Source organism: Paenibacillus sp. J22R56 (assembly GCF_056269375.1).
In genome coordinates this window covers 1-57,671 of record NZ_JBWDNV010000015.1, presented here as the reverse complement: position 1 = coordinate 57,671, position 57,671 = coordinate 1, and the positions used below count along the sequence as shown (strand labels likewise).

The following is a 57,671-nucleotide window of genomic DNA, read 5'->3' as shown; positions in this document are numbered from 1 at the left end:
TGCAGACAGAATTCATAGATATTCGGGAAACGATGCCTCACCATATCGGCCGATTCATGCGTCACATCAAGATACACGAACGTCGACTTTGTCTCTTCCATCTCACTGACAATAGCGCGTGCGACAACATCACGAGGTGCAAGCTCAAGCTGAGCATGATAACGATCCATGAAACGTTCTCCCCGGATATTACGCAGAATCGCTCCTTCGCCCCGAACTGCCTCAGAGATGAGGAAGCGTGGTGCACCCGGATAACAAAGAGAAGTCGGATGGAATTGAACAAATTCCATATCTTGAATGAGGGCACCTGCACGGTAAGCCATAGCAACACCATCGCCAGTTGCTACATCCGGATTAGTCGTATAACGATACAGCTGGCCTGTTCCACCGGAACATAAGATGGTCGCTTTACCCCGCACATATAGACGCTGCCCGTCAGGCTTCTGAACGATCGCCCCACAGCATTCACCATCCTGCGTGACGAGGTCGATGACAAAATGATCATCCCACACATCAATGCCTGGATCCGCTGTTGCTTTCTCCGACAAAGCGCGTACGATCTCAAAACCTGTTGCGTCTCCGTTCGCATGAAGAATACGGCGCTGACTATGCGCCCCTTCCTTGGTAAGCGCAAATACACCGTTCTCAAGGTCAAACTGTGTGCCCATGCTGATGAGATTGCTGACGCCTTCAGGACCCTCATGGACAAGGACATTAACTGCATCTTCCGAGCAAAGACCTACGCCTGCAATAAGCGTATCCTCGCGATGATAGGCTGGTGAATCGTCATCCGAAATAACCGCAGCGATACCCCCTTGAGCGTAACGCGTATTGCTGTCGAGCAAAGATTTTTTCGTAATCATTAAGACAGAATGGTTCTTCTCACTTGCCAATAATGCGGTAAAAAGACCGGCAATGCCGGCCCCGATTACAAGTACGTCCTTCTCTATAACGGGCAAGTCCTCTAACGACAGGTCAACGAGGTATCTTGGTATCATATTATTATTGCGCCTCCAAGCATAGGAGTAGCGCATGCTCCTCCTATTTTACGAGTAACATGCGCTCCAGGGACTTACGGGCTTGTTCCGCAACATGTTCTGGAACGTAGATTTGAGGCTGCATGGTTTCGAGACATTTTACCAGCTTCTTCAAGTTGTTCACCTTCATGTTTGGACAAACCAAATATTTGGATGCAAAATGGAATGTTTTGTTCGGGCTGTCCAGACGAAGCTGGTAACCAGTACCGTCTTCTGTACCAACGATAAACTCCTGACAATCCGATTCCTTGCAATATTTAAGAATAGCTGTTGTGCTGCCGACAAAATCGCCAAGCTCTACAACTTCAGGACGGCATTCCGGATGCACAACGAATTGCGCGTTCGGGTATTTCGCCTTCATCTCCTCAACGTCTTTCACCGTCAGCATATCATGCGTGTTGCAGTAGCCTTCCCAGATGATCATCTTCTTGTCGGTATTCTGCTGCACATAATGGCCCAGGTTTTTGTCTGGTACCCAGATCACTTCATCGCCTTCTACCGAGTTCACCACTTTAACGGCATTCGCAGATGTACAGCAAATATCCGTCTCCGCTTTAATGTCTGCTGAAGAATTGATATAAGTGACAACAGTTGCGTTAGGATGCTGTGCTTTCAGCTTGCGCAGTCCTTCCACGTTAACCATGTCTGCCATCGGGCATCCTGCACGTTCGTCAGGAATAATAACCGTTTTGTTAGGAGCAAGAATTTTCGCGCTTTCTCCCATAAAATGAACCCCGCAAAAGACGATAACATCCGCATCAGTCTCTGCAGCCTTCTGAGCGAGCAAGAACGAATCCCCGCGGAAATCCGCAACCTCTTGAATTTCATCCCGTTGATAGTAATGAGCCAGAATGATTGCATTTCGTTCTTTCTTTAATTGCATGAGCCTTTCACGCAGTTCACGATTCTGTTCCGCCTTGCGTTCCAGCGCCAGCGCTTCCACAGTTGATCCTCTCCTCTTATGAGGGATGGGCGGTGAGTCCCATTCCGATTAATGGCTTACCGACTTTGTGAATTGATGCACAAACTCAGTCAAGTCAATGGCTTAAATGTGATTGATTTGTTAAGGTTTAATTTACTCCACGTGCAGGATGCTGTCAATGCATTAAATAAGAAAAAACCCTCTTTACCGCCTGCGAATTTCGCATAAGGACGGAGAAGAGGGCTAAGTGTAAAAAACGAGCTTCCTTACCTTTTCGCTGGATCGTATGGTTCACCAAGCGCACTAGGTGCTGACGAACGTCCCACTGCTCCTGCCAGAACAATAAGGGTCAGTAAATACGGCAGCATATAGAAGAACTCATTCGGAATATGATGCGACCATTCGAACAACTGTGCCCAGTTACGAAGTGCCTGCGCCATCCCGAAGAAGATCGCCGCACCAGCAACGCCAAGCGGATTCCATTTTCCAAAAATAACAGCCGCTATCGCAATAAAGCCTTGTCCGGAAATCGTGTTATGAGCAAAGTTGCTTGTTGTCGTGAGCGCGATTGTTGCGCCGCCAAGACCAGCTAAAGCGCCGCTCAGCATAACGCCGATATAACGGTATTTGGTTACGCTGATTCCGACTGTGTCCGCCGAGCTCGGATGCTCGCCTACAGCACGCAGACGAAGGCCGAAGGTCGTACGGTACAGCACAAAGTAGCTGAGAATAACAACGCCAATCACAATATAAGTTGTTGGATAAGCGGTGAAGATCCCTTTACCCAGCAATGGAATATCAGAGAGGCCTGGTATAGCAACCGGATTAAACACGTACTCCAGTGTTGGAGTCTGTCCAGAGCCTTCGTACAAGTTCTTGGTCAGATAAATAGCGAGACCCGCTGCCAAGATATTAATAACGACCCCAACAATGGTCTGGTCTGCACGGAACGTAATCGTTGCTACGGCATGCAGCAATGAGACGATTACACCAAAGACAAGACCGGCAATAAGCCCCATCCAAGGAGCGCCATGCTTCATACCGCCTTGAATAGCTTGGTCAGAGATAACGGCTGCAGCGAATGCGCCTGATATCATAAGACCTTCAAGACCGATGTTAATGACACCCGAACGCTCTGAGAAGAGTCCACCAAGGCCTGTGAAGATAAGCGCTGTCGAGAAGACAAGCGTAATGCTTATTAATTGACCAATTGTATCTAATGCGTTCATCGTGCACCGCCTCCTTCCGATTTGCCTTTATTCGAACGGCGAATCATAAATGGTTTGAGGAAGAATTTCACCAAACCATGCGAAGCGACGAAGAAGATAATCGAACCAATAACGATACGAACAATCTCAGGCGGTACATTTGCACCAAAGCTCATACCCGCCGAACCATAGCTTAAGCCGCCGAACAGCACGGCACCAAGGAATACGCCAATCGGTGTATTGCCACCAAGAAGAGCTACAGCGATACCGTCAAACCCATACCCCCATGATGCAGCCATTACCGTCTGGTAGCCGAACACACCTAGAATCTCGAAGACGCCGCCAAGACCTGCGAACACGCCGCTGATAAACATCGAAGTGATGATTGTACGGTTAACGTTCATTCCGGCATATAGCGCAGCATTTGGGTTGAGACCCACTGCACGAAGCTCATAACCTTTTTTCGTACGCCACAAGATCACATAAAAGACGATTAAGCCAATAATCGCAAATAATGTTCCCCAATGCATACGGGCATTACCCATACTTTCGGACAGCCATTTGATCGATACAAGTGCCGACTCATGAATCGGCTTCGATTTCTGCTGACCTTCCATAACGAGATATGTACCCACGATATAGTTGGAGAGGAAAAGCGCAATCCAGTTCAGCATAATCGAGGAAATAACCTCGTTTACACCACGTGCAGCTTTCAAATAACCGGAGAGCGCCGCCCACAAGCCGCCAAACAGACCACCAACGATAATCGCAAGAGGTGCATGGAGATACCATGGCAAATCAAGAGTAACCCCAACGATCGTGGCTCCTGTCATCCCCATCATAAACTGGCCTTCTGCGCCGATATTGAAGAGGCCCGTACGGAAAGCAAATGCTACTGCAATCCCTGTAAAAATAAGTGGTGTGATGGCACGAATCGCTTCACCGATGTCGTAAGGGCTGCCAAACAGCTTCTTCACGAGAGAGGAGTAAGCCAGAATCGGATCATACCCGCCGGCGAGCATAGCAAGCCCGCCGCAAATGAGACCTAGAATGATTGCGACAAGCGGCACCAGAAAGGATGACTTGTCGAATATTTTTCTCATCGTATTCATATCGTACTATCCCCTCCCTTCTGCTGTAGCAGCTGCTGCTGCATCACCAGCCATCATCAGGCCAAGCTGTTGATCATCACGATGATCAGCATCGACTTCACCCATTAAGCGGCCTTCGTACATAACGGCAATTCGATCGGATAAGGAGTACAGTTCATCCAGCTCAAATGAAATAAGCAGAATAGCTTTTCCTTGGTTACGTGCTTCAATGAGCCGTTTATGTACGTACTCAATTGCACCTATATCAAGGCCCCGTGTAGGCTGTACAGCTATCAAGAGATCTGGGTTTTTCCACAGCTCCCGAGCGATGATCGCCTTCTGCTGGTTACCGCCTGACAAGGACCGGGCTTTCGCATGAATACCTGAACCACGGACATCAAACTCATTAACAAGTTTATCTGCCAGTACATCCATCGCCTTGAAATCGATAAAACCGTTCTTTCCGAATTGCGGATCAAAGTAACTGCCCAGAATCATGTTCTCACTTAGTGTAAAATCAAGCACCAGACCATGCTTATGACGATCCTCTGGAATATGGCTTACACCGGAGAGTGACACTTGGCGCGGCGAGCGATTCGTAATATCCTGGCCGTTCATCTTAACACTCCCGCCTGACAAGCCTCTCATTCCAGTAATCGCATAAACCAGTTCACTTTGTCCGTTCCCGTCTACACCTGCAATACCGAGAATCTCGCCAGCTCGTACATCAAGGCTGATACCATCCAGCACCTGTTTCCCTTGATCACCTTTCATACGAAGCGAATCAACGGACAGCACAACATCGCCAGGCTCCTGTTTCGATTTCTCGACTTCGAAGGTGACGTCTCTGCCGACCATCAATTCAGCCAAATGCCGTTCATTTGTTTCTGAGGTTGGAAGGGTACGAATGACCTTACCTCTTCGGATAACCGTTACGGTATCCGCAAGCGCCATAACCTCTTTCAACTTATGGGTAATGAGAATGATTGATTTGCCTTCAGCCGACAGGTTGCGCAAAATTTGAATAAGCTCTTCAATTTCCTGTACCGTCAGCACCGCTGTAGGCTCGTCGAAGATCAGGATATCTGCACCGCGGTACAAGGTTTTTAGAATCTCGACCCGTTGCTGCATGCCCACCGTAATATCTTTAATCCGCACTTGCGGCTCTACTTTCAATCCATAACGTTCGGAGAGCTCTCGAACTTTTACATTTGCTTTTTTATATTTTAAAAATCCAAACTTAGACGGTTCGTTGCCAAGCACGATATTTTCCGCTACCGTAAACGGCTGTACAAGCTTGAAATGCTGATGGACCATGCCGATCCCAAGTTCAATCGCCTTACCTGCCCCGTCAATAACGGTTTTGTTGCCATTTACCCAAATCTCGCCTTCTTCCGGCTGATACAAGCCAAACAGAATATTCATTAGGGTGGATTTGCCCGCGCCGTTCTCGCCAAGCAGAGCATGAATCTCGCCTTTTTTTAATTCAAAATTGATGTTGTCATTGGCCACTAATCCTGGAAAACGCTTCGTAATCCCTTTTAGTTCAACAGCCGTTGTGCTCCGGTCCATACCTTCATCATCCCCCCGGTTTTCTACCTCTATGGCAAAAAAGGACAAGACCGGCTTGAGCCGGCCTTGCCTTGAGACAGCGACTTCAAATAACTTTCATCTGAAAATTATTCAGTAGGCACTTTAATCTCGCCGCTGATGATTTTTTGTTTGTACTCTTCAACTTTTGCAAGCACATCAGCTGGCACGTTTTTCGTCGAAGTATCTGGCAAGCCTACGCCGTTGTCTTTCAGACCAAGCGTAACGACTTGACCGCCTTTCCAATTACCATCAATCAGGTCTTTCGATACTTTATATACTGCAGCTTCTACACCTTTCATCATCGAAGTCAATGTAATTGCGTCACCGAATTCAAGCGATTGGTCTTTGTCTACACCGATTACCCATACGTCTTTACCAGCGTCTTTACGAGTCTTCGCTTCATTAAACACGCCATTGCCGGATGCGCCCGATGCATGGAAGATGATATCAACGCCAGCGTCATACATGGTTGCAGCCGCTTGTTTACCAAGGTCTGGCTTCGAGAAGTCGCCTACATAGTTGATTTTCAAGCTTTTCGCAGCTTCAGGGTTAACGGCTTCGATCCCAGCTTTGAAGCCTGCTTCGAATTTTTTGATAACTGGAATTTCCATGCCGCCTACAAAACCGATTTTATTCGTTTTTGTCATCAGACCAGCAACTACACCAACCAGGAAGGATCCTTCGTTCTCAGCGAATCCAACAGATTCAACGTTTGGCAGTTCAACTGTTGCGTCGATCAGACCGAACTTGGCATTCGGGTTTTCTGTTGCTACTTTAGTCATTGCATCTGTGAAGAGGAAGCCAATGCCCCAAGTCAGATCATATTTCTCGGAAACGAACGCCTTCAGGTTAGGCTCCATGTCCGCATCGCCTTTACTTTCAAGGTATTTAGTCTCTGCGCCGGTATCAGCTGTTACTTTCTTCAGAGCTTCCCATGCGCTTTGGTTAAAGGATTTGTCATTTACGCCGCCAACATCTGTTGCCATACCGATCTTCAACTTGGAAGCCGGTGCTTCAGAAGTGTCCGGGGATGCAGTCTCTGCATTGCCGCCTGTGTTTGTGTCGTTGCTGTTCTCGTTCTTGTTACCACATGCGGACAAGACTACTGTCAGCGCCAGGATAATCATAAGCATTAAACTAACTTGTTTTTTCATACCTGTTCTCTCCCCTGCCTTTTATTTGTTTAGGGCATCGCACTATCTTTATTATTCTTGATGTCCACCGCCACTATTCTCCTAATTATAATTACAATCTAACAGCCGTCAATCACATTATGTCAACTAATTTAACACAGAAATTATGTTCACAAATTATCACTGTCCTTATGTAACATTTGTGCGAGTTTTGTTCGGAATATTCGCACAAATAACTCACACAAAATCAAGTTGCGTGCTTATTATTACCCCTTAAATCCGAACATTTAAACAGTAAACGTACAAAAAACAGCTGCCCTTCGCCTGCAATTAGCAAACATAGGACAGCTGTTCTGTCTTAAGATCCTTTATTTGGATCTACGTCGTCTGGTTTTTGTTCGTCCAGCTCAGGAGGTGTGATCTCACCCGCATCACGGGTTTGAATACGAACCTTCACGCCGCCAATCGTATCCACGATAGGTTCGGAAGAAGATTCAGCCGCAGCGTTTCCTTCTCCAGAGGGCTCTTCTCCGCCAACGATCTCGCCGGATTCGATCAAATTCTTGATTTGCTCAAGCTCAAGCGTTTCTTCTTTAAGCAGCGTTTGAGCAATCAAATGTACTTCTCTGCTCTTCTCAGTCAACAATTGCTTCGCACGAGTGTAGCAATCATTGATAAAGTTTTGCATTTCTTGGTCAATCTCATAAGCGATTTTATCCGAGTAGTTCTGTTCATGACCAAGATCACGACCCAAGAATACTTGGCCCTGCGTTTGACCGAACTGCATCGGACCAAGCTTATCACTCATACCGTATTCCATAATCATGCTGCGTACGATGCCGGTAGCTTGCTTGAAGTCGCTGTAAGCGCCAGTACCAATCTCGCCGATAAACAACTCTTCCGCAACACGCCCGCCAAGCAGACCCGTTACTTTATCAAGCAGCTCCTGCTTCGTTACCAGCATACGATCTTCCTTTGGAAGCATAATGACATAACCGCCAGCGCGTCCGCGTGGAATAATCGTAACTTTATGAACCATGTCAGCATGCTCCAGGAAGTAGCCAACAATGGTATGACCTGCTTCGTGGTAAGCGACGATACGTTTCTCGCGGTCGCTGATGACACGGCTCTTCTTCTCCGTACCAACAATAACGCGGTCAATCGCTTCATCAACTTCACGCATGCCGATATCTTTCTTATTACGACGGGCTGCAAGGAGTGCTGCTTCATTCAGCAAGTTCTCCAGATCCGCACCAGTAAAGCCAGTCGTACGCTTCGCAATAACATCCAGCTTAACGTCATTATTAAGCGGCTTGTTGCGAGCATGTACTTTAAGTACGGCTTCACGACCTTTCACATCTGGGCGGTCCACCGTAATTTGACGGTCGAAACGTCCTGGACGAAGAAGTGCCGGGTCAAGAATATCCGGACGGTTCGTCGCTGCGACGATAATAATGCCTTCGTTCGCACCAAAGCCATCCATCTCAACGAGCAATTGGTTGAGCGTTTGCTCACGCTCGTCATGACCGCCGCCAAGACCGGCGCCACGTTGACGACCAACTGCGTCAATCTCATCAATAAAGATGATACATGGTGCGTTTTTCTTCGCATTCTCAAACAAATCACGGACACGGGATGCGCCGACACCGACGAACATTTCCACGAAGTCCGAACCGGAGATGCTGAAGAATGGAACGCCAGCTTCGCCTGCTACAGCGCGGGCAAGAAGCGTTTTACCAGTACCCGGAGGACCCACAAGCAATACGCCCTTCGGAATACGTGCGCCAACCACGTTAAATTTGCGAGGATCTTTCAGGAAGTCAACAACTTCGACAAGCTCTTGCTTCTCTTCGTCGGCACCTGCCACATCCTCAAACGTGATGCGCTTCTTCTCTTCGTTGTACAGCCTTGCACGGCTTTTGCCAAAGTTCATCACTTTGCCGCCGCCGCCCTGAGCTTGATTCATAAGGAAGAAGAACAAAATAAATATGATCACAAACGGAATAATGGAAGTAAGGAACGTAAGCCAGATGCTTGGTGTATCCATTGGCTTATAGTTGAGCTTAAATCCGTATTGTTTCTCTGCGGCGAGAATATCTTCGCCAGCTTCCAAACCTACCCTCGATGAGAACTGTTTCTCCCCGTTCTTCGAGTCTGCAGGCGGCTCTTTATATTTACCGGAAACCAAGTAAGTATAACCATCGTACTTCACGGTCAGCTCTTCTACGTTGTTTGAACTGATGGCTTGGCGAAGCTGATCGTATCGAATTCCGACGGTAGTATTATTCTGGCTGCTGATAAACTGAATAATCCCAACCGTTACTAAAAAGATGATCAAATAAAATCCAGTATTGCGGATGATCCGATTCATCCCCTACCTCCTCTCAAGACGCTTCTAATATTTTAACATAGCATGACTTTCCATCTCAATAGAACCAAGATGAAGGGGAGGCATGCCGGCGTAACCGCAAATTCTATTTCTCGTAAACTTCCGGTTTCAGAATGCCAATGAACGGAAGATTGCGGTACTTCTCTGCATAGTCGAGGCCGTAGCCCACAACAAATTCATCCGGCAATGAGAAGCCTGTGTAGTCCGCTTCCAGATCAACCGAACGGCGTGCTGGCTTATCGAACAGCGTTGCAACAGTTACGGACTTGGCATTGCGGCGCTCCAGAACATCAATCAGGTAGCTGAGTGTCAGACCGCTGTCAATAATATCTTCGACGATCAGCACATCGCGACCTTCTACAGAAGCATCAAGATCTTTAATAATCTTGACGACACCAGATGATTTGGTCGAAGCTCCATAGCTTGATACGGCCATAAAGTCGATCTCAAGTTTTATCGGCATCTCTTTAACCAGATCGGACATGAATATAAATGCACCTTTGAGGACGCAAATAACGAGCGGATTACGCCCATCGAAGTCACGGCTAAGGGTCTCGCCGAGTTCCTTCACTTTCGCCCTAATTTGTCCTTCGTCATAGAGTACCTCTTTAATATCGTTCAACAAAATGTAAATCCTCCTATATCTTTCACTTTATAATTATGAATACAGCAGTGCTTCTTATTCGTTCTCTATTCGAATGAACAGGAAGTCCGTTGTCTCATGATCGGTTAGCGCATGGCTCGAACGTCTGATGCCCGGTACCCAAAGCAAGCGGTCGTCCGCATCAACCAGAAGCGGATAACGCTCACGCTCGGATGGCGCGATCTTTTCGTCAACGAACATATCTTGCACTTTTTTGGAGCCGTTTAATCCTAAAACTTGAATTCGGTCACCTGGCCGCCGATTACGTACTGTAAGCGGAAAAACCAGACTCTCCGCATCGAAGCAAACCTCGTTTCTGCCTGCCGGCTTAACCGCCTCGCCCCGTTTGCGATGCTCGATATACAGCGTACGACCTCCAGCTGTTACCCGCATGTCAGCGGAATCACGGGGAATGACGTGTGCATAGGCTTCGGACATAATCGCCGCAGCAGCATTAAGCACTCGAACCCACCGGATGCTGCTATACTCACGGATGCATCGAACACCCGAGCCGGCATCATACCGCCAGGTACTCGGAGCTGCAGAAGCTGCCGCAAGCCGCATGGTCTCAATCGCTTCAAAGGATCCAATTTCTGCATCCTGCGAAAGATAATTTAATATTAGTTTAATCAATCTTCTTTGTAAAGCGACATGAAGACCTGAGAGCGTACCAGCATCCATCTTGCATTCGCCCGGAGTCAGCGATACAAGTTCAATAAGCAGCTTCTGCGCTTCATTCTCCATCCATTCGTCTTCTGCCCCTGCTACATCAGCCATTCTCCGGAGAGAATGAGTAAGCTTTGGATTATATTGTGAAAGATACGGTATAACATCAAGCCGAACGACATTACGAAAATAATATTTCTCATTGTTGCTGCTGTCGAGGCAATACGGAATATCCTGCTCCGTACAATAGCGTACAATGTCTGACTTGTTCATACGAAGTAATGGACGTATAAGTTCCACGTTTTTTTCAGTACGTTTCGCAGCCATACCTGAGAGGCCTGTCAAACCTGCTCCACGGATGATATGCATGAGTACCGTCTCTGCCTGATCATCCGCATGATGCGCCAGCGCGACAGCCGAAGCTTTATACTTAGCTGCTATGTCATGCAGAAAGGCATAACGCTTCACACGTGACGCGGACGAGGCGTTCATTCCGGTTTCTTCTATGTAAGCCGGCATATCCAGCTCAATCATCTCGAAGGATACGCCAAACTTCGCTGCATATTGGCGTACAACCTCCGCCTCATGCAGTGATTCTTCCTTCCGGAAGCCGTGATTTACATGGGCAGCTATGATCGTGAGCTCATCTTGCTTCGCTGCTGTGCATAGCAGATGAAGCAGAGCCATTGAATCGGGACCGCCGGATACGGCAGCCACGATTCGGTCGCCTTTCGACCATAGCTGTTCAGTCGCTGCATACCTCAACATGTCAGGCAGCAGCTTATGGTCCCCCATTTCCATTGCTTATGTATCTCCCCGTCCCTATATTTCAAATCCAATGTCCAACTTCCTTTATATACCCCCGCGAAGCAGCCAGTAAACCGAGATTCCCAGCACTACCGCGGATACAGCGGCAAGCCCCTTTAACCACCTTGGTGTCTTCGGGCTGATTCGCGTGTCTCTGCGGTGCAGCAGTCTTCTCCACGCTTCTGCCCCTTCAGCCGCATCGTAGAACCTTCCCGCCATCGCTTGCTTTAACCAGCCAGCTACAGGAATCAGCCCTTTGCACTCGCTAACAAGGCGCTCCAGCTCTTCAGTCGAACGGGTCTGCGGCAGCCCTGCTGTCAGTGCCTGCAGCTTCTTTGGTTCATGAAGCATAATGCAGAGCACTGCAAAAGAGAAGAGATCGTATCTGGCATCTGCCGAGCGTGAGCCTGCGTTCCAATAACCCCGGTCATAAATCTCGGTGAATTGCCTTATCCCCTTACCCATCGCGGTGACACCGCCATAATCGACCAGCTCAACATACCCGTAATCAGCAGTCAGCACATTATCGATCTTCAAATCGCCAAATACCCAGCCCTTACGGTGAAGCTCGGCAAGCTTGCCAAGCAGGTTCAGACCTATGAGCGGAAACCACTCCGGTCCGTTTTTCGTCAAAAATTCCGAAATCGTTACTCCACGTACGTACCTCATAATATAGAAAGGATATTCTTTACCGTCCGGCCCGAGAAAATCGTCCACATCATAAAGATAGGTCAACTTCCGATCTTGCTTCTCGAGTGCCTGCAGTACATTAATCTCTGACTGCAGATCAACCGCATCCATTCCTACCTTGAGTGCGCACCAGCCGCGGTCAGCATGAACGAGATAAACTTTGCCGTTCGCTCCCTCTCCAAGCAGCCGCTCGACACGATAACGGGCATTCTTCCACTTTCCCGTCACAATCGTACCGCGGCGGAGATTCAACTTAAACGACGTAGTCACTCATCATCCCATCCGTTTCATCGTCATTGCTCTTCTTACCATAATCCCCCTGCCGGTAAAAATCAATGACCTGCATAATCGCCGGGCCTGTTGGTGTCGTGCCGCTCATCGGCAATTTTGTAAATATGGAAGAAATACCTTTCAAATTATCGGTCCAGCTCAGGTCGAGCTTACAGTCTTCTCCATACTTGGTACTTGGAAAATGAAAAACGGCAATCTCGCTATGGCCTTGACGTGCCTGCAGACTTAACATCAAGTCATGGATCGCTTCTTCCACTGCGCGAAGCTTTGGCTTCATACTGGCACTAGCATCAATCAGCAGGGCTACCTGCAGCTTCGACGTCTCCCCAAGCTCATCAATGACCCTAACAACCTCACTGCGCTTCTCCGGCGGCAGCGCCTCGATGGAGCCATTGCCAAGCACCTGCTTCAATTCCCTCTGCACAGCCAGTTGTATCGTTTGCACCGCGGTTTTCCGCGTCATCATCTGAACCGTTTGCGACAGCTGCCGTGTATCCACCAGCCTGCTGAGGCCGCCTCCGGCTCGGGCGACTTCCTCAATCTCAGACGCTCCAAGCTCTCCTACATCACCATAATCCAAAATACCTACAACATTAACGGCAATTCCTTCAGCCTTGGCATGTGCAGCCGCTACAACCGGACTCATGCCGACATTCGAGCAGCCATCGGTCACTAGCAAAATTTGCTTCATCTTTATTGCCTCCTCTTCAAAACAGCATAACCTCTCTATCAGTTTTGCCTTTTGAAGCGAGGGATAAACCGCTAGATTGCCCTATTTCCCGAGAAATTATGCTGCTGCTCTATTGAACGGACAAACAATTGACTCTAGTAAAGCAGCAAAAAGGCTCTTAGGCTGAAGCGCAGCCTGCTGCGCTTCAGCCTAAGAGCCTGCATTCGCCCATCTCCCATGTACCCCCTTTAACTAACCGTACGAGGTCGTTCCAGCCTAGTAAGCCCAGGCCAGCGGAAGGACGCCCATTCCGGCAAATGTTTATCGATCCGTGCCACAAGCACCGTCATATCATCATTTATATCCCCTTCATGGTGCCTTACGACGGTTTCAAGCAGAGCATCCGCCATCTCCTGCGGGTCATCTGTCTTCAGCTCCTGAAGGATCCGTTTCATCCACATCTCCTTATTGACGGCATGACCCGGTGCGTCATAAATACCGTCACTCATCATGACAATCGTATCACCAGGCTGCAGCGGCATAGAAATCAGATCGAAATCAATGTCCTGTAAAATACCAACTGGCAAATTATTCGCCGATACTGGAATTACCTCGCTTCCTCGTTTAATAAAGCTTGGCGTCGAGCCAATCTTCATAAAGGTGGTCTTCGCCGTGTACAGATCAATCATGGCTAGATCAATCGTCGCGAACACTTCATCCGGTGACCTAAGCAACAGGATGGAGTTCACAGATTTTATCGCCAGCTTCTCATCCATCCCGGACTTCAGCAGCTGCTGCAGAATCGACAGCGCCGCGCTGCTCTCCTGCCGCGCCCGCTCCCCATTACCCATTCCATCACTAATCGCCACAGCGAACTTGCCGTTGCCAAGCTCGACCATACTGAAGCTGTCTCCCGACAGCAAGTCTCCGCCCTTCGCTGCCCCGGCTATGCCTGTCTCCACCTCAAACTCCTTGGCTGATCCGAACACGACAAGTGTCGGCTCTCCATTCTTCTCAGGTGGTCTCTCCGACTTGACGGCCACATGCTCGCCGAGAATATCGGATAAGAGCGGAGCAATAATTTTGCGGCATTCGTTATGCCCCCTGCTGAAATGATGATACAATTCGATTTCCACATTCCCCTCTTCCAAATTAATGACTTCTAGCTCCTGAATCGATAATCCCAGTCCCTCCAATGCTTCTCTAATTTGTTCTTCCTGCAAATGAAGCGTTTGTCCCTCCCTTTTAATTTCGTGTGCCAAATCCTCCATGACCTGTGACACGCCCGATAATTGATCTGCGACAAGCTGCCTGGAATCGAATATTTGTTTCTTCCAGTGCATATCATTCTTATAAAGCTCGTACTCCTGCTCTATAATGCCAAGCACCTGCGCTGGCTTTGAGCAGTGAGAAGCCCATGTGCGGGGCATATTATGCGTAGGTACGCGGTCCTCCTCCACCGCTGAGATCATATCCTTCATCATTTGATACGTTTGATAATACTTGCCCTCCCAGCAAGCTCGGTTCCGGTGGCAGCCTTCACAGCTTCGCGCAGATACTGCCTGCATAAAATGATTAACTTCCTCCTCCTTCTTCACAGGCACAGCAGCTCCGTTCAGCTGTCCGAAGCTGCGGGAAAGCTGGCGGAATACTTCTGAATATTGTGAGACCCGCTCCGCTGTTACATCGCGCACACGTTTGGCATACTCATGCTGCGACTTGGCATGCTCGTTTGTGCCAGGCACATAACGGGCGATGGTTCGAATCATAATTTTGGGGGTAAGCATAAGTAGTACAGCTGCTGCCACAGATTCCCATGTGGAGGTCATCACATCTGATCCACTGCCGACATAAACGGCAAGGATCGAGGTTCCAAGCAGCATACCGAAGGCAACAGCGGCTTTGCCGCCTTCCCTCAATAGTCCAGCGAGCAGCCCGGCGAAAGCCAGCAGGCTCATCTGCACAACGGCATTAAAGTCAGCGAGACTTAAAATAAGACCCGCCACTACGCCTACACAGGCGCCTAGCGGTGCCCCTCCTGCCAGCGCAAAGAGCAGCAGCAAGAATCGTGACATAATATGTTCAACAGAAAGACCGTATATTTGCCAGCCTACCGCCCCGGTCATAACGGAGGCAAGCAGAATCATTAGACATATAATTTCCTCATTCTTAAGGGATGCGGTCTTCTTCGACATGGTCAGCACCGGTATCGCTTGTATAAAGACAAGCGTAAGCACGAAGCTGAGCGCCGCTTCCACCACAACCATCATAAAGTTATACCAATTCATCACATCTCCTATGAAGAGTCCAAATAGCTGCACAACCAGGGTGGAGATAAAGACGAGTAAGGGTGCGGTCCCAAGCTCCGCTTTTTCGTATGCCTCCAGACCTTTAAATAATAGAAATAGAACGGCCAGCTCCATCCCGATCCATAAGGGTGCTGGCGTAACGGCGAACCAACTCCCGGCAATAAGGGATACTGCCGTCCAGCCGAAGGCATCCTTGCGCAAAAAGTAGATAACCGCGAAGTACGCGGCAGCAAAGGGCATGAGCGATTCCAGAATGACAGCTCGTCCAAGTAGAAAGCCCAGCGCGACAAGCATAATGGTCCACTTCTTCGCAAGAACGAGCTGGACAACGCTTCGTGATGATAACCACCCACGCCCCTTATCCATTATGGAACTTCCCCACCCCATTTGTTGCTCTCCTGCAGGAAACATAATCACATTTTCTTTCTTCATCTCGAACACCACCTATTCTGGTTTATTGTGTTTCCAATTATAGGAGCATGTCCGTATGAAGTTTGTCAGTTTACCGTGGGCGTGCAAAAGTTTTTTCCGACAAAGTTAAATTCAGCATCCACAAATTGTCAACGCTTTCAAAACCGCGCCAGAACTGACTTTAAACATGACACGAGACTATTGGCACATAAGACACTTCAACAAAAAACGTCGCGCCCTGCCTTTTACTGCCTGCAAATCTTTGTTTACTGCTGTCGGGATTGCTAAGAGTATCGGGGAAATAACTATGTTTTAAAAAATAAAAAAGCAGAACCGTTTAGGTTCTGCTCTCATATGATTGTATAAAATCCAGCTTAGACTCGTTTAGCACCGCGTCCGCCGCGTTTGCCTTCGGTATTTTTCTTCAGGGAGGAAATCCGTTCTTCGCTATCCTTCAGGAAGCGAGACATTTTATCCTCGAATGACGGTTTGTTGTAAGACGGTCTGCCAGCTGACTGCTTGTTGAATGGACGTCCACCACGGTCTTGACCACCGCCACCGCCGCCTCCACGGTTAAAACCTCCACCACCGCCTCCACTTGGGCGTGGCTCGCGTTGTGGTGGTGCTTGGCCTTCAGGCCGGTCAACTGCCTGTTTAATGGAAAGTCCGATCTTGCCGTCTTTATCAACGTTGATCACTTTGACTTTAACAACATCGTCAATTTTCAGGTGATCCTTCACGTCTTTGACGTAGTTGTCGGCAATTTCCGAGATGTGAACGAGCCCTGTGACACCCCCGGACAAATCGACGAATGCTCCGAAATGCGTTATGCCTGTCACTTTGCCTTCTAACTTGGCCCCTACTTCAATTGCCATAAAATAAAATGTTCCTCCCTAAGCTAAATAGCGTTACTATCGTGATTATAACTTAATCGTCAAAGCAAGGTCAACAGACGTTCACCCGTTGTTGCGTCTATTTAATGACCTGAATCTGTTGTTCACCAGGAGTTACCATCCCTTGGTCTTTGGTTGCGAGTTGTCTTATATATTCCGGATCGTTAAGTCTATCAATCTGTTGCTGGAGGACTTTGGATTTCTGAGTGGAATCATCTACCTGATTCTTGATCTCCGTCAGCTGCACCTGTGTTGCGCGTGCATCCTTCATTTGTCCCAGGAATGTATACGCCGCCCAGCACAAAAATAGAGTGATGAACATCGCCCATATCCGCAAACGGCGTTTGGAGCCGGCGTTCCCTGTCGATTGATTGGCTGTGGCAGTCGTCATAACGTTTTAACCTCCTAATAATGAATAATCACCCAAATGGCCATTATGAAGCCAATGTGATGATTCATGCTTCGAAAGCATAGGCTTCGTTAAAATAAGCGTCTCCAAAGCTTAATGACGCTCGATATAATCTTGTCCCATCTTTCTTTAAGCTTCAGCTTTGCTACATGTGGTCCAAGCCATCGCCATAGCAGACGAGTAAGCGGACTTAGCAAAAACCTGAATAGCAGCCAGAAAGGACGAACCAATTGTAGCACAATTTTTAACAGGAAAATAGTGAGTGCGGTCCCAAATCCGATTAAGACACGAATAAATCGGTATAGGAGAATGATTGGCTTTACAATTAGGAGATCAAACGTCCGTATCGAGAACCCAATCAAAGCTCGTACCGCATCAATCAGCCATTTTACAATACGAATAACCGGTTTACTTAGAAGCCAGTAATAACTAAGAATCCCCATCAACATTCCAATAAATACATACGCCCGCACCTCGCCGTAGTTGCTGGCGTAAAGCACTCGGAACACAAGGAGCGATGCGGCCAGCCAGTACACCAAATCGAGTACCGGCAGCGACCAGCGCGGGAAGCGCAGCTCATTCGACACGACCCGATAGCCGTCGAAGATTACGCCTAGTCCGATGCCTGTCAGCAGCATCATCCCCATTGTAAAGAACTGTAGGCTTAATGAGGTCACTTGAATAGCTTCCCGAACAAGCCTTTTGTTTTGGTAGAGGCATTGCCGTCCAAGTAGGCGAGCGAATGGACAAGCCCCTCTATCGCAACCAGATTCTGCTCCAGGTTAAGATGCTTAATATGCAGGTTTTGTCCTTTTATCATCAGGAAGCCAAGCTCGGTATCGAGTAGAAACTCTTCGCTGTCGAAGCTTTCCACATTCAATACGCCAGTGATTTCGAGCAGCTTGCGATTCAGCATTTTGACTTCCTGGCGCTTCTGCCCCTTACTTTGTTCTACCATTGACTCGTCCCTCCACTTCGAAAGCATAGCTTGAGACTAGCTTATGGGGGTGGGACGAACTTTAGAACAGGATTGGCAGGCAACTCTTTCATATTTCACTAGAGAGGAGGACTACCTCCATCTCTGGCACTTTTTACATGCTTAAGCTGGGCGACAATAATTACGCTAATGACGACAAGCAGGAACCAGGAGCTGATTTTGCTAAGATGAACCAACTGCCAGGTATGCTCCTGATCAGGATACGCCCATGCGCCCATAAACGTTGAGATATTTTCTGCGAGCCAGATGAAGAACCCGATGAGTAAGAAAGATAAGACGACAGGCATGCGGTACGTTCGGTCGCCAACCCTGTAGGTAAACGAGGTACGGTAAAACACGACGATGAGCAATATCGTGAGTGCCCAACGAAAATCCCACAAATAGTGATGCGTAAAGAAGTTCAAATAGATCGCAGCGCTAAGAAGAACCGTACACCATTGCCTAGGCCAGCCGTACACGGATATGGACAGACGCCTCCAAGCCTGGCATATATAACTTGCTACACTCGCATACATAAACCCGCTGTACAGCGGTACTCCCAGCAGCTTCGACCAGCCTTCCCCCGGATAAGACCACGATCCCATATGAACTTTGTATAACTCCAGCAGCAGCCCTATGATATGGAACATACAAATGACTTTCAGCTCGTCGATTGTCTCCAGCTTGAACGCCACCATGCCGACTTGGGCAATCAGGCAGATCATGAATAGCAGATCGTAGCGGTGGAAGTATGGAATCGATACTACCTTCGTCAGCGCCAGTGTTGCAAAGATGATAACCGGGAATATACAAGACATCGCCTGGCGATAGCCGAATATAAAAAGCTGCTTGATCCGGTAGAGCCATATTGCGTTTGATTGCTGCAGTTGTTCCACTTACAAGCCCTCCCTTTCTATAATTCAGGGTCTAATTTAGCATACGGTTTATCGTTTTACAATAAATTGTTACTGATATTTCACTGATGTTTATTGTTATGTGCAAAAAGAAAGAGCATTCCTCTTTGGCGAGAAATACTCTTCTTGTTTCAATTATACCGTTTCAACAGCCTCTTCAACTGCCCCATCTTCCGCCTTATTTTGCTCCGATCTAATCTTCAAATACAGGACTAGAGGTAGAATAACCCCAAGTAATGATATCCAGTCTATAAATAGATTACAGAGCGTAACCGAGATTCCGTTAATGAAATCTACTCCGTCAAATAATTTGCCTGTGACCCACCCGACAAAATAGGTAAAGCCGTTGACAACAATTCCATAGCCTATAAAAGCCCAGAACTGCCCTTTCGCCATATTGCGGCTGCTCTCCAGCGGATTCGTCACCGACGTATTCTCAATGGAGACTACAGCCGGCAGAAGCAGAAGCCGTACATACATAAACAAACCGGGAATAATGAACAGCAGGAAGCCTGCCAAGAGAATGACACTTTGGAGAAAATCATACATGATTATCCGCACCCATTTGCGAAGACCCCAGCGGTAAGCCTCTGCGACACTACCCTTGCCGCCTCGAAGCCGCTCAATCAAATAATGAATGACGACAGGAGTTAAGAGGGCTAAAAAGATTTCAGAAATAATGATTTCCCGGATCGAATCCCCCCAGGAATCAGAAGTATAAATAAAGCCATAGTTGGCTATTAGTTCAATCGGCACAGCGGTAATTGCTGTTATGAAAAGCAGCATACCGGCATTTTTAATAAATAGAGAAAAGGTCAGCCCTAGTACCCCTCCACCACTTGAGGGGCGAATTTCGGGCAGGTTGTTCATCGTTGGGATCACGGATACTGCCTCCTAAGCATGAAAAAGAGCTGCCACACATACGTGACAGCTCTCTTTGGTTTACCAGCCGAGATCATCCTCGCGCGGGCGTTGCTCTTCCTTGATCAAAGTGTAAAGCTCACCGGCTTCATCCTTACGAGTCGTCTCCGCAATCCGTTCGATACGAACGGTTACGGTCTTCTGACCGTATTGGATCGCGAGCTCATCCCCTGGTTTAACCGTGCTGCTAGCTTTCGCTTCACGGCCGTTGATCCAGACGCGTCCTTGCTCGGATACATCCTTAGCAACGGTGCGGCGCTTGATCAACCGGGACACTTTGAGGAATTTATCCAGACGCATTTATTACTTGATTGCGTCTTTCAGTTTGTTGCCTGCTTTGAATGCAGGAACTTTGGATTCTGGAATGGAGATTTCTTTACCCGTTTGCGGGTTACGACCTACACGGCCGGAACGTTTACGAGTTTCGAAAGTACCGAAGCCGATCAGTTGTACTTTGTCTCCAGTAGCAAGCGCGTCAGTAACTTCGCCGAGGAAGCCGTTCAGTACTGCTTCTACGTCACGTTTAGTCAAACCGCTTTTTGTTGCAATGTTGTTGATCAGATCTGTTTTGTTCATTATTAATATCCTCCTAAATTCAATTCGCCCGTTTTGTGTGGTCAGCGTTCCAGGAACGCGCCGTTAGGTTGGTAATTTTAAGCATAAACACATGCACGATGATACTTATTCTGCTTGTCCTCAAAAAAATCCTGCTGCACAAGAAAAAATTTTACCGAAAGATGCGGAAATGTTGCGTTTTGTGGCGAATAAGCGGTACTATTGTCGCTTCGCTTCTTCCCACCAACGATCCATTTCTGTTAAATCAGTCTGGTCAAAAGTTTTACCGTTTATACTAAGCTGCTCCTCAATATAAGAGAATCGGCTCTTAAATTTTGCATTTGTACGAGAGAGCGCCTCCTCAGGATCCGCATGGATAAAGCGAGAAGCGTTCACAACAGCAAACAGCAAATCTCCCAGCTCTCCTGCCTGCTCTTCCGAATCTTTCGAATCTATCGCTTCACGCAGTTCATGAAGCTCTTCTTCAATCTTGCTCAGCACCGGACCAAGCTCGTCCCAGTCGAATCCAACCTTAGCCGCTTTCTTCTGCAGCTGGTACGCCTTCATAAGCGCAGGCAAATCCTTCGGAATGCCGTCTAGCTGCGATTTGCGGGCATCTGCTTCCCCCTTGCGCTTCTTCTCTTCCGCCTTCATCTGCTCCCAATTAACAAGAGCTTCTGTCGCATCACCAGCGCTGCGGTCGCCGAATACATGAGGATGGCGGAAAATAAGCTTCTCATTCAGGCTCTCAATAACATCATAAGCAGAAAATGCGCCGGTCTCCTCTTCCATCTGGCTGTGCAGCATCACTTGCAGGATCACATCACCAAACTCCTCCCGCATGTGATCGGGATCATCATTATCGATAGCTTCAAGCGCTTCATACAGCTCCTCGATAAAGTTCTTTCGGATCGATTGATGCGTCTGCTCGCGGTCCCACGGGCAGCCCTCAGGACTACGAAGAATACCAACAATCTCGTGCAGACGGTCGAAGGTACGGTTGAGGACAGCGTCCTCCTCCGTGCGGGGCACCCAGATAAGAGACAAATTGCCGAAGCCTGGTGTTCGGTCCAGCTCATAAAGCGGAACTTTAATAATCTGCTCCTCACCTGTTACACCAAGCGCATGACCCACAACGACCTCATAATCATCAGGGTACCGTTCCATTAGCGCCAGCTTCACATCTGAAGCCGTATAAGCATCATAGACCTGACCAATAATCGTATGTACACGCGGCTGCACCTGAGCAGCCTTCAGCTCAGCTGCGTCAAGCAGGGCAAAGCCTTCAATTGGATCAATACCAAGACGGATAAAAGCCTGATCAAGGAAGCTCTCGCCTCCAATAATCTCAAGAGGAATATCCGCTGATAAGCAGCGCTCACGCAGCAGCTGCACAGTGCGCTCCGCAACCATCGGATGCCCGGGCACTGCATACAGGATTGGCGCGGACGCCGCCTGTGCCTCGCGAATGAGCGTATCCGCTATTGTATCATAAACCTCCGGGAAGGTGTCATGCTGTTCATAAACGCTGTCAAACGAGGTGTAAGCAAGCTGATGCTCGCGCAGGAGCGACATAACAGGATGCTGCTCTGTGCGAACGTAGATCGCTGCAGCGGCCTGCAGCCGCCGCCACACGCCAAGCGTTAATTGATCGGGATCGCCGGATCCTAAGCCGACTACCGTTATTGTTTGTGCCATAACTATCGAATTCCTCCCTGCCAATGCAGATTCTACACGTAGTATACCATTTCTTGCATACGGATTAATAATGCCCTCCAGCAGCAGTTAGTGTTCATGCCCAACACTTGGGAATTCGGTATAATAGATACAAAAAGAAAGGACTGTCCGCTCATGAAAATTGTCATTGCACCGGATTCCTTCAAAGGCAGCTTATCTTCCGCCTCCGCTGCAGAAGCCATAGCAATAGGCGTCCGGCGCTGTGTGCCGGATGCTGATATCATAGAGATTCCAATCGCAGACGGCGGAGAAGGAACCTTGAGCAGTCTGCTCGCCGCAACCGGTGGAGAACGCGTGACGATCACGGTTTCCGGTCCGCTTGGGACGGAAGTGAATGCCTCCTATGGGCTGCTTGAGCATGGCTCCGTTGCTGTCATCGAGATGGCTGAAGCCTCTGGCCTCTGCCTGCTGACGGATGAGCAGTATAATCCCGCCTTAACAACGACCTATGGGACAGGCGAGCTGATACTAGATGCTCTAGAACGCGGATGCCGACGGTTTCTGCTCACCGTTGGCGGAAGCGCAACGAATGACGGCGGCACCGGTATGCTGCAGGCGCTAGGCATGCGTCTGCTTGGACCTGCGGACCAGCCGGTTCCTCTTGGCGGAGGTCATCTTAAGGATATCGCTGTCATTGAAGACAGCCAGTGGGACTCACGGATAGCGGAATCCACTTTCTTGATTGCGACCGATGTACAAAATCCACTGATCGGCGAACAGGGTGCAACCCGGATATTTGGTCCGCAAAAAGGGGCAACTCCGCAAATGGTCGAGCATTTGGAGCTCGGCATGACACACTGGGCGGATCTCGTTACTACCAAAACCGGCGTCAAACTCCATGACCGCCCGGGTGCCGGAGCAGCTGGCGGACTATGCGGTGCTTATCTCGCCTTCTTTCCCGCTTCCATACGCCGCGGCATTGATGTCGTTCTCGAATACACCCATTTAGGCGATCAGCTTGCTGGAGCCGACCTTGTCATTACCGGTGAAGGGCGTATTGACCACCAGACCGCGTCAGGTAAAGCACCAATGGGCGTCGCCCAACTCGCCAAACAATATGGCGTACCTGTGGTTGCCCTGGCGGGCTCGGTTGGCGCCGGCATTGACGTCTTGTACGCAGAGGGAATCAACAGCGTGCACAGTATCATGAACGAGCCAATGACTCTGCAAGAGGCCATGGAGCGCGCTCCCCTCCTGCTCGAGCAAACGGCTGAGCAGGTCGTCCGTACTTTTCTCGCGGGACGGGACGCTCTTTAATCATACATAACACAGGACCTGGAGGTATTTGAGTGAAATACGAATGGAAAAAGAACGACAAACAACTGTACCTGCCAAAAAATGAGCCCTCCATCATCCATGTCCCGCCTTTAAAATATTTTACAATAAGCGGCAAAGGCAACCCCAATCATAAGGATTTCGAAGAAGCGATAGGTGTGCTGTATTCGTTATCCTACGCGGTTAAGATGATGCCGAAAAAAGGAGTAACGCCAGAGGGCTATTTCGAATATACCGTATTCCCATTAGAGGGAGTGTGGGATTTAGCAGAAGAGGCAAGACAAGCTGCTGTCCTCGACAAAGATCAACTCATTTACATCATTATGATCAGACAGCCCGATTTTGTAACAGAATCTCTTGCCCTTGAAGTGATTGAGACAGTAAAGCAGAAAAAGCCATACCCGCTTCTCAGTAAAGTAACGTTCGAGCCGCTGGAGGAAGGCATGTGCCTCCAAATGATGCATCATGGCTCATACGACGACGAACCAGCAAGCTTCGCGAGAATGGAACAATACTGCGAAGAGAACAACCTCAAGCGAATATCAAAGCTGCACAAGGAAATTTATATTTCCGATGTCAGAAAGACAAAACCAGAAAAACTCAAAACCGTCCTAAGGTTTAAGGTGGACGCAATGTGATTTCAGTACAGTTTCTGCAATTTAAATCTAATTAGCAGAATTGTATCTCCTTCCGGTTGCTGTTGCCCTCTTAAAGCTTGAACAAGCTCGTTATAACGAGACTTTAAGAGGGCAAAGGCAAGCGTTACACTCCTCCAGAAGATACAATCCTCGCCTTTATTCAATTGCTATTTATGCAGCAATAAGGCTGCCCACTAACTCGGGCAGCCTAGCTACTACAGAATATGGCTTAAGGTCCCTCAGGGTCCTTAAGCCTTTAATTTTGACGCTTCTGACGCTGATTAAAGTCCCTCAGAGACCTTAAGTGCTTCACGCGAGCGGCTTTCAGTGAATTCTACTCCATTTTTCTAATATTAAGGTCCCTTAGGGAGCTTAAACCTTCAATCCCTACATCTCTTCATGGCCTTAAGGTCCGTCACGGACCTTAAGGCCATTTAAAGAAGATAGGCTGCCCATTAACTCGGGCAGCCTAACTTTGTTTACAAAATCGCGCGCTTTGGGCGATTTTTTGATGCTGTACCACTATCGATAGATAGGGAAAGGGAATGTACTTACTGGAGGAAAGTCTACGCTTACGAAGCAGCTTTCTTTCAGAAAGCTTTGAAGCGCTTGCCTTTGTACCCATGAAATCTCGCTTTGCGAGTTGATTCAAATTTCATGGGTACAACAGCAACCGGAAGAAAGTACATTCCCTGCACCCGCCCACAGTCGATTATCTGTAAGCAGGCAACCAACCGCCATGTGCCTCAATCAAATCGTCGCACAAAGCCACAATATCATCCATGGACAGTTCCGCCGAAGTATGAGGATCAAGCATAGCCGCATGATAAATATGCTCTTTTTTACCGGTCAACGCCGCTTCAATAGTGAGCAGCTGTGTATTGATATTCGTACGGTTAAGCGCTGCCAGCTGTGGCGGCAGATCGCCGATGTATGTTGGATTGATGCCGGAACGGTCAACCAGACATGGCACCTCTACGCACGCTTCCTTCGGAAGGTTCGTAATCAAGCCAGTGTTCATGACGTTGCCGCCGATTTTGAACGGATTACCGGTCTCAATAGCCTCCATAATATGCGATGCATACTCGTGGCTGCGGGTATGCTCGATGTTCTTGTTCGAGAGAAGGGAATCCCGCATGTTGTTCCAGCCCTTAATCTGCTCGATACAACGGCGTGGATACTCATCAAGCGGAATATTAAACCGGTCAACCAGCTCCGGATAGTTCTTTTTGATGAAATACGGATGATATTCCGCGTTATGTTCAGATGATTCCGTAATATAATAGCCGAATTTCAGCATCAATTCGAGGCGGACCATGTCATGATGCTTCTCCTTCTGCTTCTCAATCGCACGGCGCTTGATCTCCGGATAGAGATCAACTCCGTCCTTCTTAACTTCAAGCAGCCAAGCCATATGGTTGATGCCCGCAATCTTGGATTCCACACCTGTGGAGTCCATCCCCAAGTTCTTGAACAGATCGGATACGCAGGACTGTACACTATGGCATAAGCCAACTGTTCTTACTCCGCCCGCAGTGGACAGCACGTTCGTCAACACAGCCATTGGGTTCGTGTAGTTCATGAACAAAGCGTCCGGACAAACTTCCCTTATATCTGCGGCAAAATCCAGTACGACCGGAATTGTACGTAAATTACGGAAAATGCCTCCGATTCCTACTGTATCGGCAATGGTTTGACGCAGACCGTATTTTTTCGGAATCTCGAAATCCGTAATTGTACAAGGGTCATAGCCGCCTACTTGAATTGCATTAATAACATATTTGGCGCCACGCAGCGCTTCTTTTCGGTCGGAATAAGCTTTAATAACACAGCTGCTTCCACTGGATGCTTTCATATTCAACAGCAGCTGCTCGGAATCACGAAGCCGCTCCGCATCAATATCGTATAACGCAAGTTCAAATCCTTGAAGCGGTTCTGTCAGCATCACATCGCCGAGCACATTTCGAACAAACACCGTACTCCCTGCACCTAAAAAAGTAATCTTGGACATCTTCGCTATCGCCTCCGTAATGTAAAAGAAATATCTCCTTCACTATATATCCGAAGCAGATAGGCGAACATGGCAAGGACACTTATATATTTGTCATAATCCCATTTCCTTCTCACTGGCCTGCTGATTTATAATAAGACATATAAGCCGTTATATTTCCAATGGAGGAACCTGCTTATGCCTATATCCGAAATATCTCTACCTAGTCCGGCAGCGGAACGTTATATGGATTTAAGCTTGTTGTTTTACGGCAAACAGGATTGCGATCCCGGCCATTATTGGGGTCCCGGCCTTCGCGACATTTATATTCTTCACTACGTTCACAGCGGCTCAGGGCAATTTCGTTCCGAAGATCACACACATGAGCTAAGTGCAGGACAAGGGTTTCTCATTGTGCCGGGTACGCTTGTCTACTACAAAGCAGATGAAGAAAACCCATGGACCTATTCCTGGATTGGACTCAAGGGCCTTCATGCCAAATCGCTGCTGCAGCGAGCAGGACTGGACAACTTCAACCCGATCTTTGATGCTGCCGAACATCATGATTTTTTCGAAACGGTGTACGATCAATTTGATCAAGCGCTTGATGCGAGGAACGGGGATTTGTACAGCCAAAGTGTTCTGTACCGATACATGGCTGAACTGGTCGCCTGCAGCAAACAACCAGCTTCACCGCCGCATGTCGCCAATTCCAAAGAAGCTTATATTCATAAAGCAACAGCCTTTATCAAGAACAGCTACAGCCTTTCAATCTCAATCCAAGACATCGCCAATTTTGTAGGACTGGACCGTACCTACCTGTCTGGCTTATTCAAGGCACAGTATGGGGTGTCGCTTCAAGCTTTCCTGCTTCAATTCCGAATGAACCGTGCTGTTGAGCTGCTGCATCATAAAGAGCTGGCCATCGGAGATATTGCTCGTTCTGTCGGTTATACAGATCCATTCCTCTTCTCGAAAATGTTCAAAAAAGTAATCGGAACTTCGCCCCGAGCCTCCCGCGATCATATCGAGCAAACAAAATAAAGGCTTGGATTCCGCTAAGATCTGATTTCGATCTCTTAGTGGAAGGCCAAGCCTTCATTATTTCAATCTTCTTATTGTTCCATTTGCTTCGCCAGGAAACCAGCCGCCGTTTCAACCATTTTAGTCTCCATCTGCGACATTTTGACCGCATCATCTTTGCTCAGCAGAACGACCGTGCCGATCGGGTCTCCCCCAGCGACAATTGGTGCTGCAACGTAAGCGGAGTATGTGTCCTGTAAATCCTTTACGATCTCGTATGTGCCTGAAGTTCCTTCAATCGTCTTGCGGTTATCCATACAGCTCTCTAGAAGGGACCCGATTTGTTTCTCGAGCAATTCCTTCTTCGATGCGCCCGCAACCGCAATAATGTTATCTCGATCCGTAATGAGCGTCACATGATTGGTGCTTTCAAATAGCGATTCGGCATACTCCTTGGCGAAGTCGCCAAGCTCACCGATTGGGGAGTATTTCTTCAGTATAACTTCACCGTCGCGGTCAACAAATATTTCGAGCGGATCTCCTTCGCGAATACGTAAAGTACGGCGGATCTCCTTCGGAATCACCACACGCCCGAGATCATCGATGCGACGTACAATTCCAGTTGCTTTCATTTCTTGTTGCCCCACTTTCCTAGAGGATTTTAAGTCACTGGATACCTATTTGCCTTCATAACAAGCGATTATCCCTATCCAATTGTTCATGAATAAAGCGTTCTCGCGGAAAAAGAATGATACAGCTAGCGGAGCGCTTGTTCGAGCTGCTGTGTTACTTAGGGTCGAGCTTAGCGCGTTCGATAACGAATTCTTTTGTGAATCTGACCATAGTATTCATCGGCTCCCATTTTCTTATACACCGCGAGAGCGGCAACTATGCGGCATCCTGCTGAAGCCAGGCGATAGCCGATGTAAGTTTGGTTAGACTAGCCGTAAAGCACCATTTAAAGCATTCCCTTCTAGCTCAAAAACCTATTCCCAATGAATTAATAATTAACCCCGCTAATTGTTCCACGTGAAAAAATCACCAAAGTATTAGAAAAGCCGCTTGCCCCTTATAAAAATGGAGCAGCGGCTGTTAAACTCGCTCTTCTGGGTCTTTAGCTCGAGGTTTGGGCAGTCTGCCGGCTTTACCCAGCGCTTCCCGGAGCAGAAACTCAATATGACCATTTACACTACGGAATTCATCATTGGCCCATAGCTCGATGGCACGGTGCAGGTCTGGATCGAGCCGGAGCGCGAAAGCTTTCTTTTCTTTCCCCATTGGAATGCCCCTTAGGAGTACAGCGAGCCCGTATTTATAACCGGTGTTGCTCCCCGGTCTGATACGATTACGACCATCAAATTATTGACCATCGCAGCACGCCGCTCCTCATCCAGCACGATGCCGTTCTCTGCCAGCTGCTTAAGCGCCGAGTCCACCATGCCAACCGCACCTTCTACTATTCTCTGACGAGCCGATACGATCGCCGTTGCCTGCTGGCGCTGCAGCATCGCGCTTGCGATCTCTGGCGCATACGCCAAATGCGTCAACCGGGTCTCAATCACTTCAACACCAGCGGCTGCCAATCGGTTCTGAAGCTCGTTCATCATCTCAGCTGCGACTTCATCAGCATTGCCACGCAGCGATTGAACCGTAGTGTCCGTGAATGTATCGTAAGGATATTGAGCTGCAATATGCCGTACAGCTGTCTCGCTCTGAATTTCTACAAAGCGCTCGTAGTTATCAACGTCAAAGGATGCTTTTGCCGTCTCCGTTACTTTGAATACGACAACGGCTCCAATCTCGACCGGATTGCCTTCCGCGTCATTAACCTTTAATGTCTGGCTGTTAAAGTTTCTTACTTTAAGCGTGACCTTCTTCTTGTTTGTGAAGGGCACTACAATCCACAGACCGCTGTCGCGTACCGTCCCCACATACGTACCAAAGAAGGTAATCACCTTCGCTTCATTCGGCTGCACAATCGTCAGTGAAGATACAGCAACAACAAATATCACTTCAAGAAGTATTCCTAACACAATGAGAAAAACATTCGGCTCCAGCTGATCGGAACCAAACACAATAAGTGCGATTCCTCCAGCAAAGGAGACGATGGCTGCAAGTAAAGCGAGAAATCCGTTAATATGCCAAGCTTTATGCTCCTTCATACAAACACTCCTTATATTGTTTTAATACTAATATGATATCACTTTTTACAAATATAAGAAACCCTAGCACCTTTGTTTCTAAGAAGATGCAGCAAAAAAAGCTGATCTCATCATTAGTCATGATAAGATCAGCTTTCTCTAACAAAATCTTATTTATTTGCTGCAGGGGATTCGGATGTCGCTGGGGATTCCGAAGTTGCTGGCGATGCAGATGCATCAGTCGAAGCCGCTGGAGACTCAGCCGCTTCCGGCAACGTAATTTTCACATCTTGTTTCGGCATTTCATCCGTCATGAATGTGTTCATGTGGTTGTACGCAACCACACTTTGTACTTCACTCTTCTGATCAGCTGTCAGCTTATCGTATGCCGCTTGGTCGCGTTTCTCAACCAGGACAACATGGTAGCCGTATTCCGTCTCAACCGGATCACCGATTTTGCCAATCTCTTGTGTAAGAGCAGCTTTTTTAAAGCCTTCTACCCAGTCGCTTGCTTTCGCATCAGCATACTGGCCGCCGCTGTCTTTCGAACCCGTATCATCGGAGTATTCTTTAGCCAGGGCTGTCCAGTCGCCGCCAGCATCCAGCTTCGCTTTTACTTCTTTAGCACGGGCAAGAGCTTCCTCTTTCGTGCGAAGCGTCTTCGTGGAATCAGCAGGGTCTGTAGTAGCTACGAGAATATGACGAACCGTTACAGGGTTGTAGTTACCTACGTTTTTCTCGTATTCTGCTTTCATCTCATCGTCAGTCACTTGCGAATTCATATGTTCAACCACAACCAGCATCAGGTTGAGGTAAGTTTCAACGTCTGCATTTGATACTTTTTTATCATCAAGCGTTTTTTTCACATCAGCATTGGTCTTTAGTGTGTCTTCAAAGCTCTTCATCTGCTCGTCCGTTTCGTCGCCAGCTTTTTTCAGCGTTGCTTCGGAAGCTTGTGCAGAGAGAATTTTGTAAGAAACGTACTGCTGAAGCAATTGCTCCTTGAATTGCGGGATTGCAATCACTTGCTCATAACCCGGTTGCATGATGTTGAAAATATCCAAATATTTGTTGAACTCCGGTTCTGTGACGGTACCGTCTTTGTAAGTCGCAACGACTGTACCCTCGCCTGCTCCTGCGAATGTCAGGCCTGAAGAACCTTCATTATCTTTCTTGCCACCGCAAGCCGCCAAAACCGTCATGACGAGCACTGCCGCGATAACGAGCAGTGCGCTTCTGCGCCATGTCGATTTGCGTGTTGTGTGCAACATGTTGAATCCCCTTTCAAATTGAGAAGTTTATTGTATTGTAACAGAAAACGACACGCGTTGACCACAAGGTGAAACGGATTTCGCCATTCTTTGGTAAAGCGAGACAAATTTCATTCCGGAGAAATATAAGCCCAGTATAAAGGATGATTATACTTTCTTATATTTTATAATATCAAGTCTTCGCGTCCTGCAGTGCTTCTTCGACTTTTCTCGCGTTTTTGAACTGCTTCAAGAATTGCTCCAAAAGTTGAACCTTCTGATCCATTTCAAGCCCCTTGCCGCGAAGCAAAAGCGAAGGCTGCTCATCTTGCAGCGCGCCTTGGCGGAACCGATTCTCGTACGATACACAGAGCTGGTCAACGATTTTACGATCAATACGCTTCTTCTCGCGTTCTCCGAAGCGAACGATCAGATCATCACCCTTCTGGCTGATCTGCTCAATCCCGTATTGCGCACCATAAACCTTAAGCCTTGCAACCGACAACAAATTATCAACCGCCTGCGGCAGATTGCCGAACCGATCGATTAATTCCTCAGCTAAATCCTCAGATTCCTCAATGGATTGAACAGTCGCAACCTTCTTGTAGATCTCGATCTTCTGAATACTGTCGTAGATGTAATCCGAAGGCAGGTAAGCATCAATACTTACATCAATGTGCGTAGTAATAGGACGTTCTTCCTTCACCTCTACGCCATCCATCTCCGCTTTACGCTTCGCGATCTCATCAGCAAGCATCTGTGAGTACAGATCAAATCCGACTGAAGCAATGAAACCATGCTGCTCCGCGCCAAGCAGATTACCCGCTCCGCGAATCGCAAGGTCGCGCATAGCGATCTTGAAGCCAGAGCCAAGCTCTGTAAATTCCTTAATCGATTGCAGACGCTTCTCCGCCACTTCAGTGAGAACCTTGTCCCTTTGATAGGTGAAGTAGGCGTAAGCGATCCTATTCGAGCGGCCAACCCTCCCTCTCAGCTGGTACAGCTGGGAAAGGCCCATTTTATCCGCATCATGCACGATAAGTGTATTTACGTTAGGGATATCGACCCCGGTCTCAATAATGCTCGTGCTCACGAGCACATCAGATTCACCATCGAGGAAATCAAGAATCGTCTTCTCAAGCTCTGTTTCAGACATTTGACCGTGGCCAACAGCTACCTTCGCATCTGGTACAAGTGCATTAATCTGCTCAGCCATTTGATAGATACCCTGCACGCGGTTGTACAAGTAATAGACTTGCCCACCACGCGCCAGCTCTCGCTCAATCGCTTCACGCACCAAAGAAGTGCTGTATTCCACAACGTACGTCTGCACAGGGAAGCGGTTCTCCGGCGGCGTCTCGATAACCGACAAATCACGTACACCCAGCATCGACATATGAAGTGTCCGCGGAATAGGAGTAGCAGTAAGGGTCAATACGTCAACGTTTGTCTTCAGCTTTTTGAGCTTTTCTTTATGAGACACGCCAAACCGTTGCTCTTCATCGACGATAAGCAGTCCTAAATCTTTGAAAATAATATCCTGCGACAAGAGGCGATGCGTCCCGATTACAACATCAACGGTGCCCGCCTTGAGCCCCTTCATCGTATCCGTCTGCTCCTTGCGGGAACGGAAACGGCTTAGAACCTGAATATTAAAAGGATAGCCTGAGAAGCGCTCACGGAACGTTTCGTAATGCTGCTGAGCAAGAATCGTCGTTGGCACAAGGATCGCTACCTGCTTGCCCTCAATCGCAGCTTTAAATGCAGCGCGGACCGCAACCTCCGTTTTACCGTAGCCAACATCGCCGCACAGAAGACGGTCCATGGGCTGTGCCTTCTGCATATCCTTCTTAATCTCTTCAATCGCCCGGAGTTGGTCCCTCGTCTCATCGTACGGGAACATCTCCTCGAACTCATTCTGATAGGCCGTATCTTGACCAAAAGCAAACCCAGCTGCCGTCTGGCGCTGCGCATACAGCTTAATCAGATCGTCGGCAATATCCTGTACAGATGCACGGACTTTATTTTTCGCCCGTACCCATTCACTGCCGCCAAGTTTATTAACCTTTGGCTCCCTCTCTTCGGAACCAACATACTTCTGGATCATGTCGACCTGCTCGACCGGTACAGACAGTTTATCGCCGCCTGCATACAAGATGTGAAGATAGTCCTTATGGATACCCGCAATCTCAAGCGTGCCGATGCCGACATATTTGCCGATACCATGGTTTTGGTGAACGACATAATCGCCGACCTTCAGCTCGGTATAGCTCTTGATCCGCTCGGCATTGTCGATCTTCTTATCCACACGACGCGCCTTACGCTGCTTCTGCGAGAACATCTCGCCTTCCGTAATAATAACAAGATGGGAAGATGGCAGCTCAAAGCCAGACTGCAGGTTGCCCTCAATCAGAATCGGAGGTTCAATATGATAATCCTGCAGCACGCGGCGAATCCGGTCGATCCGCTCCGTGTTGCCGCCCAGCATCATAACTTTGGCGCCCGTCTTCTTCCAGCGTTCCATCTCCGCTTTGAGCACGTTCATTTGCCCATGGAAATTTTGCATCGCACGGCTGGTCATATTTAAAATATTTTGCGGCTGTGAATGCGGGATTTGACGCAGGAAGAGCGACAGGAATAATGTCTGGAATTTACGGTGATGGAGAATTTCATCCGCATCCCGTGCCAGCGTGAAGCTTGGCAGCGATTTGCCGTTTGAGAGCAGATGCGTCGACCATTCGACTTCATCCCGCTCCAATTGACGTGCAGTCTCAATAAGACGAGTCGGCTCGTCGAGAATAAGGAGAGTATCATCCGGCATGTAGTCCAGAATCGTTTGTCTCTCTGGGTATAGCAAAGATATATATTTATAGATTTCAGGGAAATACACATGCTCCCGCAGCTTCTCAATCTCGCCGCCGATTTCTTGACGCAGACGCTCCTTGGCCGAACGGTCCGTCATCTTCTCCAGCTGCTGAGCAAGCAGTGACGCCGCATGCTCCGCAGCCGCGTTAAAGCGACTCTTATCCGCCACGATCTCCTGGCAAGGCGTTACAGTGAACGTCTGCAGGTTATCAAGCGAGCGTTGATCAGAAGGTTCAAAGGTACGGATAGAATCCACTTCGTCGCCAAACCACTCGATCCGGTAAGCAAGCTCTGCTGTCAGCGGGTAAAAGTCGACAATCCCGCCTCGAACACTCATCTCGCCCTTCGACTCAACGCGGTCCGCACGCAAATAACCAAGACCCGTCATCTGGCGCAGGAACGTGTCCAGCTCCAGCGTATCGCCTACCTTGACGTTTATCTTAGCGTCGGACATAACACCCTTAATCGGCTGATAGCGCCGAATACCGGAAAATGGAACGACAATAATCCCGCGGAAGCCTTCGGACAGCTTAATCAGCACATCCATTCGCTGCGCCAGCGTCTCAGGACTCGAGATCGCTGCTTCGGCAGCTACCAGCTCATTCGCGGGATATAATAATACATCATCGGCCGAGAAGCATTCCTGCAGATCCTCGGCAATCTTTTGTGCAGCATACATATTATGCGTGACGACAAGCAGCGGACGATCTAAGTCTTCCTTCACCGCCGCTACGAGTACTTGCCTGGAAGAACCAGCAAGACCCGATATCATCTGCTCGCGCATTCCTTTACGGACACCGGTAATAATCGACTGTACGTCCGGATCCGCAGCAAAAGCCTGTACTAACGCTTTCAATCGTTTAGGCACCCCGTTTCTATACACAAGCAAAACAATAGAAGCTTTACAAGTAGAATCATCGAAAAGAAGCCTCAGCCAGATGCTAAGGCTCTAAAGCACTATGCGATTATTCCGATTATTGCAGCGGATTAACGACAAGGAGCAGCTCCGGATTCGCCTCAAGCGCCTCACGGCAATAATCGCATACGACTTTGACTGTTACGTCGCCGTTCAAGTTATACGCTATTATATCGCTGCGCTCTTCGGGGGTCAAGAAATGGAAACCCAGCTTGGCTTCCGAAATATCCTTCTCATCGATAGTCCCCATTGGCGTCCGGCAGTGCCGGCAAATATAGTTTACAGCCATATGTATGCCTCCTGAAGAATGGTTATACCCTTCAGTATGCCCGATTTATACGAGCTTAGGCGGTCTACTTGTTAAACTTGGCCATTGTATTCTCGAAATTTGCCTTTAAAGAATATTCGACTGCATCACAAGCCTGTTCAATCATGCTTTTAAGAGCTTCCTGCTCGCTCTTCGGGAAATTATCCAGTACATAGTCGGCGATATTCCGGCCCGGCTGAGGCCTTGAAATGCCCATCCTTACCCTGTTGAACTGCTGTGTGCCCAAATGCTGAATAAGTGACTTGATCCCGTTATGGCCGCCAGCACTACCCTGGTAACGTAAACGAATCTTGCCGATCTCGGTGTCCATATCATCATATACAATAAGTCCATCTTCTCGATCAGCCTTGTAATAATCAAGGAAGCCCCGTACCGATTCACCAGACAGGTTCATATACGTCATCGGTTTAATGAGGGCAACCTTTACGCCCTGCACGTGACCTTCACCGATCAGTGCCTTGCATTTGCTTTGCGTCACTTGAATATTCCAGCGCCGCGCCAGCTCATCAATCACCATAAACCCTACATTATGCCGCGTCCCCTGATAGGTTGTCCCGGGATTCCCCAGTCCTACAATCCACTTCATGCTATCCTGCTCTCCAATCTTATCTGCTTATATTTCTTTTTATTCTACATGATGGGTATGATTCCCTGCTCTGCAATAAAGCAATAAAGGAAGAAACGGTATCAGCCCCTCTCAGGACGATACCGTTCGTTTATACCTCACTATGCAAAATCAACTTCATGCATCTGTGCTTCTGTTGAACGAGATGCCGCTTCCTTCGCTTCTACTTCCTGCGCCTCAGCTTCCTCAGCCGTCAGATCCTTCTGAGGAACCAGGATGGTAACAAGAACCGCTGAAGGATCCGTTACAATCGTCACACCGGCTGGAACCTGAACATCGCCTACCAGATAGCTGCCCCCCATCAGGAGTCCCGTTACATCTACAGGAATCGCATCAGGAATACTTCCAGGCAGACAGCGTACTTCCAGTTCATGCAGCAAAGCCTGCACGATGCCGCCCTCACGCTCACCCTGCGAATCGCCTACGAGGTCAATACGGACATGCGCCGTCACTTCTTCATTCATGTTGATTTGATGGAAATCCACATGAAGCAGCTTATGCGACAGCTTCTCACGCTGCACTGCAGCAATCATAACCGATTGCTTGCCGGCATCTGGGATATCCAGATCAACGACTGCATTAGGATGGGAGCGCAGCAAGGCGAGCAGCTCCTTCTCAGGCAATGCAATTGATGTTGGAGAAGCAAGCTGCTTGCCGTATACAACACCTGGCACTTTACCGCTAGCTCTTAAGCTGCGGAGCTCGCTTTTCATATGCGTATTTCTTTGTTCTGCTGTCATCGGTATGGACATGTGATAGGAACCTCCTGAAAGTCAATTTCCATATCACTTTGCCCAACCTCTGGAAAACCTATTCTTTCTTGCTTCTTTCTTTCTTCGCTTTCGCCCTTGCACGGATCTTATCCGCATAGCCTGATTTGTTCTCCTGACGCTGGCGGGCAATCGCAAGATCGCCTGATGGAACGTCATGTGTAATCGTCGAACCCGCTACGACATAAGCACCTTCGCCAAGCTTCACTGGTGCAATCAGGTTTACGTTGCTGCCAACAAATGCGTTGTCGCCGATTTCCGTGATTGCTTTATTAAAGCCGTCATAATTGACCGTAATCGCGCCGCAGCCGATATTAACATCTTTGCCGACAACTGCATCGCCAACATAGCTCAGATGTGATACTTTGCTGCCATCGCCAAGCGTTGCGTTTTTCAGCTCAACAAAGTCACCGATCTTGCAGCCTTCACCAAGCTTCGAGCCTGGACGCAGATTCGCATAAGGACCAACCGTGCTGTCTTTACCGACAACCGAATCAGCAACCGTCGAATATTTCACCGAAGCTCCGCTATGAATCTCGGAGTTCGTAATATCTGCTTGTGGTCCAATGACGCAATCCTCACCAATAACCGTTGTACCGCGCAGAATCGTACCCGGATACACTATCGTATCAGCGCCGATACGCACACCCGCTTCAATATACGTATTAGCCGGGTCAATAATCGTAACACCTTCGATCAGATGCTTACGGTTAATACGCTCACGCATGAAACGCTCAGCTTCCGCAAGCGCTACACGATCATTTACACCAATGGCTTCAGCCAGGTCCGGCGTGCAGTAAGCTTGAACCGAATCGCCCGCTTGACGGAAAATACCTACGACATCCGTCAGGTAGAATTCACCTTGCGCATTTTCACTTTTCACTTCTGCCAGTGCAGCGAACAGCTTCTTATTATCAAAGCAATAAGTGCCTGTATTAATTTCTTTCACGGCCGCTTCCGCAGGAGAGCAGTCCTTCTGCTCGACAATGCGTTCTACAGCACCGTCAGCGCCGCGGATCACGCGGCCATACCCCGTAGGGTTATCGAAGGAAGCCGTCAGTACAGTGGCTGCTGCACCGCTAGACGTATGAAGAGCCAGCATCGCTTCAATAGTCTCTGCTTGTACTAGAGGTGTGTCACCACAAATAACAATCGTAGTGCCTTCCTCGGTGCCTAGAAGTGCTTCCGCTTGGCGGACGGCATGACCCGTACCAAGCTGCTGCTCCTGCAGGACATACTCTGCACGATCGCCAAGGTAACCTTTTACCATCTCAGCCCCATGACCTACAATTACAACCGTACGCTCGCTCTTTGCTTCATTAACCGTATTCAGTACATGTTCTACCATCGGCTTACCGCTTACTTGATGCAGAACTTTATATAGTTTCGATTTCATCCGCTTACCTTTACCGGCAGCCAGCACAATCGCCATCACTTTCAACCGTAATTCCTCCTACACAACTTCTTTTTGAATTTATAAGAAAATATATTTTGTCTTTACAGGGCTATAAAAGATACTTAGAATTCTTCGGAATGAAACGCGCTTAGCCACCATAGCCGGCACTGCCGTTTCACCTTGTTTAAGACTATATCCCATTATACACAAAAAGAAAAGAGAGCCTCTCGGCCCTCTTTCCTGATTAGTCCCTATCCGTGAGCGGCATTTGCCACCCACAAATTGGGACAATTCCGTAGCTTAATGGATAGGCTTAAGCTCCTTCTTCGATTGCTACTACTTCTTCCACTGCTGCACGCTCATATTCAGCGAGTACAGCAGCTTGGATTTTCTCCCGGGTTGTCGAAGAGATTGGGTGAGCGATATCCCGGAATTCTCCATCTGGCGTACGTTTGCTTGGCATAGCCACAAACATGCCATTGTTACCATCGATGACGCGAATATCGTGAACAACGAATTCATTGTCAATCGTGATAGAAGCAATAGCTTTCATACGCCCTTCCGAATTTACGCGGCGGAGTCTGACATCAGTAATTTGCACTTGTGTTCACCACCTTTGCCTATCTGAGACTTGGTGTATACTTCCACATTTTTGTGCAAAATCCTTTTATTTTTTTGGAAAAAAATGCGATATTTAAAAATATTTTTTAAGTTTAATTATTTTTCGTTTCTATTCGACAACAGTCGATGCAATGACTTCTATTTCGACAAGAACATCCTTCGGAAGCCTTGCTACTTCAACGGCCGAGCGCGCTGGCTTATGGTCACCAAAGTACGAGGAATAGATGCCATTTACAATTGTAAATTGATTCATATCTTTCATAAATACAGTTGCTTTTACAACATTATTTAATGTTACACCTGCTTCTTCTAATACAGCCTGTAAATTACGGAATACTTGGTGCGTTTGCTCCTCAATTCCGCCCTCTACCAATTGACCAGATGCATCCAGCGGAATTTGACCCGATGTAAATAAGAGATCTCCAAGCTTAATTGCCTGCGAATACGGCCCAATTGCGGCTGGCGCCTTATCCGTCGAAATTACTTGCAGCTTACCTGTTGTCGTCATGAATTCCCAACCTTTCTACACCTGTGTATTAAAATAGTTGCCCGGTATCACCTTAGTTTGCTTTGTCTTGAGATCAACGGCCGTCAGTGTCGCAAGCGAGACGTAATCCTCGAGCAGACGTTCTTCATGTTCAACCTCACCTGACTCTACGAATACACCAACGCCGGCAACGGTCGCTTTGAATTCATACAGCAGATCCATCATCCCTTGAATCGTTCCACCAGCCTTCATGAAATCATCAATAATAAGGACACGGGACTGCTCCTTCAAGGCACGTCTAGCCAGTGACATCGTCTGGATCCGCTTATTGGAGCCGGATACATAATTGATACTTACTGCCGAGCCTTCGGTCACTTTATTATCTCTTCTTACAATAACAACTGGCAGGTTGAGGCAGGCAGCCGTCGCATAAGCAAGCGGAATCCCCTTCGTCTCAACTGTCATAATCACGTCAATATTTCGATTAGCAAATGCCGTCGCGAACATTCGTCCAATATCGGCCAGTAACTCCGGCTGTCCCAGCATATCGGTCATATACAAATAACCGCCCGGTAGTACCCTTTCAGGTTGCTCCAGTTGGCGGCAAATGTTCTCCATAATCGATAAAGCTGTAGAGGTGTGCATCTTAGGCGTATATTTAACCCCGCCTGCAGCACCAGCAAGTGTATTTAACTCACCAAAGCCTTCTTCCTCGAAGACCTCTTTTATAATGGCCAAATCTTCACTAATGGAAGACTTCGCAGACTGATAGCGATCAGCAAATGCTGTTAACGAAATTAACGTGTGGGGACGACTCAGCAAATATTGCGTCATCTCTACCAGTCTTGCGCTTCGCTTCAATTTTTTCAAAGTCATTCCCCCCACTAAATCCGAATAATATAAAGTCAATATAACATTTTTATACGGATTTAATCAAGGAAAACGTCAGCATTATGTCAGCATTCTTACCACGTATACTTCTTTACAAAAACCTCGAAGCCCATTATAGATACGTGGAAGCTTGGCTTCCTTCGAAACAAGACCAAAAACAGTTGGTCCACTGCCCGACATCAGGACGCCATCAGCACCTAGCTTTTGCATGCTTTCTTTCAGCTGCAGCACTTCCGGATATAAATCCAGGGTAACATTCTCAAGGACATTGCCTAACCCGGCACAGATATCCGAGAATGAACCACGCTCAATAGCCGATACCATATCCTGTGTAGAAGGATGGCTCTTCAGCTCGTTCGCTCGCAGTTTGCCGTATACATCAGCGGTTGATACGTTAATTGGAGGCTTGGCCAGTACGACCCAGCATTGCGGTGGATTGCTGATCTGCTCCAGCTTCTCTCCGCGGCCTCGTGCAATTGCCGTACCGCCTGTTACGCAGAAAGGTACATCGGAGCCAAGCTCCGCACCAAGGCGGCACAGCTCGTCTTCCGGGATGTTAAGCTGCCAGAGCCGGTTTAATCCGCGCAGTGCTGCTGCAGCGTCACTGCTGCCGCCTGCTAGACCAGCTGCTACCGGTATCTTTTTATCCAAATGAATATAAACGCCCTTACGGACATTGTAGCGCTCTTTAATGAGCCGCGCTGCCTGGAAGGCCAAGTTCTTCTCATCCAGCGGTATGTATCCAGCCTGGCTCGAAATAATAATCGTATCCCTCGGCAGTTCCTCAAGTTCCAGCCTGTCCGCAAGATCGACCATCGTCATGATCATCTCGACCTCATGGAAACCGTCTTCCCGCTTCCTCATGACGTCAAGCATCAGGTTAATTTTCGCCGGAGCCTTTTCGTATATTTTCATGGCAAGCTCTCCCGTTCGTTGTTAGCTAAGCAACATTATAACAAACGGGCACAAGAAAAGCTAAGAGGTCAGCGCTGGCTTTAAGCGCCCCGCTCTCTTAGCTTCTGTTTGCGATATAATCACGGCCTGCGGCTATTGTCCGTTAGACTTTGCAGCAGCCTGTTCGGCAAGCTGGATTGCCCGCTTTACCATATTGCCGGCATCCTTTGTACTAATCCCGCCCCAGCCTTCTTGCTGCACAGTATCGATAAAACCGAGGTCTTTGGCCAGTTCATATTTCAACTGCTCAGACATAACGCTTCTTCTACGGCCCATATCGTACGCACCTCCTGTCATAAGAAATGAAAGTGATTGCGTCTTATTATGCGCTTCGAACGCTGTCGCTTATGCAGAAACAGGGGTAGATAGAAAAAGAACGCGAATCCAGGGATTCGCGTCTAAACTCGTAATTGAGATGTGCATCTATTGTTGAATATGGGTAATTCGGACTTGACCTTCATCATTGCATACGGTCACTTCCACCGACTCTGTCAGTATATCCGCATAACTGTAGGAAACGCGCTTAAACGATTGAGATTCCTGATCCAGTTTGACAATGAAAACAGAAGGGTAGATTTCTTCTAACGTGCCGGTACGTTCGATGGTCTTTCGACGGCCACCGTTAGCTCGAAGACGGATTTTGGAACCTACGTGAGCTTCCAAATTGCGTTTAATTTCCAATAGCGCATTTTTTGCCATTGTCCACTACCACCTCTTTCCTTGTCCATTATAACCAGAAAGGGGCAGTTTGTCAAATGAGGCAAAATATTATATCAGCCATGTTATTAAATTGTCAACGGTGTTTTCGCCCATTTTTTCGAATTTGATGCATAATCGGAGAAAACATGTACATATTAAGACGTTATCTTCATACTTGCCGTTGATGTTGTCACTTTTTTAGGCTTCGGCAAGCCCATCCGATGCCGTCCCATCGTCTCAATCCCACCCACTCCATCAATGCCGCTGATCGTGCCATGGATCACATCTGAGAGGTTTATCGATTCGCGAACTGACGTGTAGCTCGCTTTAATCGCAATATAAACCGGATCCAAAGCATGGATCAATATTCTACCCGGCGAGCTCGCAAAGTTAGAGCCAGCCTGAAGTAGTGCTTCAAAGTGCGACTGACAAGCGCCAGCCACGACAACAAGCCCATCCATATTCTTCTCATATTGGCGAGCGACGCGTACCGCATTAACGAAGCTTTGTGAGTTTTTATAGCTGCTTAGGCTGTACAGATCTTCGCCTTCCCGGTTTTTCAAAACACCGTCATGACCAGTAATGACCACGATATCCGGCTTTACCTGCGGCAGCAAGCGGTACAAGAGCTGTGCCATTTGGGATTCATGAGCATGCACGCCATGTGCCGGCACTTTCATCGTCTGGTACAACTGCATACTCTTCCGTAAGTAGTTGCCGTCCCCATCCAAATGAAGCACCTTGCCCGGCAATTCAAAATAAGACTGGTTTTGCTGCTGCGAAGCAGCACGATCTTGACTGGATAAAACCGTCAGATGCGCTTTTTCCTGCCGCATACGTTTGAGAGAGTCGTTTACTTTAATCTGCACTTGCTGCCGCGCACTTGTCGATTCAGGGTCACGAACAACCGACAAGTCGGGAATTGGCGCATCCGCAAGCAATCGGTAGTCCGTGCCTTTAATTAATGCTTGATCGGATCGCATATCTTCAACTCGGAACAGCACGTCACCGCCATACGATTTGCGGACGACCAGGTCCCCTTGCTTCATGGGTAAATCACCTCTTCGTCTATCGTATGGGTGGAGGGGGCGGAATGTGCGGAGAAAATTGGGTTTGGCTATTAAAAGCAGAGCTTCGGCTGCCGCACTGAGGGACGGGGTATCTCCCTACGGCCGCTGTTGCCCTTACTTTGCTCTGAACGTATGTTTCTTAGGTAGCAAAGTAAGGGCAAAGGCGGACGCTCCGCTCCTTAAGGGAGATACCCCTTACCCTCTTGCGGGTAGCCTGCGATGCCCAATTGTCTCCCGCATTCCTTGTGGGAGACAGAGGTCTGCCCTGCTGCTTCACTCAGCACGGCGTCGATTAAGGCTGGCATTGAATGCGCCAGCCTTTGTGCTTGCGCGTGGACTGCACCCGCGCACAATTGCCTCTGCACCGTTAATACAGCGCAGAGGCAATTGTGCGCCACTAAAAGGCGCTAAGGATGTTCTAAGAGCGGCTGAGCCGCACCTACGAACAAACTGCGGATACGCTGCATCAGAGACCTATTAAACACCTAGTCACTCAGCCGCAGTATCATTAGCACTTAATCGATTGCATATCGCCCTCCAGTCGTCCCTCCGGCTGTAGCATCCAATCACCTTCTTATTTGTTCTCAGCCCATCTTCTTGCCCAGACGGACGCGCCACCACGCCTAGAATATTGTGCTCCCCTAAGATGGCAACAGGAGAGAATTCCGTGCTACAGCGGTGGTTGGGGGTGCGGTAGGTGTTCGCAGACGTTAAGTAGGTTTATGCGCATTACGAGCAGGTCGGGTGGTGCGATGGGGCGTTTGCGGAGGTATGATGGCGGGCGTAAAGCAGCGGCTGCGAGCAGCCAAATAAAAAGCCGGCGGCGATATGGCTCGCCGCCGACTCTACAGGGCTCGGCCTAACGTGAGGCCGAGTATACTAGCGCCAGCCCGCTGCCAAAAAGGCGCGGCTGATGCGGGCGAATTCGTCGAGGGACAAAGTCTCTCCTCGACGAATAGGGTCAATATCGCAGCTATGCAGCAGCTGCGTCATCTCTTCACGGCGTTCCTTGCCTACGAACGCCGTAAGATTATTCGCCAGCGTTTTGCGGCGCTGGGCGAAGCTCGCCTGAACGATGCGGAAGTAATGCGCCTCGTCCTCAACATCCACTGGCGGCTTCTCGCGCACCGCCAGCTTAATCACAGCTGAATCTACATTCGGCTGTGGAATAAACACCGTGTGCGGCACGATGCACACAAGTGACGGCTCGCAGTAGTACTGCACGGCTACGCTCAAGCTGCCGTATTCCTTGCCACCTGGCTTAGCCGCCATCCGCTCAGCTACTTCCTTCTGAATCATGACGACGATGTTCTCGAGCGGCAGACGCTCTTCCAGCAGCTTCATCAGAATCGGTGTAGTCACGTAATATGGCAGATTTGCAACTACGCTGACGCCGCTCACATCCGCGAAGTGCTCCTCGAACAGCTTTTTCAGATCCAACTTAAGCACATCACCATGCACAACCTGCACATGCTCTTCGTCCGCCAGAATATCTCCCAGGATCGGAATGAGGCGGTTGTCGATCTCAATCGCCGTTACCTTACCCGCTTCAGCAGCCAGATGTTGAGTCAGCGCACCGATACCTGGTCCAATCTCCAAAGCGCCTTTTGTCTTGTCGAGTCCAGCTGCACTCACAATCTTATGCAAAATATTTTGGTCGATCAGAAAGTTCTGTCCCAAGCTTTTTTTGAATTGGAACCCATACTTCGCAATAATTTCTTTCGTGCGCTTTGGCGTTGCAACTTCAATCGCCTTCATATCGTTTCCGCTCATGCTCCGATCACTCCTGTCCCTGTTCCATTGTACGCAATGCCTCTGCAAACTCTTCTCGGGAGATTCGGAAGCTTGTACAACGCTTGAAAAACTGTTTGCCGTTCGCATACCCGATCCCAAGCAGCTTCCCCATCTGAAGACGACGATTCGCCGCATCCGGATGAACAATAAGGCCCGCTTCCATCAGGTCCTCCCACGTAATATCGCCTACACCAGCAGGCTCCTCTGTTCGAAGCTCGGAGAGCGCCTGACGAATGGCTTCAGGACTGGCGTTCTCAATGCCGATATCACCCTTGTACATAGCCTTCTCCTGTGGCAAAAAAGCATGCTTGCAGCCGGGTACCCGCCGAGCTACAATTTTGCGAATTCTCTCACCAGCATGATCAGGGTCTGTGAATATAATAACGCCTCTTCGTTCCATGGCCAGTTCAATGCGCTTAAGCACATCCTCGCCGATGGCAGAGCCATTTGTCTCAATCGTATCTGCTTCAACAGCCCGCTTTACAGCGACTGTATCATCTTTGCCTTCCACCACAATAATTTCCTTAATCACAAGCGAACATTCCTTTCTCCAGCAACTTTCGCTCATCTTTTTGCGTCAGTAAGAATGTAACCGCTCCACACCTATACACACAAAAAGAAGAGGCAGCGCCTCTTCTTATAATGGCATATTTATCATCGAAATAATAGCATGAAGCAATTAGCTTGCGGATGGCTTATTGGGTCCAAGTACGTACACGGTATAGCCCTTTTTCCGGCCAAACTTGTTTGCATAGCTGGTGCTGTCAAAATAAACGTCAATCTTGTTCCCATTGACTGCACTGCCTGTATCCTCCGCCCTGCGGAAGCCAATGCCTTCGATGTATACCCACCAGCCGATTGGAATAACATCCGGATCAACCGCGATCGTGCGGCCTTCCTTCACTTTCGCGCCGGAAGCGGTAATGCCGTACCCAGGATGATTTTCAGATTTACCCGTAGACTCCACTCCCGCTGAATAAGCGGTTAAGGTTACGTTCTTCAGAATCTTCTTGGCTTTAAAGGTGACTCCGCTCTTCGAATACGAGGCCGTGCTCGCATTGCTTGAGAGTGTATGTACATCCTTCTTCGCGCCAATAGCTACGACCTGGCTGACCGTATGTGTCTGCACAACCTTGTCGACCAGCTTGGAGGAGACAAGAACACCATTCTCATACTTCTTCTCCACGCGTTCAATCACAAGGCCATTCTTGCCGGATTGCACCAGCTTCTCCTTCCCTTTATCAAGGGTTGGATCTTGTTTCTTCACGATCGAGAACGGCAAAGTCCGTTCTGTTTCCGACACTTTTGTATCGACGCGAGTAACGGTAACTGTCATCGCCTTCGAAACGGCCGTGTCTAGAGATGGGTTAACCCTATCTTGATCGCGAACAGGAATATTTAATTTCCCGATCGCCGCCTGTACTGTTTTCTCTGTCGTGTACACCGTCGATGTCTTGCCATCTGCTTTTACAGTAACCGGAAACGCTTGTTTAATTTCAATGCGATCTCCGTCTTTGATGGACGCATTTAGAGGTGACGACACCTCATCATGTGGCCCTACCGTAATAGCTTGTTCATCCAGTAGGCGTTGCAGGATCCATTGTTTTGTTTTCACAACGGTCTCTTGTCCATTCACTACTACGGATACGCTTTTATCAGCCGATCCGTACAACAACACCAAAAACATGAAAGTCATAGCGATTGAGATAATTGCACTCAGAACAATTAAACGCAAATTTTCATGCTTCCATCGCATTGCGAAAGTCATGCTGGATGATCGCTTCCCATGGGTCTCCCTAACTTGGATCATTCCCACTTCAATCGGTCCTCCTTCATAGCCCCGCCGCCAATCTGTTACGCATGATACATTGACGTGACTATTAAGTATATTGGCGTGACGAGCACGCTCCAGTGTTACTTCCTCACACCTCCTGGATCTACCTCTACGAAAGACTATTTCCGTATAAATCGAAAATAAAAAGAAGCCTTCGACAGAGGATCTGATCGTGGCTTCCTGGGTAGTCAAACATTCAGGAAAAGGTAAATACACGAGGTTGATCGCTCTCTATAGACGCTTACGAGGTTAGCTGACGGGTTCGGACGAGAGAGCTGCCCTATCCACGGTTCGAATGCTCATGGCAATCGCCGCAAAATTCACCCCTGAAGAATTCAATGCGCCGCATGATGCTAACTTGCTTTCTTAGCCCTGCATCTGCCGACGTTGGTTCCCCCGCTCTCCGATTCGGAGATTAAGCGTAAACTGGAAATCCAATACAAAAGTTAAAGCTCTGAGAAAAATGATACCTTCCTGACCACACAATTGTAAAGACGCGTTAAAAGACGATTTTAACGAAATTTTAGCATTCTGAAGGCAAATAAAGCCGATTCCGCCAATTAAAAAGAGTTTTATCGCCGCTATAGTCTTTATTTCAGTGGTTTTAGTCCGTTTTTAAACAATACCAAAACATTTTTTACCGTTTGTGCTTGTAATAAATGCAATTTCCTCCTTAGATTTTCCTGTTATCTCAGCTGCCATGTCTGCGACTAAAGACACATATGAGCTCTCATTTCGCTTCCCTCTGAACGGATGAGGAGCCAAATATGGAGCGTCGGTTTCGATTAATATACGGTCAAGTGGAACCTGTGCAAGCACCTCTTTTGGCACCCTCGCATTTTTGAAAGTGACAGGTCCTCCGAAGGAAATATAGAAGTTCATATCGAGGCATAATTTTGCCGTTTCCCAGCTGCCGGAATAGCAATGCATGACCCCTCCAACTTCAGACGCTTTTTCTTCCCTCAAAATACAAACGATGTCCTCATGAGCATCCCGATTATGAATGACAATTGGCTTACCCAGCTTCCGAGCGAGGCGGATTTGCTCCCGAAATACACGGTGCTGAACATCCTTTGGTGACGTATCCCAGTGGTAATCAAGTCCAATTTCTCCGATCGCAACAACCTTTGGATGAGAGCAAAGCTGCTCGATCCATTCCAGATCCCCCGGTTCCATATAGATGCTGTCTACTGGATGCCAGCCAACTGCCGCATAGATAAAATCATACTTTTCTGCAAGCTCGATGGTGGTCGGGATTGTCTCTCGGTTAAAGCCAATGTTGAGCATAAGGTCGACACCGGCTGCACGTGCTCGTTCGATAACTTCTGTGCGGTCGCCGTCGAATTGTGAAGCGTCCAGATGGGTGTGTGTGTCGAATAAAGATATCATCTTTGCTGCATTCTCCTTCTATATAAAGCCTTTAAATTTTGAAAAGCTCCCTTACTTCAGCACTTAATTGATGAGCCGCAGCAAGGAGTGGCTCGATCGGATAATAAATATGGTACTGCCCTTGATGCAGGCCGCTGATGGAACGAATAATGTCGGATTTCACCGATATTTCGCTTAAGCTGTTATCGTCATTTAAGAGCAGAATCGGCGCTTTATCCTCTTTCCCGCCTTTTTTCGCATCAGGGCGATATATGTCGTAAGGTTGGTCAAATGGAAAATCAATTTCCATATGATAATCCGGATTAAGACCAATTGAGATAAACTGCTGAGCTGCTTCTTCTAATAAAGAGTCTCCTGGATCACTAAGCGTAATGTATTTGTACAATCGGCGATTGAGGAACCGGTCGCATAGCTCGGCAAGAAGAGAATCTCCTTCCTCCGCCCATTGAGCGAAGATCGTCTGCATATAAGCCTCATCCAGCTTCAGATAATCCTTTACTGTAATCGTACCATCTAGAAGCTTGTTGATTGGTCCCGGCATCCATGCAAAGGTATAACCGCTCTCGTACAGCTCCTTCGCCCGACGAGTAATTTGCCGCAATATGATTTCCGAGCTCCGTGTAACCGGATGGAAATAGATTTGCCAATACATCTGATAGCGGGACATTAAATAATGCTCAATGGCATGCATGCCGCTTTCTTTCACAACCATCTTGCCCTGAAAAGGACGCAGGACGCGCAATATTCGCTCCAGGTCGAAGTTCCCGTAATGAACACCGGTAAAATAAGCATCACGCAGCAAATAGTCCATCCGGTCTGCATCCATTTGACTGGAGATAAGACTGACAACGATCGGATTTGGATAAGTCTTGCCGATAACCGATGCCACTTTTTCTGGAAAATCATCTGACACTTGGCGCAGCACGCGATTAACTTCTGTATCCTCAAGCAAGATCGCACAGGTCCACTGCTCATGATGCGTATCGAACACCTGCTCCAGCGAATGGGAGAACGGTCCATGACCAACGTCATGCAGTAATGCAGCGCATAGGGCCAAAAGTCTTTCTTCCTGCGGCCAGTCCGGATAATGATTACGCTCAAACTGTGAAATGATCTTTCTCGTTATTTCATAGACTCCAAGAGAATGGGAGAATCGACTGTATTCGGCACCATGAAACGTTAAATAAGAGGTTCCAAGCTGGCGAATTCTTCTTAGCCTCTGAAACTCTTTTGTATTGATCAAATCCCATATCGTCTGATCCTGTACGTAAATATATTTATGAACTGGATCCTTAAATACTTTCTCTTCGGTCAGTTGCTGATTCATTCGCCCTTTCAACTCCTTGTTCATGGTTTCGACACAAAACTATGCTAGAATGTCGAATAGTGTCGTAAATTAGTTTCCAAATTGTCGAAGCTGATGTATTCTATAGTAAGATTAATATGACCTTGCTATAGAGTCAACTTGCCATAAACCGCGGTCTATCAAGGACTTTTGTGGTTGACTATTATGGGAATCGTTGGTATTATAATAGCCATAAAAAGAAAAACTATGTCGAATAGTGACGAAATGTAATTTCCTGAGAGGAGAAACAAAATTATGATGAAATCTACTGGTATTGTTCGTAAAGTCGACGAATTAGGTCGTGTTGTAATTCCAATTGAATTGCGCCGTACGCTTGGTATTGGGGAGAAAGATGCTCTCGAGATTTATGTAGACGGCGAGCGTATTATGCTGAAGAAATACGAGCCTGCTTGTATCTTCTGTGGCAATGCAGAAAACGTTTCTTATTTCAAAGGCAAAATTGTTTGCCATATTTGTTTATCTGAAATGCCTACTCCTGTGACAAAATAAGAAAAATAGGTTATAATAGAAATACATCAACTTGTTAATTCTAACCTTTTTATATTCCTTGATGCCTTCCTGTGCTAGAACCCGGCCAGGAAGGTCTTTTTTTGCGTTTATAACGCAGTAAACTATCGGTTTACTGCGTTATAAACATCCCGCTTTGGCAGGCCACGGTCTAGTGCCGCTTTTTTTATCGCTTCTTTACGATCTATTCCCTGATTCTCATAATGAGCGACATGATCTTCAAGCTCTAACGATGTCCACCATGCTTCCCCGTTCTCTCCTGCTTCTCTTGCTCCAGAAGCGGCCCCTTCTATAATAAGGCAATATTCACCTAGAGGTGGATGCTCTTCTAACCAAGCCATACATTCCGATATCGTACCACGTGCTGCTTCCTCATGCCGCTTCGTCAGCTCTCTAACCATTGCGATCCGCCGATCGCCCCAATGCTCCAGCATCGCATCAAGTGTCTTCTTCACACGATGAGGCGATTCATAGAGCATCAAGGTTCCCTCTTGGTGCTTCAGATGGGTAAGCCATTCAGCAAGCGGCTTTTTATCCCTTGGAGGAAATCCCGTAAACATAAACTGATCTGTCGGCAATCCCGAGATAATTAAAGCTGATAAAGCAGCATTAGCACCAGGGATAGGTACAACTTTGATTCCCTGCTCTACCGCATCTGCTACCAGGTCAGCACCAGGATCTGAGACCGCTGGCAGCCCTGCATCGCTAACAAGTGCAATGGATTGGCCGTCCATTAGCAAACGGATGAGTTCACTGCCGCTGGCTTGCTTATTATGCTCATGATAGCTGACCAGCCTAGTAGAGATTTCGAAGTGAGTAAGCAGCTTTCTTGTCTGCCTTGTATCCTCAGCAGCAATGAGCTGCACTTCCTTTAACGTCCGGATTGCCCGGAACGTCATATCTTCCAAATTCCCGATTGGTGTAGCAACCAGATATAAAGTCCCATAGTCACCATCAGCCAAATCTTTAAAGCTTTTTTGTATCCGTACCATTTGCTAGCTCCCTCTCATCAATAACGCAGCTATCTATTACTCGTATACGAAAATCGGCGGCAAAAGCCTAAGCTCAGGCTTCCCATCACGAATCGCTTCAATTAGAACCATATTTGCTTCTCCCTGCGCTCTCGGATGGACAAATTGTACACGCTTGGGCTCAAGCCGATACTTCCGCATTGTCTCTATAATATCGATAAACCGGGACGGCCGATGAACCATTGCGACTTTACCACCTGGGCGGACAAGTCTGGCACACGCATAAACAACATCATCAAGCGTACAATGTACTTCATGGCGGGCAATGGCATAATGCTCGTTTTCATTCTGGTCCCCTTCTTGAATGGCCATGTATGGAGGATTGACCGTTACTGCATCATAAATACCATTTCCAGCTTCTTTTGCGAATATTTTAAGATCGGCTTCAATAATCGAGATTTGTTCCGTCAAGTTGTTCATCTCTACGCTGCGCCTTGCCATATCAACCAGCCTTGGCTGAATTTCAACTGCATCGATCTGAGCGTTTGTCCTCGTCGTTAGAAGCATAGGGATAACACCATTTCCCGTACAAAGATCAATAATTCGTCCACGCTTCGGAATTGTAGCGAATTTGGATAATAACACAGCATCAAGCGAAAAGCTGAACACTTCTCTGCTTTGAATAATACGAAGCCCCGTCTCCGTCATTAAATCATCAATTCGTTCATTCGTTTCTAGTTTTACTTCCTGCACCTTTGACCTAACTCCCCTAACATAAAGATACCGCCCTCTATGACAAGGACGGTAACCTACAATGTTCTATTATTTATTAAGGAAGGATAAGCAGAACAAGCAATCTCCTTCCGTCCGCAAATGCCCGTAGTAAACGTTGCAGATGTGGAATCCTTCATGATACAGCCTAGCCAAGTTATCATGCGCCTCACCGACGAGACCGGCCTGCTGCGATGTATCGTTAGCCGTATCTTCCTCCGCATGGGCTGCAATCTCCCGACGGGCAGGCGGGGTAGCCTGTCCTTCTGTACGATTAGCAGCGGACTTTGGCTTCGGCGATGTCTCGCGCTTTAATATTTTCCGCAACTGTTCATTTTCAATGCTTAGCTGCAAATTCTCTTCCAGCAGTTCTTTGACACGCTGCTTCAATACGCCTAGATGTACATGGAACTCACCCATCTGGCTTTCCAATTGATCCATTTGATTAAATATTTCTTTGTTCTCCAAGTTTCCACCCCAGAGCTTCAAACGTAGTCGTTCATTGTTCCTTCACAACCACATCGTCTAACGGCAGCTCCTTCGGTTTACCCGACACATCGAACAACTGCACGTATACAGACTTCGTGGAAGCATTGATGCCTGTTACTTTGCCCTCGCCATAAGACGTGACGACGATTTTACCAACGGAAGGCATTTCCTCCCGTACGCTTTCGTAATTGTCATGCTCATATTTCAAGCAGCACATAAGACGGCCGCATAACCCCGAAATCTTTGTAGGATTGAGCGATAAGTTCTGATCCTTGGCCATCTTAATGGATACCGGCTCGAAATCTCCAAGCCAAGAGGAGCAGCACAATACACGCCCGCATGGCCCGATGCCTCCCAGCATCTTCGCTTCATCACGTACACCGATTTGACGAAGTTCAATTCGGGTACGGAAGACGCTGGCCAGATCCTTTACAAGCTCCCGGAAGTCAACTCTTCCTTCAGCTGTAAAGTAGAAAATAATTTTGTTGCGGTCAAACGTGAATTCCACGTCAACCAGCTTCATCTTAAGCTGATGATCCTTTATCTTGTCCAAACAAGTAGAAAATGCGTTCTTAGCGGCCGCACGATTTTCCTCAACGACCTTCGCATCTACATCGCTGGCAATTCGGATCACTTTTTTCAGTGGAAGGACGACGTCTGCTTCACCGACTTCTTTCTGTCCAACCACAACCTTGCCATATTCGATCCCCCTGGCCGTTTCAACAATGACATGTTGGTCCTTGTCCACGGGGTGCAGGGCGGGATCAAAGTAATAAATCTTGCCCGCTTTCTTAAAGCGGACACCGACAACATTATACAAGGATTTAGCCCTCCTGTAGGTTTACCAATAGTTGCTCGACAGCAAGCTGCGGGGATACGTTAGCACGTATTCGCTTACCCGCTTCAAGCGTATGCTCGATACAAGAAATCCAGCTCTCGATCGGGCGGTTAAACGCATGCTTGCTTATCCAGTCCAACTGATCTATATAAACAATACTTTCCTGCCTTCCGGCCTGAAATTGAATCATGTCTTTGAACCATAATACAAGTAAAGACAGTAATAGCTGTGCCTCACCCGCAAGGTCCGTTTTAAAAAATTGCTGCTGTGCGGTAATCATCCCCGCGGTGAATCGGGTCAGACTTTCCTTTCCTAATTGTATCACTACGTTTCTGATTTCTGCAAACGTATTCTGTTGGATAATCTCTCTAGCACCATCTAAGCCAGAGCTTAGCTGTACAGCAGCTCGTGCTAGAAGCGGAGGTGTACCCTCTTCGATTAAAGTCTGCAGCATCTCACTTGCGGAGAACGGAAGGAATGGCACCCACTGCGCTCTCGAACGTATCGTCGGCAGTACGGCTTGTCCATTGTCCGTAATCAGTATCGCAACAATAGGAGAAAGCGGTTCTTCTAAAAATTTCAGCAAGCTGTTAGCTGCTTGAAGGGTCATTGTCTCTGCTCGTTCAACAATATACACCTTCCGTGAAGTACCGCTTCCCCGGTAGGCAAGCTCCCGCTGAAGATCACGTATTTGATCGATTTTGATCGATTGTCCATCTGGTTTAATCGTAAGCAGATCCGGCTGGTTGCCATTATCAAACTTACGGCATTCCAAACAGTGATCGCATGCATCATCACCGCCAGTTGAACAGAACAATGCCTTGGCGAACGCTCTTGCCATTGCCGTTCTTCCTGTACCGGAAGCGCCGTAGAACAAATAAGCATGCGACACCTTACCGCTCTGCAACGCATGCTTCAATATTCGTTTTGCTTTCCATTGGCCGGCTACTTGTTCCATGCTCATTGCTGTTCTATATCCTTCCTCTAATTCTAAGTAAATATATGCTTTGTCTATAAATAGTGCTTAGAATTCTCCGGAATGTAACGCGCCCTCCTACTAGATAGGAGGAGTCGTTTCACCTTGCTTAAAACAATAAATTAATTAGAAGCCCGCGAATTTCACCGATTCTTCCAAGAAGCTCTATTCTGCCTTGCTCGCTGTCTAACAGCTCTTCTGCCATCGATACTAGTGCCGAATCAATTTCATCCAGCAGTTTGTAACGCTTGGTCCTGCCTCTTCGATCAAAACCGCGCAGCTCTTTAAGCCCTATACCGCGTCTAACCGTATCCTCGAGGAACCGCTTTACCATCTGCCGGTACATCTTCAGCTCACGGACGGTCATCGTCCTGGCAAGACGCTCACCTTGGTTATGAATCTCGTCCAGCTTCTGCTGCAGCTGTTCCTGCGTACGTAGAGCGTCTTGCTGTACCATCGCATCGGAGAAGCTTCTCACCTGTGCCGGCTTCGTAGCTGTATCCCCGCCTGTACGGTTTTGGCCAAGCGGACGCCAGCTTTGATCGATCTTCATCGCTCAACACGCTCCATCAGAAATGTTCAAATCGCTCAACAGGAACGACGAATACCGCTGCGCCCCCTACTTGCACCTCTACAGGGAATGGAATATACGAATCGGTGGAACCACCGATTGGAGATACAGGTGTAACCAATTGATCTCTCACTTTACAGTTCGAGCTGATTACCTGAAGTACTTCATGAACACGTTCGTCCTCAATACCGATCATAAAGGTTGTATTGCCTGCACGAAGGAAACCTCCCGTACTAGCAAGCTTCGTAGCGCGGAACCCATCCTTTACAAGGGCGTTCGATAAACGGTTGCTATCCTTATCTTGTACAATCGCAATGACTAATTTCATCCTCATTCCTCCCAAGTGGTTAATAGAACAGGCACAAAGTCATTCCTACGGTGTTTATTGCAGGTCAGCTGTGAAAAAATCTACGGTCAATCGTCAAAATAACCTCTTCCAATACAACATCAGCCGCATTTTCGGCATCTACTCGTACGATCCGTTCCGGGAATTGCTCAAGAAGCTTTAGATAACCTTCCCGCACAAGCTTGTGGAAAGCAAGCGATTCCAAGTCCAAACGATTTACTTCCCGCCCGCGTGACGATTGGATTCGTGCTATCCCCATTTCCGGATCTATATCCATATAAATCGTCAACTGGGGCATCGCTCCATCTACCGCAAAGCGATTAATCGACCAGACCTCATCCATCCCAAGCCCTCTTGCGTGGCCTTGATAAGCAAGACTGCTGTCGACGAAACGATCGCATATAACCATTTGACCGTCTTCGAGAGCCGGCATTACCTTCTCAACCAAATGCTGACGTCTTGCTGCTGCATAAAGCAAAGCCTCTGTCCGCGCATCCATAGCTGTATGACTGCGGTCCAATATTACGGAACGGATCTGCTCCGCAATAGGAATACCTCCTGGCTCACGGGTCGTAACTACACGTTTGCCCCGTTCCTGCATCGTATGCACCAGCTGCTCAATCAGTGTTGTTTTGCCGGCACCTTCGCCGCCTTCTATTGTAATAAAAATGCCCTTATTCAACTTCTAACGGCTCCTAACCCTAACTAATTACTACGGTAAAGATGTATTACTTATATTCTAACAAAGCCACTACCCTTGTACAATTAAATTCACCTAATTAGCGAGGATATACGGCAATTGTCTGCATCGTGCTGTCGATTGCGCCCTGAAATTTAGCTCCTGTCTCAGCTAATGCCGAAATATAACGAATAAGCTGGGCTGTCAGCATTTCCCCCGGATACACAATAGGAATACCAGGAGGATAAGGGATCACCATTTCCGCAGCCTCAAAACCTTCAGCCTCCGATAAAGGCGTTCTATGATGCTGTCTGCTTTTTCGACTCCACTCTACTGGCTTTAATCCAATTGGATTACCATTACCCGGATAAAATACAGTTGAAACTTTCCTCTCTCCGCTCTTTGCAGGATTAGCTTTAATCATCTGCTCTATCAGCGTACAAACCGTCTGCAGCTTAAGTCTATCTTCATCCTCTGTCTGGCCTCCCCATACAAGGACAACATGCCTTAGATCCGCCATCTCCACCCAGCAGCCCTGTTCTTCCAGCATTCTTTGCAGTTCAAACCCCGAATATGTCCTTGTTTCATCCCATAATACAATTCGTAATGGATCCAGCATATCGTACGCTGTTGAATTTTTTTTTGTATGCAATACTCTTAAAGCTCGTCCCTCTCTATCTATCCAGCCCCGAAAAGCCTGTGCTGAATTACACCCCTTATCGAACCATGTAGACCGATAACGATCTACCATAACACGTGCAACATCAAGAGACGCCATAATTGGAAAAGAAGGACTGGAGCTTTGTATTGCAGAAAGTGCTTCTCGAATAGCTTCTCTTGGAATACGGCTGCCTTGTATATGCAGCATCGCACCCATCGTTAAAGCAGATAATGTTTTATGCGTAGACTGTACAACGGCATCTGCACCAGCCTGAATAGCTGATTCAGGAAAAGAAGGATGAAATCCATAATGTGCACCATGTGCCTCATCTATTAATAGCAGCTTGTCATAGGAATGGACTAGCTCCACATAGCTTCGCAGATTCGTGCTCATGCCATAATAATTCGGATTTGTAAGTATAACCGCCTTGGCCTCCGGATATTGCTCGAGAACCTGTCGGATATCTTCATAAGAAGGAGTTGTTGCAAGACCTGTCTCCTCATCCATACGAGGCATAACAAATACGGATTTAGCTCCCGCTAGTCTTAACCCGTTTATAACCGACTTATGTACATTCCGTTGGACAATGATAAGGTCTCCCGGCTCGCACACACCCAGAATCATTGCAAGATTCCCAGACGTACTTCCTCCTACAAGGAAAAAGGTTTCCTCTGCCCTAAAACACGCTGCAGCAAGTTCCTGAGCTTCTGCAATTGCCCCTTCCGGGTGGTGGAGATCATCGGTAGAAGACAATTCTGTTGTGTCCAGTTTCATAATCGTTGCTAGCCAGTGACTCTCTATATCATGTTCATTTTCATATACTTGTCCATATCGATGGCCCGGCACATGGAAGCTCACCGGACTTGTTTCATAGTGTCGAACTAGAGCTTGAAATAATGGAGCTTGCAAATGTTTCATGGTGAAAAAAGCTTCCCTTCTATCTTTTTCATCTATTGTAACGGATTTCTACACAAAAAAAGAGCGGCATCCTATAATAGAATCCGCTCAGGCATTTTTCTCAATAAAAATCTGTTTCATTTGATGAATAAAGAAAGGATATTTGGCGTCCTTCACGTCTGTACGCACCATCTCAGATTCACATGTCTCACAAATAAACCCGGAAACAATACGAATCCCTTCACCCTCTGCCTTATGCTCCCCACATATACTACAGTGAAGTTGGCGATCTTCTAACATAGCTTTCCCGCCTTTCTGTCATTCTATATAGCTACTATTATGGCATTTATTCTAGCGGTTTATACTTGTTTCATAGCCCATTTCAAATATTTATATATCGTATGCAGCATCCGCCTAATTGGTGAATCCAAAATAACCGATATACTAAGAAGGCGATATCTCAAAATCACGAAGGGAAGTAAAAAATGCGTCAATCCTTATTAGAACAACAGGCAGCTACTATTTATCAATATAAGCTTGTCCGAAGAAAGGTCATTCGTCCTGAGCTTATCCAAAGCCATATCTTAATTGCAGCGATCCTGCTTGGCTTTCAGCTTCTTATGTACGGCAAGGATGGTCTGTTCAGCTGGCTAATCGGATTCGCCATCGTACAGGTCCTTCACCTCATCATCCTATTGCTTGCCTTTATTCGAGTAGAGGATGCCGTAGATCGGCGATGGATATGGGGAATCACCCCACCTTGGTTTGGCTTCAAGCCAGCAAATGATATCCGTCTAGCTCTATTCCGCCGTGTACACCGCCATCTATTCTGGATCGGCCTATGTGCTGTTGCTATCACCTATCCATGGATTGAACCATCACTCTTCATCAGCATTTTTTGCTGGCACTTATGGCTAATCATCCCCCGGATGCTCCTCTCCCTCACCTTCCGTAAGCAGCGTAAGGACGGCATCCTTCGACTTCAGAAAAATGAAGCCTCTTATTATCATCAATAACAAAACAAAAAGCCTGCCGCATAATGCGACAGGCTCTTTATTGCTTGGCGACGTCCTACTCTCCCAGGACCCTGCGGTCCAAGTACCATCGGCGCTGGAGGGCTTAACGGTCGTGTTCGGTATGGGAACGCGTGGTTCCCCTCCGCCATCGCCACCAAACGTAAGCTAAGGCTTCCGAAGTACGTTTCTTACAGAAACGTTTCAGATTTTGCGCCTTGAAAACTGGATGCGAAAGTTTGAAACTCCTTAAATCTTTTAGGATAAGCCCTCGACCGATTAGTATTCGTCAGCTCCACACATTGCTGTGCTTCCACCCCGAACCTATCAACCTCGTCGTCTTCAAGGGGTCTTACTAATTGGGA

At 47.8% G+C, this 57,671-nt stretch carries 58 protein-coding genes, 2 rRNA genes and 1 riboswitch (1 of these 61 running past the window's edge); of the genes, 5 read left to right on the top strand and 55 right to left on the bottom strand.

What is annotated here, in order from left to right; all coding sequences use genetic code 11:
- The 21 genes from nadB to yabN all read right to left on the bottom strand — a co-directional run.
- Positions 1-998 carry the 5' portion of an L-aspartate oxidase gene (gene nadB / locus AC0YNT_RS29040; protein WP_475807737.1) on the bottom strand. The gene continues 619 nt to the left of window position 1, outside the view, so the window shows 998 of its 1,617 coding nt (coding positions 1-998); its start codon is at positions 996-998; its stop codon lies off the left edge, out of view.
- Between the two features lie 43 nt (positions 999-1,041).
- Positions 1,042-1,980 carry a quinolinate synthase NadA gene (nadA, locus tag AC0YNT_RS29035; protein ID WP_167282690.1) on the bottom strand — a complete coding sequence of 313 codons (939 nt, stop codon included), beginning with the start codon at positions 1,978-1,980 and terminating at the stop codon, positions 1,042-1,044.
- Positions 1,981-2,225: 245 nt separating this feature from the next.
- The gene (locus tag AC0YNT_RS29030; protein WP_475807736.1) at positions 2,226-3,188 is read right to left on the bottom strand and encodes an ABC transporter permease; all 963 of its coding nucleotides are present in this window, start codon (positions 3,186-3,188) and stop codon (positions 2,226-2,228) included.
- A complete protein-coding gene (locus AC0YNT_RS29025; RefSeq protein WP_441896740.1) occupies positions 3,185-4,279 on the bottom strand; it encodes an ABC transporter permease in 1,095 nt (364 codons plus the stop codon). Before AC0YNT_RS29025 ends, AC0YNT_RS29030 begins: the two co-directional genes overlap by 4 nt.
- 6 nt (positions 4,280-4,285) lie before the next feature.
- Entirely contained in the window at positions 4,286-5,830 is a 1,545-nt protein-coding gene (locus tag AC0YNT_RS29020) for an ABC transporter ATP-binding protein (RefSeq protein WP_475807735.1), read from the bottom strand.
- 107 nt (positions 5,831-5,937) lie between these two features.
- Positions 5,938-7,005: a BMP family lipoprotein gene (locus AC0YNT_RS29015; protein ID WP_475807734.1), complete on the bottom strand. Its 1,068-nt coding sequence runs from the start codon at positions 7,003-7,005 to the stop codon at positions 5,938-5,940.
- A gap of 337 nt (positions 7,006-7,342) precedes the next feature.
- Positions 7,343-9,355 (bottom strand): ATP-dependent zinc metalloprotease FtsH, encoded by a 2,013-nt coding sequence (ftsH, locus tag AC0YNT_RS29010; RefSeq protein ID WP_475807733.1) that lies wholly within the window; start codon positions 9,353-9,355, stop codon positions 7,343-7,345.
- 103 nt (positions 9,356-9,458) lie between these two features.
- Positions 9,459-9,998 carry a hypoxanthine phosphoribosyltransferase gene (hpt, locus tag AC0YNT_RS29005; RefSeq protein ID WP_091190571.1) on the bottom strand — a complete coding sequence of 180 codons (540 nt, stop codon included), beginning with the start codon at positions 9,996-9,998 and terminating at the stop codon, positions 9,459-9,461.
- A gap of 54 nt (positions 9,999-10,052) precedes the next feature.
- Positions 10,053-11,483: a tRNA lysidine(34) synthetase TilS gene (gene tilS / locus AC0YNT_RS29000; RefSeq protein ID WP_475807732.1), complete on the bottom strand. Its 1,431-nt coding sequence runs from the start codon at positions 11,481-11,483 to the stop codon at positions 10,053-10,055.
- A 51-nt stretch (positions 11,484-11,534) separates the two neighbouring features.
- A complete protein-coding gene (locus tag AC0YNT_RS28995; protein ID WP_475807731.1) occupies positions 11,535-12,449 on the bottom strand; it encodes a serine/threonine protein kinase in 915 nt (304 codons plus the stop codon).
- The gene (locus AC0YNT_RS28990) at positions 12,433-13,161 is read right to left on the bottom strand and encodes a vWA domain-containing protein (protein ID WP_475807730.1); all 729 of its coding nucleotides are present in this window, start codon (positions 13,159-13,161) and stop codon (positions 12,433-12,435) included. Before AC0YNT_RS28990 ends, AC0YNT_RS28995 begins: the two co-directional genes overlap by 17 nt.
- Positions 13,162-13,388: 227 nt before the next feature.
- Positions 13,389-15,881: a stage II sporulation protein E gene (spoIIE, locus tag AC0YNT_RS28985; protein WP_475807729.1), complete on the bottom strand. Its 2,493-nt coding sequence runs from the start codon at positions 15,879-15,881 to the stop codon at positions 13,389-13,391.
- A gap of 353 nt (positions 15,882-16,234) precedes the next feature.
- The gene (locus tag AC0YNT_RS28980; RefSeq protein WP_167282710.1) at positions 16,235-16,735 is read right to left on the bottom strand and encodes a S1 domain-containing RNA-binding protein; all 501 of its coding nucleotides are present in this window, start codon (positions 16,733-16,735) and stop codon (positions 16,235-16,237) included.
- 97 nt (positions 16,736-16,832) lie between these two features.
- Positions 16,833-17,144: an FtsB family cell division protein gene (locus AC0YNT_RS28975; protein WP_167282712.1), complete on the bottom strand. Its 312-nt coding sequence runs from the start codon at positions 17,142-17,144 to the stop codon at positions 16,833-16,835.
- Positions 17,145-17,233: 89 nt separating this feature from the next.
- On the bottom strand, positions 17,234-17,839 hold the full coding sequence (gene yabQ / locus AC0YNT_RS28970; protein WP_475807728.1) for a spore cortex biosynthesis protein YabQ: 606 nt from the start codon (positions 17,837-17,839) through the stop codon (positions 17,234-17,236).
- Positions 17,836-18,120, bottom strand: coding sequence for a sporulation protein YabP (gene yabP / locus AC0YNT_RS28965; protein ID WP_091190555.1), 285 nt, complete (start codon positions 18,118-18,120; stop codon positions 17,836-17,838). The genes yabQ and yabP overlap by 4 nt, the downstream gene beginning before the upstream one ends.
- Before the next feature lie 98 nt (positions 18,121-18,218).
- Positions 18,219-19,034: a DUF817 domain-containing protein gene (locus AC0YNT_RS28960; protein ID WP_475807727.1), complete on the bottom strand. Its 816-nt coding sequence runs from the start codon at positions 19,032-19,034 to the stop codon at positions 18,219-18,221.
- 153 nt (positions 19,035-19,187) lie between these two features.
- Positions 19,188-19,934: a hypothetical protein gene (locus AC0YNT_RS28955; protein ID WP_475807726.1), complete on the bottom strand. Its 747-nt coding sequence runs from the start codon at positions 19,932-19,934 to the stop codon at positions 19,188-19,190.
- A gap of 60 nt (positions 19,935-19,994) precedes the next feature.
- Positions 19,995-20,273, bottom strand: coding sequence for an RNA-binding S4 domain-containing protein (locus tag AC0YNT_RS28950; RefSeq protein WP_091190550.1), 279 nt, complete (start codon positions 20,271-20,273; stop codon positions 19,995-19,997).
- Positions 20,274-20,276: 3 nt separating this feature from the next.
- Positions 20,277-20,549, bottom strand: coding sequence for an HU family DNA-binding protein (locus AC0YNT_RS28945; RefSeq protein ID WP_091190548.1), 273 nt, complete (start codon positions 20,547-20,549; stop codon positions 20,277-20,279).
- Positions 20,550-20,747: 198 nt separating this feature from the next.
- Positions 20,748-22,226: a bifunctional methyltransferase/pyrophosphohydrolase YabN gene (gene yabN, locus AC0YNT_RS28940; protein WP_475807725.1), complete on the bottom strand. Its 1,479-nt coding sequence runs from the start codon at positions 22,224-22,226 to the stop codon at positions 20,748-20,750.
- Between the two features lie 153 nt (positions 22,227-22,379).
- Here yabN and AC0YNT_RS28935 point away from each other — a divergent pair, with 153 nt between their 5' ends.
- Positions 22,380-23,522: a glycerate kinase gene (locus AC0YNT_RS28935; RefSeq protein WP_475807724.1), complete on the top strand. Its 1,143-nt coding sequence runs from the start codon at positions 22,380-22,382 to the stop codon at positions 23,520-23,522.
- A 32-nt stretch (positions 23,523-23,554) separates the two neighbouring features.
- The gene (locus AC0YNT_RS28930; RefSeq protein ID WP_475807723.1) at positions 23,555-24,178 is read left to right on the top strand and encodes a GyrI-like domain-containing protein; all 624 of its coding nucleotides are present in this window, start codon (positions 23,555-23,557) and stop codon (positions 24,176-24,178) included.
- A 712-nt stretch (positions 24,179-24,890) separates the two neighbouring features.
- On the opposite strand, the gene melA is transcribed toward AC0YNT_RS28930, so the two are convergent.
- Positions 24,891-26,189, bottom strand: a complete 1,299-nt coding sequence (melA, locus tag AC0YNT_RS28925; RefSeq protein ID WP_475807722.1) for an alpha-galactosidase — start codon at positions 26,187-26,189, stop codon at positions 24,891-24,893.
- Between the two features lie 177 nt (positions 26,190-26,366).
- Between melA and AC0YNT_RS28920 the strand changes: the two genes are divergently transcribed.
- A complete protein-coding gene (locus AC0YNT_RS28920; protein WP_475807721.1) occupies positions 26,367-27,212 on the top strand; it encodes an AraC family transcriptional regulator in 846 nt (281 codons plus the stop codon).
- 71 nt (positions 27,213-27,283) lie between these two features.
- Here the strand turns inward: AC0YNT_RS28920 and spoVT are convergent, their stop codons facing one another.
- The 21 genes from spoVT to AC0YNT_RS28815 form a co-directional block, all read right to left on the bottom strand.
- Positions 27,284-27,823: a stage V sporulation protein T gene (gene spoVT, locus AC0YNT_RS28915; protein WP_167282725.1), complete on the bottom strand. Its 540-nt coding sequence runs from the start codon at positions 27,821-27,823 to the stop codon at positions 27,284-27,286.
- A 460-nt stretch (positions 27,824-28,283) separates the two neighbouring features.
- Positions 28,284-28,469: a type II toxin-antitoxin system antitoxin gene (locus AC0YNT_RS28910; protein WP_475807720.1), complete on the bottom strand. Its 186-nt coding sequence runs from the start codon at positions 28,467-28,469 to the stop codon at positions 28,284-28,286.
- A gap of 11 nt (positions 28,470-28,480) precedes the next feature.
- Positions 28,481-29,353 (bottom strand): SPFH domain-containing protein, encoded by an 873-nt coding sequence (locus AC0YNT_RS28905; RefSeq protein WP_475807719.1) that lies wholly within the window; start codon positions 29,351-29,353, stop codon positions 28,481-28,483.
- Between the two features lie 149 nt (positions 29,354-29,502).
- Positions 29,503-30,603 carry a peptidylprolyl isomerase gene (locus AC0YNT_RS28900; RefSeq protein ID WP_475807718.1) on the bottom strand — a complete coding sequence of 367 codons (1,101 nt, stop codon included), beginning with the start codon at positions 30,601-30,603 and terminating at the stop codon, positions 29,503-29,505.
- A 172-nt stretch (positions 30,604-30,775) separates the two neighbouring features.
- Entirely contained in the window at positions 30,776-34,303 is a 3,528-nt protein-coding gene (mfd, locus tag AC0YNT_RS28895) for a transcription-repair coupling factor (RefSeq protein ID WP_475807717.1), read from the bottom strand.
- A 118-nt stretch (positions 34,304-34,421) separates the two neighbouring features.
- Complete coding sequence (locus AC0YNT_RS28890; RefSeq protein WP_167282734.1) at positions 34,422-34,652, bottom strand: anti-sigma-F factor Fin family protein; 231 nt, start codon at positions 34,650-34,652, stop codon at positions 34,422-34,424.
- A 64-nt stretch (positions 34,653-34,716) separates the two neighbouring features.
- Complete coding sequence (gene pth, locus AC0YNT_RS28885; protein ID WP_475807716.1) at positions 34,717-35,277, bottom strand: aminoacyl-tRNA hydrolase; 561 nt, start codon at positions 35,275-35,277, stop codon at positions 34,717-34,719.
- Between the two features lie 140 nt (positions 35,278-35,417).
- Positions 35,418-36,068 carry a 50S ribosomal protein L25 gene (locus tag AC0YNT_RS28880; protein ID WP_475807715.1) on the bottom strand — a complete coding sequence of 217 codons (651 nt, stop codon included), beginning with the start codon at positions 36,066-36,068 and terminating at the stop codon, positions 35,418-35,420.
- A 58-nt stretch (positions 36,069-36,126) separates the two neighbouring features.
- On the bottom strand, positions 36,127-37,527 hold the full coding sequence (gene glmU, locus AC0YNT_RS28875; protein ID WP_475807714.1) for a bifunctional UDP-N-acetylglucosamine diphosphorylase/glucosamine-1-phosphate N-acetyltransferase GlmU: 1,401 nt from the start codon (positions 37,525-37,527) through the stop codon (positions 36,127-36,129).
- 268 nt (positions 37,528-37,795) lie between these two features.
- Positions 37,796-38,083: a septation regulator SpoVG gene (gene spoVG / locus AC0YNT_RS28870; protein ID WP_167282740.1), complete on the bottom strand. Its 288-nt coding sequence runs from the start codon at positions 38,081-38,083 to the stop codon at positions 37,796-37,798.
- A 129-nt stretch (positions 38,084-38,212) separates the two neighbouring features.
- On the bottom strand, positions 38,213-38,611 hold the full coding sequence (locus tag AC0YNT_RS28865; protein ID WP_167282742.1) for a RidA family protein: 399 nt from the start codon (positions 38,609-38,611) through the stop codon (positions 38,213-38,215).
- Between the two features lie 15 nt (positions 38,612-38,626).
- Positions 38,627-39,460, bottom strand: coding sequence for a pur operon repressor (purR, locus tag AC0YNT_RS28860; RefSeq protein WP_167282743.1), 834 nt, complete (start codon positions 39,458-39,460; stop codon positions 38,627-38,629).
- A gap of 81 nt (positions 39,461-39,541) precedes the next feature.
- Entirely contained in the window at positions 39,542-40,396 is an 855-nt protein-coding gene (gene ispE, locus AC0YNT_RS28855) for a 4-(cytidine 5'-diphospho)-2-C-methyl-D-erythritol kinase (RefSeq protein ID WP_475807713.1), read from the bottom strand.
- Between the two features lie 132 nt (positions 40,397-40,528).
- On the bottom strand, positions 40,529-40,711 hold the full coding sequence (locus tag AC0YNT_RS28850; RefSeq protein ID WP_167282747.1) for a small, acid-soluble spore protein, alpha/beta type: 183 nt from the start codon (positions 40,709-40,711) through the stop codon (positions 40,529-40,531).
- A 147-nt stretch (positions 40,712-40,858) separates the two neighbouring features.
- On the bottom strand, positions 40,859-41,134 hold the full coding sequence (gene veg / locus AC0YNT_RS28845) for a biofilm formation stimulator Veg (RefSeq protein ID WP_167282749.1): 276 nt from the start codon (positions 41,132-41,134) through the stop codon (positions 40,859-40,861).
- 155 nt (positions 41,135-41,289) lie between these two features.
- The gene (yabG, locus tag AC0YNT_RS28840; RefSeq protein ID WP_475807712.1) at positions 41,290-42,183 is read right to left on the bottom strand and encodes a sporulation peptidase YabG; all 894 of its coding nucleotides are present in this window, start codon (positions 42,181-42,183) and stop codon (positions 41,290-41,292) included.
- A gap of 900 nt (positions 42,184-43,083) precedes the next feature.
- Entirely contained in the window at positions 43,084-43,977 is an 894-nt protein-coding gene (rsmA, locus tag AC0YNT_RS28835) for a 16S rRNA (adenine(1518)-N(6)/adenine(1519)-N(6))-dimethyltransferase RsmA (protein ID WP_475807711.1), read from the bottom strand.
- 7 nt (positions 43,978-43,984) lie between these two features.
- The gene (gene rnmV / locus AC0YNT_RS28830; protein ID WP_167282753.1) at positions 43,985-44,530 is read right to left on the bottom strand and encodes a ribonuclease M5; all 546 of its coding nucleotides are present in this window, start codon (positions 44,528-44,530) and stop codon (positions 43,985-43,987) included.
- 147 nt (positions 44,531-44,677) lie between these two features.
- Positions 44,678-45,814, bottom strand: coding sequence for a ubiquitin-like domain-containing protein (locus AC0YNT_RS28825; RefSeq protein ID WP_475807710.1), 1,137 nt, complete (start codon positions 45,812-45,814; stop codon positions 44,678-44,680).
- Between the two features lie 240 nt (positions 45,815-46,054).
- Positions 46,055-46,264, bottom strand: a riboswitch (cyclic di-AMP (ydaO/yuaA leader).
- 183 nt (positions 46,265-46,447) lie between these two features.
- A complete protein-coding gene (locus tag AC0YNT_RS28820; protein WP_475807709.1) occupies positions 46,448-47,221 on the bottom strand; it encodes a TatD family hydrolase in 774 nt (257 codons plus the stop codon).
- Between the two features lie 31 nt (positions 47,222-47,252).
- Complete coding sequence (locus AC0YNT_RS28815) at positions 47,253-48,548, bottom strand: HD domain-containing protein (protein WP_475807708.1); 1,296 nt, start codon at positions 48,546-48,548, stop codon at positions 47,253-47,255.
- A gap of 273 nt (positions 48,549-48,821) precedes the next feature.
- Here AC0YNT_RS28815 and AC0YNT_RS28810 point away from each other — a divergent pair, with 273 nt between their 5' ends.
- Positions 48,822-49,076 carry an AbrB/MazE/SpoVT family DNA-binding domain-containing protein gene (locus tag AC0YNT_RS28810; protein ID WP_028609554.1) on the top strand — a complete coding sequence of 85 codons (255 nt, stop codon included), beginning with the start codon at positions 48,822-48,824 and terminating at the stop codon, positions 49,074-49,076.
- Positions 49,077-49,198: 122 nt separating this feature from the next.
- Here AC0YNT_RS28810 and rsmI read toward each other — a convergent pair whose 3' ends face one another.
- The 10 genes from rsmI to AC0YNT_RS28760 all read right to left on the bottom strand — a co-directional run bounded on the left by rsmI (position 49,199) and on the right by AC0YNT_RS28760 (position 56,593).
- A complete protein-coding gene (gene rsmI, locus AC0YNT_RS28805; RefSeq protein WP_475807707.1) occupies positions 49,199-50,086 on the bottom strand; it encodes a 16S rRNA (cytidine(1402)-2'-O)-methyltransferase in 888 nt (295 codons plus the stop codon).
- 36 nt (positions 50,087-50,122) lie between these two features.
- The gene (locus AC0YNT_RS28800; RefSeq protein ID WP_475807752.1) at positions 50,123-50,773 is read right to left on the bottom strand and encodes a tRNA1(Val) (adenine(37)-N6)-methyltransferase; all 651 of its coding nucleotides are present in this window, start codon (positions 50,771-50,773) and stop codon (positions 50,123-50,125) included.
- Between the two features lie 114 nt (positions 50,774-50,887).
- Entirely contained in the window at positions 50,888-51,304 is a 417-nt protein-coding gene (locus AC0YNT_RS28795) for an initiation-control protein YabA (RefSeq protein WP_167282763.1), read from the bottom strand.
- Between the two features lie 31 nt (positions 51,305-51,335).
- The gene (locus tag AC0YNT_RS28790) at positions 51,336-52,145 is read right to left on the bottom strand and encodes a PSP1 domain-containing protein (RefSeq protein ID WP_167282765.1); all 810 of its coding nucleotides are present in this window, start codon (positions 52,143-52,145) and stop codon (positions 51,336-51,338) included.
- A 4-nt stretch (positions 52,146-52,149) separates the two neighbouring features.
- A complete protein-coding gene (holB, locus tag AC0YNT_RS28785) occupies positions 52,150-53,127 on the bottom strand; it encodes a DNA polymerase III subunit delta' (RefSeq protein WP_475807706.1) in 978 nt (325 codons plus the stop codon).
- Between the two features lie 121 nt (positions 53,128-53,248).
- Positions 53,249-53,692, bottom strand: a complete 444-nt coding sequence (locus tag AC0YNT_RS28780) for a YaaR family protein (protein WP_475807705.1) — start codon at positions 53,690-53,692, stop codon at positions 53,249-53,251.
- Positions 53,693-53,708: 16 nt separating this feature from the next.
- On the bottom strand, positions 53,709-54,038 hold the full coding sequence (locus AC0YNT_RS28775; protein WP_012772016.1) for a cyclic-di-AMP receptor: 330 nt from the start codon (positions 54,036-54,038) through the stop codon (positions 53,709-53,711).
- Positions 54,039-54,102: 64 nt separating this feature from the next.
- Positions 54,103-54,738, bottom strand: coding sequence for a dTMP kinase (gene tmk, locus AC0YNT_RS28770; protein WP_475807704.1), 636 nt, complete (start codon positions 54,736-54,738; stop codon positions 54,103-54,105).
- Positions 54,739-54,835: 97 nt separating this feature from the next.
- Complete coding sequence (locus AC0YNT_RS28765) at positions 54,836-56,314, bottom strand: aminotransferase class I/II-fold pyridoxal phosphate-dependent enzyme (RefSeq protein ID WP_475807703.1); 1,479 nt, start codon at positions 56,312-56,314, stop codon at positions 54,836-54,838.
- 87 nt (positions 56,315-56,401) lie between these two features.
- Positions 56,402-56,593, bottom strand: coding sequence for a sigma factor G inhibitor Gin (locus AC0YNT_RS28760; protein ID WP_167282775.1), 192 nt, complete (start codon positions 56,591-56,593; stop codon positions 56,402-56,404).
- A gap of 185 nt (positions 56,594-56,778) precedes the next feature.
- On the opposite strand from AC0YNT_RS28760, the gene AC0YNT_RS28755 reads away from it, so the two are divergent.
- Complete coding sequence (locus AC0YNT_RS28755) at positions 56,779-57,309, top strand: transposase (protein ID WP_475807702.1); 531 nt, start codon at positions 56,779-56,781, stop codon at positions 57,307-57,309.
- A 42-nt stretch (positions 57,310-57,351) separates the two neighbouring features.
- Here the strand turns inward: AC0YNT_RS28755 and rrf are convergent.
- Both rrf and AC0YNT_RS28745 read right to left on the bottom strand, forming a co-directional pair.
- A 5S ribosomal RNA gene (gene rrf, locus AC0YNT_RS28750) occupies positions 57,352-57,468 on the bottom strand.
- A gap of 97 nt (positions 57,469-57,565) precedes the next feature.
- Positions 57,566-57,671: ribosomal RNA gene (locus AC0YNT_RS28745) — 23S ribosomal RNA — on the bottom strand; the annotation flags it as partial.

Excerpts from the sequence above, each read along its gene's own strand:
- AC0YNT_RS29030 (WP_475807736.1), bottom strand. The coding sequence starts at position 3,188 with ATGAACGCATTAGATACAATTGGTCAATTAATAAGCATTACGCTTGTC.
- AC0YNT_RS29025 (WP_441896740.1), bottom strand. The coding sequence starts at position 4,279 with ATGAATACGATGAGAAAAATATTCGACAAGTCATCCTTTCTGGTGCCG.
- AC0YNT_RS29020 (WP_475807735.1), bottom strand. The coding sequence starts at position 5,830 with ATGGACCGGAGCACAACGGCTGTTGAACTAAAAGGGATTACGAAGCGT.
- AC0YNT_RS29015 (WP_475807734.1), bottom strand. The coding sequence starts at position 7,005 with ATGAAAAAACAAGTTAGTTTAATGCTTATGATTATCCTGGCGCTGACA.
- ftsH (WP_475807733.1), bottom strand. The coding sequence starts at position 9,355 with ATGAATCGGATCATCCGCAATACTGGATTTTATTTGATCATCTTTTTA.
- tilS (WP_475807732.1), bottom strand. The coding sequence starts at position 11,483 with ATGGAAATGGGGGACCATAAGCTGCTGCCTGACATGTTGAGGTATGCA.
- AC0YNT_RS28990 (WP_475807730.1), bottom strand. The coding sequence starts at position 13,161 with ATGAAGCAAATTTTGCTAGTGACCGATGGCTGCTCGAATGTCGGCATG.
- spoIIE (WP_475807729.1), bottom strand. The coding sequence starts at position 15,881 with ATGAAGAAAGAAAATGTGATTATGTTTCCTGCAGGAGAGCAACAAATG.
- AC0YNT_RS28980 (WP_167282710.1), bottom strand. The coding sequence starts at position 16,735 with ATGGCAATTGAAGTAGGGGCCAAGTTAGAAGGCAAAGTGACAGGCATA.
- AC0YNT_RS28975 (WP_167282712.1), bottom strand. The coding sequence starts at position 17,144 with ATGACGACTGCCACAGCCAATCAATCGACAGGGAACGCCGGCTCCAAA.
- yabP (WP_091190555.1), bottom strand. The coding sequence starts at position 18,120 with ATGGTAGAACAAAGTAAGGGGCAGAAGCGCCAGGAAGTCAAAATGCTG.
- AC0YNT_RS28950 (WP_091190550.1), bottom strand. The coding sequence starts at position 20,273 with ATGCGTCTGGATAAATTCCTCAAAGTGTCCCGGTTGATCAAGCGCCGC.
- AC0YNT_RS28945 (WP_091190548.1), bottom strand. The coding sequence starts at position 20,549 with ATGAACAAAACAGATCTGATCAACAACATTGCAACAAAAAGCGGTTTG.
- yabN (WP_475807725.1), bottom strand. The coding sequence starts at position 22,226 with ATGGCACAAACAATAACGGTAGTCGGCTTAGGATCCGGCGATCCCGAT.
- AC0YNT_RS28935 (WP_475807724.1), top strand. The coding sequence starts at position 22,380 with ATGAAAATTGTCATTGCACCGGATTCCTTCAAAGGCAGCTTATCTTCC.
- melA (WP_475807722.1), bottom strand. The coding sequence starts at position 26,189 with ATGTCCAAGATTACTTTTTTAGGTGCAGGGAGTACGGTGTTTGTTCGA.
- AC0YNT_RS28920 (WP_475807721.1), top strand. The coding sequence starts at position 26,367 with ATGCCTATATCCGAAATATCTCTACCTAGTCCGGCAGCGGAACGTTAT.
- spoVT (WP_167282725.1), bottom strand. The coding sequence starts at position 27,823 with ATGAAAGCAACTGGAATTGTACGTCGCATCGATGATCTCGGGCGTGTG.
- AC0YNT_RS28910 (WP_475807720.1), bottom strand. The coding sequence starts at position 28,469 with ATGGGGAAAGAAAAGAAAGCTTTCGCGCTCCGGCTCGATCCAGACCTG.
- AC0YNT_RS28905 (WP_475807719.1), bottom strand. The coding sequence starts at position 29,353 with ATGAAGGAGCATAAAGCTTGGCATATTAACGGATTTCTCGCTTTACTT.
- AC0YNT_RS28900 (WP_475807718.1), bottom strand. The coding sequence starts at position 30,603 with ATGTTGCACACAACACGCAAATCGACATGGCGCAGAAGCGCACTGCTC.
- AC0YNT_RS28890 (WP_167282734.1), bottom strand. The coding sequence starts at position 34,652 with ATGGCTGTAAACTATATTTGCCGGCACTGCCGGACGCCAATGGGGACT.
- pth (WP_475807716.1), bottom strand. The coding sequence starts at position 35,277 with ATGAAGTGGATTGTAGGACTGGGGAATCCCGGGACAACCTATCAGGGG.
- AC0YNT_RS28880 (WP_475807715.1), bottom strand. The coding sequence starts at position 36,068 with ATGTCCATACCGATGACAGCAGAACAAAGAAATACGCATATGAAAAGC.
- AC0YNT_RS28865 (WP_167282742.1), bottom strand. The coding sequence starts at position 38,611 with ATGACGACAACAGGTAAGCTGCAAGTAATTTCGACGGATAAGGCGCCA.
- ispE (WP_475807713.1), bottom strand. The coding sequence starts at position 40,396 with ATGAAAATATACGAAAAGGCTCCGGCGAAAATTAACCTGATGCTTGAC.
- AC0YNT_RS28850 (WP_167282747.1), bottom strand. The coding sequence starts at position 40,711 with ATGGGCCGTAGAAGAAGCGTTATGTCTGAGCAGTTGAAATATGAACTG.
- veg (WP_167282749.1), bottom strand. The coding sequence starts at position 41,134 with ATGGCAAAAAATGCGCTATTGGAAATTAAACGCAATTTGGAAGCTCAC.
- yabG (WP_475807712.1), bottom strand. The coding sequence starts at position 42,183 with ATGAAGCAAGGGGACCTGGTCGTCCGCAAATCGTATGGCGGTGACGTG.
- rsmA (WP_475807711.1), bottom strand. The coding sequence starts at position 43,977 with ATGAGCGGAAACGATATGAAGGCGATTGAAGTTGCAACGCCAAAGCGC.
- AC0YNT_RS28820 (WP_475807709.1), bottom strand. The coding sequence starts at position 47,221 with ATGATATCTTTATTCGACACACACACCCATCTGGACGCTTCACAATTC.
- AC0YNT_RS28815 (WP_475807708.1), bottom strand. The coding sequence starts at position 48,548 with ATGAATCAGCAACTGACCGAAGAGAAAGTATTTAAGGATCCAGTTCAT.
- AC0YNT_RS28810 (WP_028609554.1), top strand. The coding sequence starts at position 48,822 with ATGATGAAATCTACTGGTATTGTTCGTAAAGTCGACGAATTAGGTCGT.
- rsmI (WP_475807707.1), bottom strand. The coding sequence starts at position 50,086 with ATGGTACGGATACAAAAAAGCTTTAAAGATTTGGCTGATGGTGACTAT.
- AC0YNT_RS28800 (WP_475807752.1), bottom strand. The coding sequence starts at position 50,773 with ATGACGGAGACGGGGCTTCGTATTATTCAAAGCAGAGAAGTGTTCAGC.
- holB (WP_475807706.1), bottom strand. The coding sequence starts at position 53,127 with ATGAGCATGGAACAAGTAGCCGGCCAATGGAAAGCAAAACGAATATTG.
- AC0YNT_RS28780 (WP_475807705.1), bottom strand. The coding sequence starts at position 53,692 with ATGAAGATCGATCAAAGCTGGCGTCCGCTTGGCCAAAACCGTACAGGC.
- AC0YNT_RS28775 (WP_012772016.1), bottom strand. The coding sequence starts at position 54,038 with ATGAAATTAGTCATTGCGATTGTACAAGATAAGGATAGCAACCGTTTA.
- AC0YNT_RS28765 (WP_475807703.1), bottom strand. The coding sequence starts at position 56,314 with ATGAAACATTTGCAAGCTCCATTATTTCAAGCTCTAGTTCGACACTAT.
- AC0YNT_RS28760 (WP_167282775.1), bottom strand. The coding sequence starts at position 56,593 with ATGTTAGAAGATCGCCAACTTCACTGTAGTATATGTGGGGAGCATAAG.
- AC0YNT_RS28755 (WP_475807702.1), top strand. The coding sequence starts at position 56,779 with ATGCGTCAATCCTTATTAGAACAACAGGCAGCTACTATTTATCAATAT.